Genomic DNA, 56,550 nt, shown 5'->3' on the forward strand with positions numbered 1-56,550 from the left:
CCGATGCGGGCCTCGTCTCCGAGGCTGGCTGCCCGGCAGTCGCGGACCCGGGCGCGCTGCTCGTGCGACGCGCGCACGAGCGCGGCGTAAAGGTCGTGCCGCTGGTCGGGCCGAGTTCGATTCTGCTCGCGCTGATGGCATCGGGGCTGAACGGCCAAAGCTTCGCGTTTCACGGCTATCTGCCCGTCGACATCACCGAGCGCGCCAAACGTCTGCGCGATCTCGAGCAACAGTCGCGCAAGAGCAGACAAACGCAGATCTTCATCGAAACGCCGTACCGGAATCGCGCGCTGCTCGATACCTTGCTCGCGACCTGCGCGCCGTCGACGCTGGTCTGCGTGGCGGTCGATCTGACGCTGCCGAGCGAAGTGATCGCAAGCCGGAGCGTCGCGGACTGGAAAAAGAAGGCGGAGATCGACCTGCATAAGCGGCCGGCGATTTTTCTGATTCTGGCGGCCTGAACGTAGACACCGGCCAGGCAATTGAGGGCGACCAGGGCCCGCAACTCACAACGCAAAGTCCGCGCGACCGGCCAAAACCGACCGCGCGGACGTCTTTTTCAAACTGCGGGTTCAACGCAGATTCATTTTCGCGCCGAGCGCCATCGTCCGAACCGCGCCGGCGCCGATGGCCGCGCCGAATTTGCGGGCAACGCGATCCGTAATGCTCTCTTTCACCGTGTAATCGATGATGTCCGGCGCCTTGAAGATCTCACGCGCGACGTAATCCGCATCGCCAAAACCGTCCGCGAGTCCAAGTTCGACGCTCTTCTGCCCCGTCCAGAAAAGACCCGAGAACATGTCCGATGTCTCATGCAGACGCTTGCCGCGCCCCTGACGCACCGCGTCGATGAACTGCGCGTGGATCTGATCGAGCATAGTCTGCGCATGTTCGTCCATCTTCGGCGTTTCAGGCGAAAACGGATCAAAAAAGCCTTTGTTCTCACCCGATGTGCGCAGTCGGCGCTGAATCCCCAACTTGTCCATCAAGCCGGTGAAACCAAAGCTGTCCATCAGCACGCCGATCGAACCGACGATGCTCGCCTTGTCGACGTAGATCTTCTCGGCCGCCGCGGCCGCGTAGTAGCCGCCGGACGCGCACATGTCGCCGACCACGACATAGAGTGGAACAGCCGGATATTTGCCGCGCAATCGCCGAACTTCGCTGTTGATAATGCCCGCTTGCACTGGACTGCCGCCGGGGCTGTTGCAATAAAGAATCACGCCGGCTGTATCGGAATCTTCAAACGCGGAATCGAGTGCAGTGTTGATATCTTCGGCGTTCGCACTCGCATCCGTCGCGATCTCGCCATCAAGCGAAACCATTGCCGTATGACGGCCAGTCGTGGCGACCCGTTCACCCGAGACGTTCAGCGCACCCCATACCGCCAGTGCGAGCAATGCGAGGAACAGGAAGCGGAAGAAAATCCGCCACCGTCGCGCGGCGCGTTGCTCGTTGATCGCGGCGAGCGCGATGCGCTCGAGCGCGGCCCTTTCCCAGCCGGGCTGGTCGGCGAGTGCACGGGAGCCGCCTCCCGAGGCAGGGTCCCTTTCGGGGGTCAAGTTGTCGGACATGCGGACAGTGAAAAAATGGAAGGGGAAATCAGCGCGTGACCGGCAGCAAATCGCCGTCAGGCAGCCAGAATACCGCACGGCCCTCGAGCGTATCGCGTTCCTCGACCTGCACGGGACGCAATCTGCCCCCGCGACACGGACCACCGACGCATTTGCCAGTATCCGGCGCGTAAATCGCGCCATGTGTCGCGCACATCAAGTATAAGCCGGACGATTCGAAGAACTGCCCTTCCTGCCAGTCGAGCTCCATCGGCACATGAGCACAACGGTTCAAATAGCCGTAGGCTCGGCCATCATAGCGGACGAAAAACACCACGGCATCCTGCCCGGCGAGCCGCGCGTCGCGCCGGATGCCGTCGCCACCGTCGACCAGTTCGTCGGCCGCGCAAATGCGTATTGCCTGCGCAGCCGCGGCATTAGCAGTATCCACGCGGTCGGCGCTCATGCGTTCTCCCGCAGCCAACCGGACAGATCGCTGACGCTCGAAGCAACGAACTTCGGTGACATCGCATTCAGCGAATTCGCCGGATGCGCGCCATAAGTCACGCCAATGCCCGCCACGCCGGCGTTGAGCGCCATCTGCAAATCGTGTGTCGTATCGCCGATCATGACCGTGCGCGCCGTATCCTGCCCCAATTCTCGGGTGAGCTCGTGCAGCATTGCCGGATGCGGTTTCGAGAAGGTTTCGTCAGCGCAGCGCGTGCCGTCGAACAGGCTCGTCAGGCGCGCCTGGTCAAGCGCGCGATTGAGCCCGACGCGGCTCTTGCCGGTCGCGACCGCGAGCAGATAGCCGACGTCGCGCAACTCCTGGAGCATCTCGCGCACGCCGGGGAACAGCTCGGTAGTCTGGTCTTTTACAAGAAAATGGAAGCGGTAACGCTCAGAAAGCCGCGGATAGTCGGCCGGATCGAGCGTCGGCGCGGCAATCTGCAGCGCGTCGCGCAGGCCGAGGCCGATGACGTAGCTCGCGGCTTCGTCCGCGGGAACCGGCATGCCGAGATCGCGGCACGCTGCCTGGATGCTGCGCGTGATATGCGCAGTGGAATCCATCAGCGTGCCATCCCAGTCAAACACGATCAGATCGAATTGCTCTCTAGCCATGCAAGGTCGTCTCCGGGTTGGACCCAGTGCGTAGTTCGTTGAGTTGTTCTATAAAGCCGCGGCAGTCGGCAGGCAGCGGTGCCTCCAGCTGCAGCGGCGCGCCCGTCGCAGGATGCGTGAGCTTGAGCCGGTAAGCGTGCAGAAACATCCGTTTGATGCCGGGCTTCGCGTTGGCGCGCGCAAGCGCCTTGTTCAGCGCGAAATCACCATATTTGGCGTCGCCGACGATCGGTAGTGCCAGATGCTGCAGATGCACGCGAATCTGGTGCGTACGCCCCGTCTTCAGTTCCGCCTCCAGCAGCGCATATTCCGGCCAGCGCTCGACCAGATTGAAGACAGTGTGCGAAGCGAGGCCATCGGCCTGCACGCGCACGCGGCGCTCGCCGTCGGCGGTCAGGTACTTGTGAAGTGGCTCCTTCACCGCGCGGCGGCGCCCCCAGTCGCTCGCCCATTCGCCGTGCACGCAAGCGTAGTAGCGCTTGTCCATCCGGTTATCGCGAATCTGCTCGTGCAGATTGACGAGCGCCGCGCGCTTCTTCGCGAGCATCAGGATGCCCGAGGTCTCTCGATCCAGCCGATGCACGAGTTCCAGGAATTTCGCCTGCGGCTGCGCCTCGCGCATCTGCTCGATCACGCCGAACGCGACACCGCTGCCCCCGTGGACCGCAACGCCGGCCGGCTTGTCGATCACGAGCAGATGCTCGTCTTCGAACAGGATGTGAAAGCCCGGTGCGGGCACGGGCAAGCGGGCTGCGGCCTGATTCGGCTGCGCGACGCGGATCGGCGGCACACGCACCAGATCGCCCAGTTCGAGCCGGTACTGCGCGTCGATCCGGCCCTTGTTCACGCGCACTTCACCGCTGCGCAGGATGCGATAAATATGGCTTTTCGGCACGCCCTTGCAGACGCGCAGCAGGAAATTATCGATGCGCTGACCAGCCGACCGGTCGTCGATTTCGATCAGCGAAACCTGGTCGCTTGAAACCGAGTCTTCGACCGCGCCTGCAACCGATCTCTGGGATGTTTTGCCTAACTCTTTCATTCTGAATATAATTTGCCCAGCAGTCCGCGACGGCCGGCGCAGTGTCCGGCATGCGGGTGGATTGCGCGAGCGCAAGCGATAAACCGTTATTTTACTTGCGCCGGGGTCTGGTTGCTCGCCCTGAAAATGAGATGCAACAAGTTGCACGCACGAAGTCAGCACCCGGCAGGGACGGCGCCCGCAGGCGCGTTCGGTCAAGGTCGGCTTCGACGGTAACGGAATTTTGGTAAAAAAGAATTTAGCTTTCAGCTTCGTGATCCGGGTGGTATGACGCCCAGCTGGACGAAGCTGCAAGTCGCGAAAATACGGCGTGCGCCCAAGGCGTCTTGTAGAAAGTACAAGACATGGCGACGTCAAAAGAAGGCGAGACACCCCCAGCAGGAAAAGACGCGCCGCCTGCGCGAACTTCCCGTTGCGGCATGACCGCGGACTTCGGCCCTTCGCTCGCGCGCCCATTTGGCGCGCCGGCTTCAGAGGGCGAAGACTTATGAAGGTCTGCTGGCTAAACGCGGCGTGTCAGGCCATGATTTGAAGCCGTGTTCGCATGTGCCCTGCGGCACCGTGCCCGTTTTTTATCGGGCTGGGCCCTCTCAGGCAATTCTCCCGCCATCTTTCCCGCTCCAGCGTGTTTGTGAAAACACAATAAGGCGCGGCACGCCTACTCTCCCCGCTCTCGCGACTGACAACCGAGCAGCTGGGCCGGCGAGGCCGCTCTGGAGCCGTTCAATGAAACGAATGTTGTTCAACGCGACGCAGCAGGAAGAGCTGCGCGTCGCCATCGTCGATGGGCAAAAACTCATCGACATCGATATCGAAACCGCCGGCCGCGAACAGCGCAAAGGCAATATTTACAAGGGCATCATCACGCGCATCGAGCCGTCGCTCGAGGCCTGCTTCGTCAACTACGGCGAAGACCGTCACGGCTTTCTGCCGTTCAAGGAAGTCGCCCGCCAGTACTTCCGCGATGGCGTCGACATGCGTTCCGCACGCATACAGGACGCACTGAAGGAAGGTCAGGAACTGATCGTCCAGGTCGAAAAGGAAGAACGCGGCAACAAGGGCGCAGCCCTGACAACCTTCATCTCGCTCGCCGGCCGCTATCTGGTGCTGATGCCGAACAATCCGCGCGGCGGCGGCGTGTCGCGCCGGATCGAAGGCGACGACCGTCAGGAACTGCGCGAAACCATGGCGCAGCTGCAACTGCCGGAAGGCATGAGCATCATCGCGCGCACGGCCGGCATCGGCCGCAGCGCCGAAGAGCTGCAGTGGGACCTGAACTACCTGATGCAGCTGTGGCGCGCAATCGAAGCCGCGTCGCAAAGCGGCACGGCCGGCCAGCCGATGCTGATCTATCTCGAATCGAGCCTCGTGATCCGCGCGATTCGAGACTACTTCCAGCCCGATATCGGCGAAATCCTGATCGACACGACCGAAATCCATGACCAGGCGCGCGCCTTCATGGACATCGTGATGCCGGACAACGTCGGCAAGGTAAAGCGCTATCACGACGACGTGCCGCTCTTCTCGCGCTTCCAGATCGAGCACCAGATCGAAACCGCGTACTCACGCACCGTGCCGCTGCCGTCGGGCGGCGCGATCGTCATCGATCACACCGAAGCGCTCGTCGCGATCGACGTGAACTCGGCGCGCGCCACCAAAGGCGCGGACATCGAGGAAACGGCCGCGCGCACGAACCTCGAAGCCGCCGACGAAGTCGCTCGCCAGCTGCGTCTGCGCGACCTGGGCGGCCTGATCGTGATCGACTTCATCGACATGGAATCGGCCAAGAGCCAGCGCGAAGTCGAACAGCGCCTGAAAGACGCGCTGAAGCACGACCGCGCCCGCGTCCAGATGGGCAAGATCTCGCGCTTCGGCCTGATGGAGCTGTCGCGTCAGCGTCTGCGTCCGGCGCTGTCGGAAGGCAGCCATGTGACGTGTCCGCGTTGTAACGGCACGGGCCACATCCGCGATACCGAATCGTCCGCGCTGCAAGTGCTGCGGATCATTCAGGAAGAAGCGATGAAGGAAAACACCGCGGCGATCCACTGCCAGGTGCCGGTCGAAGTGACCGCCTTCCTGTTGAACGAGAAGCGCGCCGAAATCAACAAGATCGAGTCGCGTTTCAAGGTCAACGTCGTGCTGATCCCGAACAAGCATCTCGACACGCCGCACTACAAGCTCGAGCGTCTGCGTCACGACGACACGCGCCTCGACGAGCCGCGCGCATCGTGGAAGATGGCCGAAGAAGCGGCCCGCGAACTCGAATCGGAAACCGGCTACAGCAAGCGCGCTGAGGAAGTGAAGCCGAAGCAGGAAGCGGCGGTCAAGGGCATCACGCCCGAGAAGCCGGCTCCGAGCGCGCCGGCCCGCCCGGCGGCTATCCCCGCTCCGGTCGCGGTGACGCCGGCCAGTGGCGGCTTCATCGGCTGGCTGAAGAATCTGTTCGGCATGCAGCCGGCTGCTCCGGCGCCCGCCGCGCCGGCCACCACCGACAAGCAGGCTCGTCCGCAACGCGGCGAGCGCACCGAGCGCGGTGAGCGCACGGGCGAGCGCGGCGGCGATCGCAACCGCAATCGCCGTGGCGGCGCAGGCGGTCGCGACGCGGCAGCGCGTGGCGAAGGCGTGACCGGCGGCCGTCAGGCGCAAGGTCAGCAGCCGTCGCCGCGTCGCGAGGAACGCGAAGGCCGCGAGGCACGCGAGGGCCGCGAACCGCGCGCGCCGCGTGAGCAACGCGAACCGCGTGAGGCCCGTGAAGGCCGTGAACCGCGCGAGGCTCGCGAACGCGACACCCGCGGCGCCGAGCGCGCGGAAGCCGTTGAAGGCACGGCACGCGGTGAGCGTCGCGAGCGTGGCGAGCGCGCTGAACGCGTCGAGCGTGGCGAGCGCGCTGAACGCGTCGAGCGTGGCGAGCGTCGCAAGCCGCTGGCGGAAGCCGCCTCGGCGCTGACGCAAACCGACACGCAAGCTGCCGACGAACTGGCGCGCAACCGCGCCGCAGCGGGTGAAAACGGCGTGCCGGTCGATCAGGAAACAGTCGCACGTGACGGCGAAGAGCGTCGTCGCCGCCGCCGCGGCCGTCGTGGTGGTCGTCGCGAGCGTGAAGAGGACGTGAATGGCAATCTCGCGGCGGATGTCGCCGAAGCAGAAGGCGACAACGTTGCCGCCAGCGACGAAGCGCCGGTGCGCACCCAGCAGCCGGTCGAGCACACGCCTGCAGCCAGCGAAGCGAAGGAAGTGACCCCGGTCGAAGTGGTGGTCGCCGCTGTCGCAACGGAAAGCGCCGTCGTGGCCGAACTGCATGCGGCAGCCGAAACGCCGGCTCTCGCCGCCGAAAATGCCGCGAAGACCGAAAAGGTCGTGCCAGTTGAAGAGGCCCCGGCGGCGTCGATCGAACCCGTGGCGGCGGAGCCGGCTATCGAAGCGCCAGCGCAGGCAGAGCAAGCCGCGTCGGCCGCGAGCGAACCGGTTACGCCGGCCGCTTCGGTCGAACCCGCCGCGCATGCCGAATCCCCGGCAGTCGAGCCGGCCCTGGAAGTGCAGCCGACCGTCCCGACCGAACCGCGAGCCGTCCCGGCTGCGCTCGACACCGCGGCTCCGGCCACGATCGTCGAGGCGCCGGCAGCCGTGCCGGCACCGCAGGCCGAAATCGTCGAGCCGCAACCGGTCGTCGCAACAGAACCGGCCGTGGTCGAACCGGCGCCCGTCGCCGCGGCCCCGCAGCCGGCCCCCGTCCGCAGCGCAGCCCCCGCTGCCGCATCGGCCGACGCCTTGCAGCCGATCCTCGAGCAGGCTGGCCTGATCTGGGTGAACACCGACGCCGACAAGCTGCGTGCCGCGCAGGAAGCGGCGGCGCAGACGGTCAAGCCGCCGCGCGTGATCCGTGAGCGCAAGGCGCTGCCGCCAGACGACCACACGCCGATGCAACAGGTCGAAACGATCAAGCATCCGCAGTAAGCCGCGTCGTTGTTCGTGAAAAAGCCCGCCCTTTCCGGCGGGCTTTTTCTTTAGGCGGTCATTTGTCGCCGCGAGCCGCGCCGCTCCCCGTATACCCCGACAACGTCCGTCGCGCACCTGCCGCCACCGACATTTCCGATAGAATCAATCATCCCAGTCCGTTAAAGCACCTGACGAAGCATTTCATGTCACGACGCATTATTCCTGTTGCCGATCTCAGCGCAGCGCCGGTCATCACCGGCCCAATGCAGACACCTAGCGGCGTGCTGCACGATGCGCTCGCGCGTCCGCTGCACGATCTGCGCATCTCGGTGACGGACCGCTGCAACTTCCGCTGCGTGTATTGCATGCCGCGCGCAGTGTTCGACAAGGACTATGCTTTCCTGCCGCACAGCGCGTTGTTGAGTTTCGAGGAGATCGAGCGGCTCGCGCAGTTGTTCGTCGCGCATGGCGTCGAGAAAATTCGCCTGACTGGCGGCGAGCCGCTACTGCGCAAGAACCTCGAATTCCTGGTCGACCGGCTCGCCCGGTTGACCACGCCTGCGGGCCGTCCGCTCGATCTCACGCTGACCACCAACGGCTCGCTGCTCGCGCGCAAGGCGCGCAGCCTGAAGGATGCCGGCCTCACGCGCGTGACCGTCAGCCTCGACGCGCTCGACGACGCGCTGTTCCGCCGCATGAACGACGCCGACTTCGCGGTCGCCGACGTGCTCGATGGCATCGCCGCCGCGCACGCGGTCGGGCTCGCGCCGGTCAAAATAAACATGGTCGTCAAACGCGGTACCAACGACGGCGAAATTGTCCCTATGGCGCGTCACTTCAAAGGCACGGGCGCGGTGCTGCGCTTCATCGAATACATGGACGTCGGCACCTCGAACGGCTGGAACATGACCGAAGTGCTGCCTTCCGCCGACGTCGTTACGCGCATCGCCGAGCATTTCCCGCTGATGCCGCTCGAAGCGCACAGCGCCGCCGAAACTGCGCAACGCTGGGGTTATGTCGACGGCGGCGGCGAGATCGGCGTCATTTCGAGCGTCACCCGCGCGTTCTGCGGCAATTGCACGCGCGCGCGTTTGTCGACCGAGGGCAAGTTATACCTGTGCCTGTTCGCATCGACCGGACATGACCTGCGCGCGCTGTTGCGCGGCGGTGCGAGCGATGCCGGGATCGCCACCGCCATCGCCGAAATCTGGCAGGGCCGCGGCGACCGCTACTCGCAGCTGCGCGGCAGCCAGCCGGCCGATCAGGGCGAGCCGGCCAAGCGTCGCGTCGAAATGTCCTACATCGGCGGCTGAGCGGCCGACGCATGTCCATCCCCCGCGAACAGATCACTGGCCTCGTGCTCGCGGGCGGGCGCGGCACGCGCATGGGCGGCATCGACAAGGGGTTGCAGCCGCTGCACGGCGAACCGCTCGCCGCTCACGTGCTGCGGCGCCTCGCGCCGCAGACCGGCCCGCTAATGATCAGCGCGAACCGCCATCCCGACACCTATGAGGCGCTCGGCGCCCCATATCGCGCAACGCTCGTCGCCGACACCCTCACCGACTTTCCCGGCCCGCTCGCCGGCATGCTCGCCGGACTGCGCGCCGCCGGCACGGCGTACCTGCTGAGCGCGCCCTGCGATTCGCCGTGGCTACCGGCCGACCTCGCCGCGCGCCTCGCGGATGCGCTCGACGCGAACCACGCCGACATCGCCACGGTCACCACCGTCGACACCGGTGGAGAAACCTCCCTGCACCCGGTATTCGCACTGATGCGCACCGCCGTCGCGGACGACCTGGCCGCGTTTCTGGCCTCCGGCGAGCGCAAGGTCCGCGCGTGGTACGCGCGCCACAAGACGGTCGAAGTCGTCTTTGCCGACGAGCGCGCGTTCTACAATGCCAACTCGTTACAAGAACTCGCCGACCTCGAACGCAATCGGGGCCCCGGCTGACATCCGCTCCGGCCGCACGGCAACAGCCGCGCCCGTCACCGGTCGCGAAGCCCAGCCATTCATGACCACGCTCAACGACTTTTCCCGCTGCGTCGCGCAGTACGATCCTCATGCGCTACCCGTCCCGGCCGCTCAGGCGATCGTCCGGCAGTGGGCGACGCCGGTCGCGGCGGTCGAGCGCTTGGCGTTGCGCGACGCACTCGACCGCGTGCTAGCCACCGACATCGTGTCGCCGATCGACGTGCCCGCGCACGACAACTCCGCGATGGACGGCTACGCGTTCAATCACGCAGCGCTCGCGGCCGGTATGCGAGGCGGCGCGGACAGCGTCGAGCTGACGCTCGCCGGCAAGGCGCTCGCCGGTCATCCGTTCACGGGCCGCGTCGCGGCGAACCAGTGCGTGCGCGTGATGACGGGCGCCTGCATGCCCGCCGGTTGCGACACCGTCGTGCCGCAGGAACAGGTGAAGCGCGACGGTGCGGATTCCACGTCGATCCGCTTCGCCGCCAGCGCGGTGGCGGCGGGTGCGAACCGCCGCCGTGCCGGCGAAGACCTCGCGCGAGGCCACGTGGCGCTGCATGCCGGCCGCATCGTGCGTGCGTCGGACCTCGGCCTGCTCGCGTCGCTCGGCATTGGCGAACTCAGCGTGCGGCGGCGTCTGCGCGTCGCGTTCTTTTCGACCGGCGACGAACTGCGCTCGCTCGGCGAACCGCTCGACGCGGGCTCGGTCTACGACAGCAACCGCTACACGCTGTATGCGATGCTGCGGCACCTGAACATCGACGCGCTCGATCTCGGCGTCGTGCGCGACGAACCGGCCGCGCTCGAAGCCGCGCTGCGCAGTGCCGCGGCCAACGCCGACGTGGTGCTGACTTCGGGCGGCGTGTCGGTGGGCGAAGCGGACTTCACGAAGCGACTGCTACAGACTTTTGGCGACGTCGCCTTCTGGAGTCTCGCGATGCGTCCCGGCCGGCCGCTCGCGTTCGGCCGCCTGTGGTCCGGCGAAAAGCCCGGGCTCGGCAAACCTGCGCTATTCTTCGGCCTGCCCGGCAACCCGGTCGCCGTGATGGTGACGTTCTATCAGATCGTGCGCGAAGCGCTGCTTCTGATGGCCGGCGCGACGCCGCGGCCGCTGCCGGTGATTCACGCGACGAGCCGCGTGGCAGTGGGCAAGCGCGCGGGCCGCACCGAATTCCAGCGCGGCATCGCCGAACAGGACGCGCACGGACACTGGCACGTGAGCCCGACCGGATCGCAAAGCTCAGGCGTGCTGAGCTCGATGAGCGAAGCGAACTGCTTCATCGTGCTCGGCCACGACGAGGGCGACATCGACGTCGGCGATCGCGTGTCGATCATGCTGTTCGACGGTCTCATCTGACGTTCCAGGCGGCGCATCGATCGCACGACATCGGCACCTCAGCAGCACTTCATCGACACTCCACCCACGATCACTACTACGACACACGGGTTTGACTTACATGAAAAAACAGATCTCGTTCATCGCACCGGGACAGACGGCCAAAGCGCTGATCCTCGTGTATCTGACCTTCTCGGTGCCGATCGTGCTGCTCGGCGTGGTGGTCGCGTTCGTGCGCTATGGCTCGGTCGAGCTGAGCACCGTGTTCAGCGCGCTGCTGCTGAACGCGATCCTCGGCTTCGTGCTGTTGTGGATCGCGTGCCACGCATACAACTGGGTCGCGTCGCGCTTCGGTGGTATCGAAATCCATCTGGCCGACGCGCCGGAAGAAGCGTAATGCCGGCGACGATCCGCGCCGCCAAGCCCGCGGATACCGGCGCGATCTTCGCGCTCACCTACGAACTCGCGCAGTTCGAGAACCTCTCGCACATCTTCGTCGCGACGGAAGATAGCCTGCGCGACGCGCTGTTCGGCGCGCGGCCGTCGATCGAAGCGCTGGTTGCCGAAGACGCGGGGAGCATCGTGGGCTATGCACTGTTCTTCCACAATTTTTCGAGCTTCGCGGGCCGCCGCGGGCTCTATCTCGAAGACGTCTACGTGCAGCCCGCACAGCGGAGCAGCGGGCTCGGCACGGCGCTTCTGCGACACGTCGCGGCGCTGGCGGTTGAGCGGCAATGCGCGCGCTTCGAGTGGACCGTGCTCGACTGGAATCAGCCGGCGATCAGCTTCTATCAGAAGATGGGGGCGACGGTGTTGCCGGACTGGCGCGTCGTGCGCGTGACGGGCGATGCGCTGGCGCGGCTGGCTGAGAGGGCATGAACTCCAGCGCCTCGCCCCTCATTGCTCATCAGGCTCCACATTCGACAGCGCATCGCCGAGCAACCCGCTCGCCTCGTCGCCCGGTAACGCCTCGACGTCGCGCAGCTTGCGGTTCATCATGCGCGTGCGCGTTTCCGCGGCCTCGATCGAACGCGTGACGGTTTCGAGCTGCGCCTTGGTCTTCGCGAGCACGTCGCCGAATTTGCCGAACTCCGTCTTCACCGCGCCGAGCACCTGCCACACCTCGCTCGAACGCTTTTCGATCGCGAGCGTGCGGAAACCCATCTGCAGACTATTGAGCAACGCGGTCAGCGTGGTCGGCCCCGCAATCGTCACGCGATAGTCCCGCTGCAGCAGATCCGTGAGTCCCGGTCGGCGCAGCACTTCCGCGTACAGGCCTTCGGTCGGCAGGAACAGCAGCGCGAAGTCGGTCGTATGCGGCGGCGCCACGTACTTCTCCGCGATCGTTCGCGCCTCCGCGCGAATTCGCACTTCGAGCGCGCGCGATGCTTCCTCGACCGCGACCGGATCGGCGCGCTCCTGCGCTTCGATCAGCCGCTCGTAGTCCTCGCGCGGGAATTTGGCGTCGATCGGCAGCCATACCGGCGTATTCGCGCCGCCGGGCCCCGGCAGACGAACCGCGAACTCCACGCGATCGGCGCTCTTCGGCACAGTCGCGACGTTCTTCGCGTATTGATCGACGGTCAGCAGTTGTTCGAGCAAGGCTTCGAGCTGCACTTCGCCCCACGTGCCGCGCGTCTTCACGTTGGTCAGCACGCGCTTCAGATCGCCGACGCCGGCCGCCAGCGTCTGCATTTCACCGAGGCCGCGATGCACCTGTTCGAGCCGGTCGGAGACGAGCTTGAACGATTCGCCGAGACGTTGCTCAAGCGTTGCGTGCAGTTTTTCGTCCACGGTGCGGCGCATTTCCTCGAGCCGCGTCGCGTTGTTCGCCTCGATGTCCTTCAGACGCTGCTCGATCGTCGTGCGCACTTCGGCGAAGCGCCGGTCGTTCGCGTCGGTTAGTTGCCCGAGTTGCAGGCTCAGCGTGTCGCCAAACTGCTTCAGCGAGCGGCCCTGCTCGTCGCGCGCCTGCTGCGCCTGCGCCTGCAGGCTGTGACGCACGGCGTCGAGCTGTTGCGCGAAGCCGTCGATCTTGCCGCCCTGCACCGTCGTCATGCTGCTGAACTGCGCGGCAAGCGTCTGCTGAAAATGCGCGAAGCCGCTGCTTTGCTCGGTGCGCGACACGCGTGCGGTCTCGGCGATGTCGTTGCGCAGTTGCCGCTCGAGCCGCTCGGCGGTATGCGCCTGCACGTCGACGACGGCATCGACGCGTTCGTTCAGCATCTCGAACTGTTCGCGCTGCTCCGTGCGGTCGTGACCGCGTAGCAGCAAGGCGAGTGCGATCACAAGGGCAACCGCCAGCACCGCGACGGCCGCCACCAGAATCATCGTCATGAACGCGCCTTGCCGAGCACGTCGGGGTTGATCGGATTCGGCGGCTGACCGGCGCGCGGTCCTGCGCCGAGGCCGGCGATCAGGTTGTCCGCGGCGAGATTCGCCATCGCGCGGCGGGTGGTTTCGGTCGCGCTCGCGATGTGCGGCGTCAGCACGACGTTCGGCACGTTCAGCAGCGCCGGGTGCAGCTGCGGCTCGCCTTCGAACACGTCCAGACCGGCCGCCCCGATGCACCTGTCACGCAGCGCGTCGGCCAACGCCGCATCGTCGACGATGCCGCCGCGCGCGATGTTCGTGAGCGTTGCGCTCGGCTTCATCAGCGCCAGTTCGGCCGCGCCGATCGTGTGGTGGTTGCTTTTGTTGTAAGGCAACACCAGCACGACGTGGTCGGCGCGCCGCAGCAGATCCTCTTTCGACACGTACTCCGCGTTCAGTTCGGCCTCGATTTGCGGCGCGACGCGCGAGCGATTGTGATAGATGACCCGCATGTTGAAGCCCTGCGCGCGCCGCGCGAGCGCCTGGCCGATCCGGCCCATGCCGATCACGCCGAGCGTCGAACCGTATAGGTCGCTGCCGAGGAAGCCGTCGTAGCTCCACTTCTGCCAATGTCCGGCGCGCAGCCAGTGCTCCGATTCGGCGATGCGGCGCGCGGCGGCCATCATCAGCGCCCAGCCGAAATCGGCAGTCGATTCGTTCAGCACGTCCGGCGTGTTGGTGCCGAGTACGTTCGCCGCGTTGAACGCGGCCATGTCGAAGTTGTTGTAGCCGACCGCCATGTTCGACACGACGCGCAGACGCGGCGCCGCGGCGAGCACGCCCGCGTCGATCATCTCGCCGGCCGTCAGCGCGCCGTCCTTGTCCGCGAGACGGCGCTTCAGATCGTCGGCGGGCAATACGTCGCCCTCATTCCAGTCGACGTCGAAGTACTGCTTGAGCCGGTCGATCACGTCGGGAAAGATCGAACGGGCAACGAGAATTTTCTGCATTGCAAGTCTCCGTATCGCACGTCGAGGGATTGTCTCGGCGTTGCAGAGTCAGCGTCCAAAAAAGAGCCAGCCGGTCACCGCCAACAACGGCAGCAGCACCGCGCCGGACCAGCCCAGATACCCAAAAAAGCTCGGCATGCGCACGCCGCGCGATTGCGCGATCGCCTTCACCATGAAGTTCGGCGCGTTGCCGATGTAGGTGTTCGCGCCCATGAACACGGCGCCGGCCGAAATCGCCGCGAGCGTGGTCGCGCCGGTGGTCATCAAGGTCTGCGCATCGCCGCCGGCCAGGTTGAAGAACACGAGGTAGGTCGGCGCGTTGTCGAGAAACGAAGATAGCAGGCCGGTCGTCCAGAAGTACATGATGTCGCGCGGCTCGCCTGAGGGATCATTGACCAGATGGACGATGCCCGCGAACGCGCCGGCTTCTCCCGCGCGCAGGATCATGATGACCGGCACGATCGTCACGAAGATGCCGGCGAACAGTTTGGCGACTTCCTCGATCGGCGCCCAGTTGAAGTCGTTGCCCGCGCGGGCCGCGCGCGGTGTCCACGCGAGCGATAGCAGCGTGACGACGATCAGCGCGGCGTCGCGCACGATGTTTTGCAACGCGACGTGCGTGCCGAGCACGTCGAATGTGATTTGCGGGCGCCACAGTCCGCTCATCAACACGAACGCAATCACCGCGGCGAGCAGCACGAAATTGATCTTGCCGTCGATGCCGAGCGGCGCGCCGTCGGGCGTCGGATCGAGGAAAGCCGAACGCACTTCCTCGCGCTGGTGAAAGTAGTACGAGTCGAGTGCATAGAAAACGGCAAGTAGCGTGCCGCTCACGAACAGCATCGGGGGCGCGAGATGCGTAGTGGTCCAGAAGAAGCTCACGCCTTCGAGAAAACCGAGGAACAGCGGCGGGTCGCCGAGCGGCGACAGCGCGCCACCGACGTTCGCGACGAGGAAGATGAAGAACACGACCACGTGGGTCACGTGGCGGCGATTGTCGTTTGCGCGCAGCAGCGGGCGGATCAGCAGCATCGCCGCGCCGGTCGTACCCATCACGCTCGCGAGCAAGGTGCCGAGCGCGAGAATCGCGGTGTTCAGACGCGGTGTGCCATGCAGATTGCCGCGCACGCAGATGCCGCCCGCGACGGTATAGAGCGCGGTCAGCAGGATGATGAACGGGATGTACTCGTCGAGCATGGCGTGCGCGAGCGCGCCGAGCGCCGCGCTCGCGCCAAAGCTCACGGCAAACGGCACGATGAACGCGAGCGCCCACGCCGCGGCGATCTTGCCGAAGTGGTGGTGCCAGAGGGCTGGCGCGATCAGCGGAACGATCGCGATCGACAGCAGCACGCCCGCGAAGGGCAAGCCCCACAACGCCGACAAGCGCGCGCCGTCGAGCGTCTCAGCCTGCGCGAACGGCGAGCACAGTGCAAGCACCGACGCAACGGCGAGCCACCGGCCCGCGCGGCCGGCCTGCGAATTCATGCCGATACAGGCCGCGCGACGGCTTGCAACCGCACGCACGACAGATACCGCGTGTGTCGCGTATGCGCTGGCACGCCGCCGCGCGACGCGTTCAAGCATCCTGCACGACGATCGCATGCACCCGGTAGGGGCCGTGCGCGCCCAGCACGATGGTCTGCTCGATGTCGCCGGTGCGCGATGGCCCCGACACGAAATTGACCGCGCGCGGCAGCTCGCCGCGTTCCTTGCGGATCAGGTCGAACGCCTCTTCATGACCCGCGACGATGCGCGAGCCCGGCACGATCGCAATGTGCGTCTCCGGCAGCAGCCCGGCCGACGCATACGTCTCGGGACCGGACAGCAACACGAGCGTGCCGGTCTCCGCGGTCGCGCAGAAACAGCCGGTGAGACCGACCACGTCATTGTCTTGCGGTTTGCGAAATTCGACGGCGAGGCCGGCTGCGGCCCACGGCAGATCGCGCAGCGTTTGCCACGCGATGGCCTGCAACGGCAAACCGTGTTGCGTCAGATAGCGATGCGCGGCGGCGGGTACATCGGCGAAGGTTTGAACGGTGTCGACAGTACTCGCCATTTTCTGCGCTTCCTCGATGAAGCGCGCGCGCAGATCGGTGGGCATGTCCGGACGCGGGCCGGCCGGATGACGCGCGAGATAGTCCGCCGCGGCTTCGCGCTCGGCGGCGCTCGGTTCGGGCTCGCGCCCTTGCGCGGCGCGGATGCGCGCCAGGATGTTGCGGCGGGCAATCGATGTGTCCATGGGCGAAATCCTCGTGTCGACGGCCGTGCGATATGGCGAGGATTATACCGGCCGCCCTCCGCGCGAACACCCTGGCCGAACGGCATATTGCCGCCAGTCGATCGCGCGGCGACACTGTTCGCCGTGCCCCCCCGAACGCGAGCAGATCATGATGAGGCGATGAACCGAAAAGCAGTCCGCAAAGCGCGCTACCTGGCCGCATCTTCTTCCGGCTGCGCGATGCCGAACACCTGGCGCAGATACGCGAGATACGCCTTGTCCTCGCACATGTTCTTGCCCGGCGAGTCCGACAATTTCGCGACCGGCTGACCGTTGCAACGAACCATTTTGATCACGATCTGCAGCGGGTTGTAGCCGAGGTCGTTGGTCAGATTGGTGCCCACGCCGAACGCGAGCCTGCAGCGGCCGCGGAAGCGCTCGTATAGCTGCAGCACCTTCGGGATGTCGAGCGCGTCGGAGAACACGAGGATCTTGGTGCGCGGGTCGCAACGATTCGCTTCATAGTGTTTGAGCAGGCGCTCGCCCCAGTCGAATGGGTCGCCGGAATCGTGGCGAGCGCCGTCGAACAGCTTGCAAAAGTACATGTCGAAGTCGCGCAGGAACGCCTGCATGCCGTACACGTCGGAGAGCGCGATCCCGAGGTCGCCGCGATATTCCTTCGCCCACATCTCGAAGCCGAAGATCTGCGAGTCGCGCAGCCGCGGACCGAGCGCCTGGCAAGCCTGCAGGTACTCGTGCGCCATCGTGCCGAGCGGTGTCAGGCTGTGCTTCATCGCGTAGAAGACGTTGCTCGTGCCGGCGAACTGCTCGCCGAGACCGTCCTTCAGCGTGAGGATCACCTCCTCGTGCCACGGCTTCGAGAAGCGGCGGCGCGTGCCGTAATCGGCGATCTTGCAGTCGGCGAACTCCGGACGAGCGCCGAGCAGTTGAATCTTGTCGAGCAGACGGCCACGGCCTACGTGATAGTCGGGCGTTTGCTGGGTGTTGCGGAAATAGACTTCGTTGACGATTGCGAGCACCGGAATTTCGAAGAGGATCGTATGCAGCCACGGCCCCTTGATGTCGATGTCGATTTCGCCATTGCCCTTCGGCGACGGCGTGATCGAAATGTACTTCTCGTTCAGATGGAACAACGCGAGGAACTCGATGAAGTCGCCCTTGATAAAGCGCATGCGGCGCAGGTAGTCGAGTTCGTCGTCGGTGAAATGCAGTTCGCAGAGCTTGCGCACTTCGTCGCGAATCTCGTCGATGTACGGCACCAGATCGACATTCGGCGTGCGGCAGCGGAAGCGGTACTCCACGTTGGCGGCGGGGAAGTGATGCAACACCACCTGCATCATCGTGAACTTGTACAGATCGGTATCGAGCAGCGAAGTAATAATCATGATGGTACGAACTGGACCGCTGAAAAAACGAAAAGGGCTCATTGCACCCTTGCCACGGACGCGCTGAGCCGAGCGGCGCGCCAACCCGATGCATGTTACCCGAATGCGTCCGCATCCAGCGTGCCACCGGGCCTTCGCCGCCATTCCGCCCCCGCTCGCGGCACCCCATAAACTAATCACAAAAACATATAAGACTCACGGCCCGATGCTTTATGCGTCTGTTGACGTTACGTTACAATAACTCTTTTGGCGTCCGCGCCCTCCCCGATTCCGCATGCAGGAGCTGCCTGAATGACTCACGTTGTGACCGAAAGCTGCATCAAGTGCCGCTATACCGACTGCGTCGATGTGTGCCCGGTGGACTGCTTTCGCGAAGGTCCCAACTTCCTCGCGATCGATCCCGATGAATGCATCGACTGCGCCGTGTGCGTGGCCGAGTGCCCGGTGAACGCCATCTATGCCGAAGAAGACGTGCCGGGCGACCAGCAGGACTTCATCGCGCTGAACGCCGACCTGGCGAAAGCGTGGCCGAGCATCACGAAGACCAAGGCACCGCTGCCGGAAGCCGAGGAATTCAAGGATGTGAAGGAAAAGCTCGCGCTGCTCGCGCGCTGAGCGCGGCCGCCTGTCACCTGCCTTGGCCGTTCAGATTCAGTATCAGGATGAACGCCGAGGTATTGACAGACGTTTCAGCTGCCTCTACAATTTCGCTTCTCTGCTGTAGTTGTTCTGTTCCTCGATAGCTCAGTCGGTAGAGCGCCGGACTGTTAATCCGTAGGTCCCTGGTTCGAGCCCAGGTCGAGGAGCCAAGAATTGCAAAAGCCCGTTAATCAGACGGGTTTTTTTATGTAGATCAAGTTGTACGCTGTTCCTCGATAGCTCAGTCGGTAGAGCGCCGGACTGTTAATCCGTAGGTCCCTGGTTCGAGCCCAGGTCGAGGAGCCAAAATTTGAAAGGCCCGCATCCGTGCGGGCCTTTTTGTTTTTTTGCGCCCCGATCGACAACCTCACGCGCGCAGCGCGCCGTTATACGATGGCGGCTTCACGGCGCGCAAGTTTCATCCCGCTCTGGCGCCGGCCCACTCCAGACACTCAACCGGCACGCTCATGAAATCCACCTCGCTACGCATCGCGCTCGCGGCCATCGGCGCCCTGCTGCTTTCTTCGGCGCGCGGCGAAGAAATCGCCAGCGTCAATACGAATTTTCACGTTACCGGCTCCGACCGCGTGGTCGTGGAAGCCTATGACGATCCCATCGTGCAAGGCGTCACCTGCTACGTGTCGCGGGCGCGGACGGGCGGCGTCAAAGGCACGCTCGGCATTGCCGAAGATCCGACCGAGGCTTCGATCGCGTGCCGTCAGATCGGGGAGTTGCATTTCACCGGCCCCGTCAAGCAGAAGGACGACGTGTTCTCGGTCAGCATGTCGCTGATCTTCAAGTCGCTGCACGTGGTGCGCGTGGTCGACACGAAGCGCAACGCCCTGGTCTATCTGACCTACAGCGACCGCGTCGTCAGCGGCAGCGCGAAAAACAGCGTGAGCGCCGTGCCGATGCCCACTGGCACGACGATTCCGGTCAAGTAAGGGCAAGTCAGGACAAGTACCGGCAATTGACGGCACCAGCGGCACGCGGCGCGGCGCTGCACACCCGCCGCCGTCCCCGACAACGAGGCGTTAAACTGACCGGCCCAGCTAGACTTTCGTCATGACCGCCGCCCCTCGTTTCCGCGATTCCGCCCGCTACTGGCGCACGCCGCTACTGCCCGGCGCGGATCTGCTCACCGCCGAATATCACGATCACGAGTTCGCGCCGCATTGGCACGACGCCTACACGATCCCGGTGATCGTCGCGGGTGCGGAATGCTATCGGTATAGCGGCGAGCACCATGTCGCCGAAGCGGGCAGCGTGCCGGTCATCAATCCGGGCGAGTTGCATACGGGGTCGAAGGCGGTCGAGGCGGGCTGGCGTTATCGCGTGATGTATGCGCCGGTCGAGTTCCTCTGCGCGCTGGCCGACGAAGTCGCCGGCAAGCCGCAGGCCTTACCGTGGTTCGCGCCCGGCGTGATCCGCGATTCCGATCTCGCGACGCGGCTCGCGCACGCCCACCGTCTGCTCGAAGCCGGCGACGACGCGCTCGCCGCCGAAGCCGCAATGCTCGACGCGCTGTCCGCGTTGCTGGTCCGCTATGCGCGGACGCGCCCCGCCGCCGCGCGCGTCGCCACCGACGACACCCGCGTCGCACTGATGCAGGAGCGTCTGACCGGCGACCTCGTCGAACCGGTGACGCTCGCCGAGGTCGCGAAGGCAGCGGGTCTGTCGCCGTTCCACGCGGCGCGGCTATTCACCCAATCGACCGGCCTGCCGCCCCACGCGTGGCGCAATCAGGTGCGCCTGCAGCGCGCGCTCGCGCCGTTGCGCGCCGGCGTCCCGGTGACCGACGTCGCCGCCGCGAGCGGCTTCACGGATCAGAGCCATTTCACGCGGCATTTCCGGCGCATGTTCGGCGTGCCGCCGGGCCAATGGCAAGGAACGCAGCGCGGTTCATAACGCGATGCGGCACCGCCGGCGCCTGCACCGCGCGCCGTGAGCGTGCCGCCGCAATCCGTCAGCTCGTCATCAGCCATCCCCCGCTACACCGTAGCGCCCCATCAGCAATCCGCCGCAAGAACGTACAAGTCCGAACGCCGGTCAGCCGCTATGCTTCCGAAATCAAGGAGGCTTAGATTGACCGATTCCACCCAAGGCCAGCCCACCCGGGGCGGCCATCTCAAAGAATTCGCCGCCGGCGCGCGCGACATCATCCCGATGATGGTCGGCGCCGCGCCGTTCGGCGTCATTTTCGGCACGCTCGTGACCTCCAGCCCGCTGCATCTGTGGCACGGCCAGTTGATGTCGCTCGTCGTTTTCGCGGGCTCCGCGCAGTTCATCGCGCTCGGGCTGATCGCCGGGCATGCGAGCTTCGCCGTGATCTGGGCGACCACGCTCGTCGTCAATTTGCGTCACGTGCTGTATAGCGCGACGCTCGCGCCGCACGTCGCGCATCTGCCGAAGCGCTGGCGTTGGGCGCTCGGCGCGCTGCTCACCGACGAAGTCTTCGCGGTCGCGTGGGAGCACTACCGGCATCGCGAGCCGGGCACGGTCGGCCCGTACTACTTCTTCGGCGCCGGCGTCGCGATGTATCTGAACTGGCAGCTGTGGACCGTCGCCGGCCTGCTGTTCGGCGCGGCCTTCCCCGGCCTGCAGTCGCTCGGTCTCGACTTTGCGATGGTTGCGACGTTCATTGCGATCGTCGTGCCGCAACTGGTCGCGCTGCGCTATATCGCCGCGGCCGTCACCGCCGGCACGCTGGCGTTTTTCTGGCAGGCGTGGCCGTACAAGCTCGGCCTGCTCGGCGCGGTATTCGCGGGAGTCGCGGTCGGCGTGCTGCTGTCGATGTCGCGTCTGAACCTGCGTGGCGCGCGCCATCCCGTGGAGGCCACGCGATGAACTACGTCGTTCTGATCGTCGGCATGGCCGCGATTACGTGGTTGATCCGCGCGGCCGTGTTCGTGCTCGGCGACCGGCTCGTGTTCCCGCCGCTTGTGCGCACCGCGCTTAGCTTCGTGCCCGTCACCGTGCTGACCGCGATCATCGTCCCGATGGCCGTGTCGCCGCACGGCAACAACGCCGAGCTAACCTGGCGCAATCCGCAGCTGGTCGGCGCGCTCGCCGCGATCGTCGTTAGCGCGCTGACGCGCCGGCCGCTGCTGACGATCGCAGTCGGTCTAGGCGTGTTCTTCATCTGGCAGTACGTGGTGCTGAGGTAAGCGCGCCCTGTCTCTACGCTGATCCACTCATCAGCGGTCCGTGGACACCTCGCCGCGTCGCGGGCCGCGCCGCTGCCCTGCAAACGACTCCCAGGCGGGCCAGGGCCCGAAGCTTCCCTCCAAAGCGCCCGCGCGTCGCCGGGCCGCCCTCAAGTTTCCCGCCACCCCGCCGATATGCAGTCGAGGTCCGCTCATCGGGAGTCGTCCCGCTGGTTATGCGGCAACAGGCTGGAATCAAGCGCGTCGGCAACCGGCGTCGCGTCGCCTCGGTCCGCGAGCGGCCGGGCGATCTTGCGACGGCGCGCCGCGCGCGGCCGCATTAAACGGGATAACACATGGGTCAAATCACCCTGAAGCTCAAGGACGAGACCGTCGCGTCGCTGCGCAAGGACTTCGAGGCCTTTTTACGGGTCTCGCTGAAGCTCGATCCGCAGTTCGCGACGCCGTCGTTCGAGGATTTCTTACGCGCCAAGCTGCTCGACAACATGGTGCCGCTCACCGAGCACGCGGTACAGCGGATGCTGCAAGGCGGCCAGTACGCGTGGGCCAAACGCACGCTCGACAAGGAATTCCCGGACGTCGTGTCGATCCTGATGCGGCAGGCGGGCGAGTTCGGCTTCGGTTTCGCGGCGCGCTCGGAATGGACGCCCGAGGAACTCAGCAAGCAATGCCGCGACTGGGCCGCCGCTATCGTCAAGGAAGCGGAAGGCGATGCGACGCTGGTCGACCCCCTCGCCTCGCAGATCAAGAGCACGGTGCAGGACATTCAGGCGCTCGAGGAAGTGATGCAGACGCCGGCATGGCGGCTCGTCGAGTCGCTGCGCCAGCGCGTCTACGAGGCGAAGGTCGCGTGCGAGACGAGCGTGGGCAGCACCGCGCGCGAGAAGCTCGGCGAACTGCGTGGGCTGTTGCGGCTAGGCATTTCGCACGGCACGTTCCAGAAGCAGGAAGCGCAGCAGATCATGGAGTATCTGCGGCTCTTGAAGCCGGAGATTTTCGTCGAGGAACCGTACGACGTGTTCTCGCGGCTCGCGGCATGGCTGCGCAATTTCTTCGTGCCGCCGCCTCCGGTCGCGCAGCAACAGCAGCGGCAGTCGCGCTGAGCTTCCACTGACCCGCGCGGCGCACTTCCCTTAGTCGGATCAACGCGCCCCCTGCCCGCGCGTCGATCCCAACGCGCGGTGCTAGCCGCTCAATCCCACATCTTCCTGAGCTTCGCCGCGATCTCGATCTTCGCCTGCGCGGCCGCGGCGAGCCCCGCCGCGCTCGGCGCGCTCGCCACCGGAATGCGCGGCCATGCATAGGCGTCGAACAGCGGCAGCATCGGCGTGGCGATGAAGCGCGTGCGCGACGCCCACACATGGCGGTCGCCCAGATGCGTCTGGTTGTGCACGTAAAAGCGCTGCGGCACGACGATGTGCAGGTCTTCCTTCGAGCGCGTCATCGCCACGTAAAGCAGGCGCCGCTCCTCGTCGATTTCCTCCTCGCTGCCGGTGCCGAGATCGGACGGAATGCAGCCGTCGACGCCGTTCAGCACGAACACGTTGCGCCACTCCTGACCCTTCGCCGAATGGATCGTCGACAGGATCAGGTAGTCCTCGTCGATCAGTGGCACGCCGGATTCGTCGCTGGTCGCGTCGGGCGGATCGAGCGTCAACTCGGTCAGGAAGCGTTCTCGCGACGGATACGTAGCCGCGATGCTTTCCATCTGCAGCAGGTCCGCGTGACGGATCGCGGCGTCCTCGTGATTGCGCTCCAGATGCGGCTCGTACCAGCGCCGCACCATCTCGAACTCGGCGGGCCACGGCGTTTGCCGGTCGTACACGCTCGACATCAGCTTGACGAACGGGTGCCAGTCTTCCTGCGTGCGCGCGGGCGCCGCAAACGCGGCCAGCACACTGCCCGCGGTCGAGACCGGATCGCCGCCGTCCGCGCGCGCGACGATGTCGTCGAGCACCTTCGCCGCGGTGGCCGGGCCGACGCCCGGCAGCAGCTGCACAACGCGAAAGCCGGCCACGCGATCGCGCGGATTCTCGGCCCAGCGCAGCACCGCGAGCACGTCCTTCACATGCACCGAGTCGAGAAATTTGAGCCCGCCGAACTTGACGAATGGAATGTTGCGGCGCGTGAGCTCGATCTCGAGCGCGGCGCTGTGATGCGCGGCGCGAAACAATACCGCCTGCGACTTCAGCTTCACGCCCTGCTCGCGCGCCTCGAGCACCTGCTCGACGACGTAGCGGGCTTGCGCGGCATCGTCGGCGACCGTGACGAGGCGCGGGCGCTGCGCCGACGCCTTGTCGGTCCACAGATTCTTGGTGTAGCGCTCGGTCGCGAGTTCGATCACCGCGTTCGACGCGGCGAGAATCGGCTCGGTCGAGCGATAGTTGCGCTCGAGCGTGACCTGCCTGGCGGGCGGCTCGAACTGCGCGGGAAAGTCGAGGATATTGCGCACCGTCGCGCCGCGAAACGAATAGATGGACTGCGCGTCGTCGCCGACCACGGTCAGGCCACGGCCGTCCGGCTTCATGGCGAGCAGGATCGACGCCTGCAGGCGGTTGGTGTCCTGGTATTCGTCGACCAGAACATGATCGAAACGCGCCGACAGGTCTGCCGCGATGCTGGGCTCGGCGGCCATGTGCGACCAGTAGAGCAGCAGATCGTCGTAGTCGAGCACGCTCTGCTTCTGTTTCGCGTCGACGTATGCGGCGAACAGCCGGCGCAGATCGTCCTCCCACTCGCGACACCACGGAAACGCGCGGTCCAATACCTGGCCGAGCGACGCGCCGGTGTTGACGACACGCGAGTAGATCGCGAAGCAGGTGCCCTTCGCCGGAAACCGCCGCTCCTTCGCGGACAGTCCAAGCTCGTGGCGCACGAGGTTCATCAGGTCGGCGGAGTCTTCGCGGTCGTTGATCGTGAACGCGGGCGCGAGGCCGATCAGATCCGCGTATTCGCGCAACAGCCGCGCGCCGACACTATGGAAGGTACCCGCCCACGTGAGCCCTTGCGCGAGCGCGGCGCGTGCGCCGACGGTAGGGGCCGCGGCGCCCGCGATGCGGGTCACGCGGCGGGTCATTTCGAGCGCCGCGCGGCGCGAGAAGGTCAACAGCAGGATGCGCTGCGGATCGGCGCCCTTCACCACCAGATTGGCGACGCGGTGCGCGAGCGTGTTGGTCTTGCCGGAGCCGGCACCCGCGATCACGAGCAGCGCGCCGGGCAGCGCATCTGGCGTGTCGGTCCCGTATTCGACGGCTTCGCGTTGGGCGTCGTTGAGCTTTGCTAGCCAGGCGGCGGTATCGAACGACGGAGCGGATTCGGCGACGGTGGACACTGATCGGTTTCGCGGGTTGGATGGATTTTCAGGATGCGACGCATACTGTATATCCATACAACCTCGTGCGACAAGCGCCCCTTTTTTCGGGGCCTATCCGCCGGTCTACGCCGCGCACTACTGTTTCTTCGCGTCCTTCACGTTGGCAGCAGCGCTGGCCTTGTCGGCGTCGGCCTGCGCGTCGGCTTTGGTCTTGTCCGCTTTCGCCTGGGCGACCGCGGCTTTCTTGTCGGCCTTCGCCTGTTCTTTCGCGGCCTTTTTGTCCGCATGCGTGGGGGGCGCCGCGGCCGGGTCTGTCGTCTGCGCGAACACCGCCGACGACAGACAACCCGCCATCAGCGCGGCGTAAATGCGGTTTCGGGTGGAACGGTTGATGTTCATCTCAAATCTCCCTGAAGTACCTCTTGCCAAGCGACAGACGCCCGCGGCGCGCGAGCCTCGCAGACCCGCGCGCCGCGGCATCCAGCAGGGCTTAGTGCTTGACGTCCGCGCCGTCGCCCTGCGCCGCAGCCTGCCCTTCCATGTTCATCTTCATTTCGTTATTGGCGGTCTGTTTGTCCGCCTTCTGGTTCAGCTTCGCGCCGCGCATCTGCTCCTTGTACTCGTCCTTCGCGGCCTTCTGCTCCGCCTTCAATTCCGCTTTCGAGGACTTCCTGGCCGCGCGATACTCGGCGTTGGCCTTCGCGTCGGCGTCGCGCTTCTGCACGAGCGGGTCGGTGGAGCCCGAAGCCGTCAAACGGGCCGGCGGCGGCGCCTCGACGCCTTGCGCGGCGGGTGCGCCCGGGACTTGCTGCATGCCTTGCGTCGAAGGCGGCGCCTGCATGCGCTGGGCGCCAGCCGCGGACGGCGGCGCCATGTCGGCGGCGCCCTGGCTCCGGATCTGCGCCTGAGCGCCGATGCCTGCTGCCGGCTGCGCGGTCTGCGCGACGGCGGCCGTCGCGGCAAAAGCAGTGAGGGCGGTACCGATCAGGAGCGAACGAATCTGGGTCATGGCTATCCTCTCTGGAGTTGTTGTGACACGGGCGGACTCTCTGGCGTCGTGATGACGGAACGTCGCGCGCCTCGTCCGGACTGTGCGTCGCTGGATGGATGGCCGGGGAGCGATCCCGGAAGCCAGCGGGCTTTGCTGCTGAATTGCACTCTAGGAGTGAAATCCGTCCGGTGCGACCAGCGTTACGGAACGTTTCACTTTCCGACAACTGAATAACATCTACTTTCATTTGCTTGCGCGAAGGGCTCGCTGGATGGCCGCGCCGCCGCTCCGCGTGCGCTTGCTTTATGATGCGAACCCCAACGCGACCCCGCGCCCAAAGGTGCAAACGCCATGCCAAACCTCAATTTCACGCTGACCGGCGAATATGTCGAACTCCACAATCTGCTGAAGATCACGGGTCTCGCGGATAGCGGCGGCTCCGCGAAAATGATGGTTGCGGACGGCGCCGTGATGGTCGATGGCCGGGTCGAGACGCGTAAGACCTGCAAGATCCGCGCGGGCCAGGTCGTGCTGCTCGGCGATACGCGAATCGCGGTCCACGAAGGCTGACGGCAGTCCGGAAATTCGCAGGACGGCACGCACCAGAATTGTGCGTCGTCCATCGACAGCGGCCGGAGGAGGCAATAAGCTGTCTGTTTCGACAGGTAAACGACGGACCGCCTCGCCGTCGCGTCGCGGTTTTTCCCGCCCGCTGCCCGGCCGCTGCAACGCCCGTCAGAGCGCGCGGCGAGACGCAATGCGGCGCCGCTTGCGCCCGCCTTTCGCTGTTACCACCGCTGTTGCCACTTTTCGCCGTCAGGCATTCGATGACTCAACCCCGCTTCGCCCGCGCGGCCAGCCGGCCGCCGACCCTATCCCGCCACGCGGCCGACACCGCGCGGCTCGCCGCGCCGCTCGCGATCGCGCAACTGTCGCAAATGGCGATGAGCGTCACCGACACGATCCTGCTCGGCTCGCTCGGCCCCGATGCGCTCGCCGCCGGCGGCCTCGGCGCGAACCTCTTTTTCGTCGTCGTCACGCTGCTGCAGGGCGTGCTGACCTCGGTCAGCGTCAGCGTCGCGCACGCGCGCGGCGCGCAGGACGACGGCCGGGTGCCGCATATTTACTGGACCGGTTTCGTGCTGTCGGTGCTGCTGTCGGTGCCGGCGTTCATCCTGCTGTCGTTCGCGTCGAGGATCCTGCTCGCGGTCGGCGAGCCGGGCCTGCTCGCGCACAACGTCGGCCGATACGCGGCGGTGTTGCGCTGGGGGGCACCCGCGAGCCTGATCGGCGTCGGCCTGATGCGCTCGTTTCTGCCGGCGATCGGCGCGGCACGGCGCCTGTTGTGGGTGTCGATCGCGAGCGTCGGCGTGAACGGCTTCCTGAACTACGGGCTCATCCACGGCGCGTACGGGCTGCCGCGGCTGGGTTTTCTCGGCTCGGCGGCCGCGACCACGATCACCGTGTGGCTGACCGCGCTCGTGCTGATGGCGCTGCTGCATCTGCGGCCGCGCTTCCGCCATTTCGTCGTGGCGACGCGGCCGAAGCTGCCGTTGATGGGCGAATTGTTCGGCATCGGCTGGCCGGTCGCGATCACCTACGGCGTCGAGTCGACGCTGTTCCTCGCCACTGGCCTGATGGTTGGCCTGCTCGGCGAATCGCAACTGGCCGCGCATCAGATCGCGCTGAACGTCGCATCGGTCGCATTTATGGTGCCGCTGTCGATCGGCCAGGCGGCCAACGTGCGGGTCGGCTATTGGGCCGGCGCCGGTCAGCCGCTCGCCGCGCGCCACGCGGGCTTCGTCGCGCTCGCGCTCGGCGTCGGCTTCATGTCGATGTCGGGCCTCGTGCTGATCACCGCGCCGCATTGGATCGTCGGCCTGTATCTGCATCTCGACGACCCGACGAATGCGCCGACCATCGCGCTCGCCAGTTCGCTGCTCGGCGTGGCGGCGATTTTCCAGATCGTCGACGGGATGCAGGCGGTGGGCTCCGGCTGTCTGCGCGGGCTGAAGGACACGCGCGTGCCGATGATCGCCGCCGCGTTCGGCTACTGGGTGATCGGTTTTCCGACCGGCTATCTGCTCGCGTTTCACGCCGGCCTCGGCGCGCGCGGCTTGTGGTGGGGGCTCGCTGCAGGCCTCGCGAGCGTCGCGCTGCTGATGACGCTGCGTTTTCACAGGCTGAGCCGGCGGCAGACGCCGACGGCCGCATCAGCCACGCCGCCCGCGCGCTCGGTTTGAGCGAAGTAGCGGCAAGCCCCACTCCTGAAGCACTCCCTGCAAAAGGTAAAATGGCCGCCACGGCTCGCGAGCGCTATCCCGCGCTCACGCGCCACGAACCGCACGACGGCGCGCCTCACGAAGGCAGGCGCCGGACTGGCGTCGCGCGCGCACTCACCATTGCCCGCGTCGCGTGCGGCTTCGTGCGGCTTCAATTGGCCACCCGTTTTTGCCGCGCTTTCGCCACGGCGCTTGCCGTAGCCGCTTCGCCCGCTTTGGCGCGGCAAACGCCGCAACGCCAGCCCACAACCGGCCGGGCCGCAGCCCCGCTTTCCCGCGATACAACATAACCAAGGACCACCCGCCATGCTTGCCCGCGTCACCCGCCTGTTCCCGCTCTGGGCCGTGCTCGTCTCGGTCGCCGCGTACTTCTCGCCGGCCTCGTTTTCCGGCGTCGCGCCGCACGTCACCACGCTCCTCACAATCATCATGCTGGCGATGGGCGTCACGCTGTCGGCCGGCGATTTCCTGCGCGTGTTCACGCGTCCCGCGCCGGTGATCGCCGGCATCGTGCTGCACTACCTCGTGATGCCGCTCGCCGCATGGGTCATCGCCAGGGCGCTGCGCATGCCGCCCGACCTGACCGCCGGCATGGTGCTGGTCGGCAGCGTCGCGAGCGGCACCGCGTCGAACGTGATGATTTATCTCGCGCGCGGCGACGTCGCGCTGTCGGTGACGATCAGCGCGCTGTCGACGCTCGTCGGCGTGTTCGCGACCCCGCTGCTCACGCGCCTTTACGTCGACGCGTCGATCGTCGTCGACGTGCACGGCATGCTGATGAGCATCCTGCAGATAGTCGCGCTGCCGATCGTCGTCGGTCTCGTCGTCAATCATCTGTTCGGCAAGCTCGTGCGCAAGATCGAACCGATCCTGCCGCTCGTGTCGATGGTCGCGATTGTGCTGATCATCGGCGCGGTGGTGGGCGGCACGCAGAAGAGCATCGCGTCGGTGGGGCTCGTCGTGATGGTCGGTGTCATCCTGCACAACGGCATCGGCCTGCTCGGCGGCTACTGGGGCGGCCGTCTGCTCGGTTTCGACGAAGCCGTCTGCCGTACGCTCGCGATCGAAGTGGGCATGCAGAACTCCGGTCTCGCCGCGACGCTCGGCAAGCTCTACTTCACGCCGCTCGCCGCGCTGCCGGGTGCGCTGTTCTCGGTCTGGCACAACCTGTCGGGCTCGCTGCTCGCGGGAGTGTGGGCGGGTCGCCCGGCGAAAGGCTCGACCCATCCCGATGGCGAGCGCGCGCTGCACGCCGAGCGCGTCTGATAGAGCGTCCGCGCGCCGCGGTTGGCATCAGTTGATGGATCACCCAACTGCGGCGCCCTCCCGACCGACGCGCGGCACTCGGCCGGGTTTGCAGACGAACGACGAGCACGCGCCCCAATTCCCTTAGAATGGTTTTCTCGACAGCGTGCGCAGGCCTTCGCTGTCGCCACGCGAAAAGCTTGCAAAACAAGGGGAAAAACAGCGTGCAGGGCCAATTCGAACAAAATCGGCGGGCCGCGCGCCGCCACTCGATAGTCAGCACGACGAGGCAATTTTTCCTGCTCTGTTGCGCGGCGGCATTTTTGACCGCCTGCGCGACGAAGCCGCCCGCCACCGCGTTCGACCGCCAGCTCACACACGCACTCCCCGCCACCGCGGATACGCCGCTGCGCGAAGCGCTCGCGCCGTTCGAGGCGAAGCATCCGGAGCAGTCGGGCTTTCGCGTGCTGGCGAACGGCACCGACGCGCTGCAGATGCGCATCGCGCTCGCGCGCGCGGCGACCAAAACCCTCGACATGCAGTACTACATTGCCAACGAGGACACCACCGGCAAGCTGCTGCTCGGCGCCGCGCTGTATGCGGCCGATCACGGCGTGCGCGTGCGCATGCTGGTCGACGATCTGAACTTCAAGGACATCGACCGCATCGTGGCGGGGCTGAACTCGCACGACAACATCGAGATTCGCGTCTTCAATCCGCTCGGCAGCGCCCAGCAAGGCATGTTCGAGCGCACCACGAACGTGTTCACGCAGATCGGCCACTTCACGCGCCGCATGCACAACAAGGCGATGATCGCGGACAACCAGCTCGCGATCGTTGGCGGGCGCAATCTTGGCGACGAGTACTTCAGCGCCAGCGAAACGCTGCAGTTCCGCGACATGGACGTGCTCGCGGCGGGCCCGATCGTCGCCGACGTCTCGGCGAGTTTCGACGACTACTGGAACAGCGACCTCGCCTATCCACTGCGTGCGCTGAACAGGCAGAAATTCAACCAGAAAGAACTCGACCAGACGCGCGACGACCTGCGCCACCACTGGCGCACCAATGCCGATCCGTACAACGCGAAACCGCTGAACGCGACGCCGCTCGCCGCGCAGATTAGGAGCGAGCAGCTCGGCCTCACGTGGGCGGGTGCGGAATTCAGGGCGGACCTGCCGGAGAAAATCGCGCATCCGTCGCCGGACTACGTGAGCCCGCCGCTCGCGCGGCTGCGCGAACTGATGCGCGACGCGCAGCACGACTTCCTGATCGTGTCGCCCTACTTCGTGCCGCACGCGCCGGGCGTGCAGGCGGCCGGCGAGCTCACGCGCCGCGGCATCCGCATCGCAGTGCTGACCAACTCGCTCGCGGCTACCGACGCGGTCGCCGTGCAGGCCGGCTACAGCCCGTTCCGGGTGCCGCTGCTAAAGGCAGGCGTCGAACTGTACGAATTGAGGCCGTACCAGGACACGCCGGACGTGGGGCTGGTCGGCTCGCGTTCGCGCGCGAGTTTGCATGCGAAGACTTATGTGATCGACCACCAGATTCTCGTCATCGGCTCGATGAACCTCGACCCCCGCTCGGCCAATCTGAACACCGAGCTCGCACTCGTGATCCACAGCCCCAAACTCGCGAATCAGGTCGCCAGCATCTTCGAGCGTGCCATCCAGCCCGATCACAGCTACCGCGTGACGCTCGCCGACGCGGCCCAGCTCGCCTATCTGCGCTCGATCGGCGCGCCACTGTCGCCGCTCGTCTGGACCGACGTCGAGAACGGCCAGACACGCACCTACATTTTCGATCCGCAGGCCGGTTTTTACCGGAATGCGCTAACGGGTCTATTCTCGTTATTGCCTGTCAACTCGGAACTTTGAGAAGCGGAGTCAACCATGACTGAAGACGTACGGATGGAGCGCGACACGTTCGGCGAAATCGCGGTACCGAACGCCCGCCTGTGGGGCGCGCAGACGCAGCGCTCGCTGCAGAACTTCAAGATTTCGACGGAAAAGCAGTCGCCCGAGCTGATCACCGCGCTCGCGGTGATCAAGCGCGCGGCCGCCGAGGTCAACCTCGGCCTCGGTGTGCTCGACGAGCAGAAGGCCCGCGCGATCATGCAGGCGGCCGACGAGATCATCGACGGCAAACATCCGGACGAATTTCCGCTGGCGGTCTGGCAGACCGGCTCGGGCACGCAGACCAACATGAACCTGAACGAGGTGATCGCCAACCGTGCGAGCGAGCTGCTCGGCGGCGAGCGCGGCGAAGCGCGCAAGGTGCATCCGAACGATGACGTGAATCGCGGGCAGTCGTCGAACGACGTGTTTCCGACGGCGATGCACGTGGCTGCCGCGGATGCCATCGTCAAGCATCTGCTGCCCGCGCTGAAGACGTTGCGCGACACGCTAGACGGCAAGGCGAAAGCGTTCACCGACGTCGTCAAGATCGGCCGCACGCACCTGCAGGACGCGACGCCGCTCACGCTCGGCCAGGAATTCTCGGGCTATGTCGCGCAGCTCGAGCACGGCATCCGGCACGCCGAGTCGGCGTTGCCGCATCTGTACGAGCTTGCGCAGGGCGGCACCGCGGTCGGCACGGGACTGAACGCGCACCCGAAGTTCGCCGACGGCGTCGCCGCCGCGATCGGCAAGCTGACCGGTCTGCCGTTCGTGTCGGCGCCGAACAAGTTCGAGGTGATGGCAGCCGCCGACGCGCTGGTATTCGCGCACGGCGCGCTCAAAACGGTGGCCGCGAGCCTGAACAAGATCGCCAACGACATCCGCTGGCTCGCGAGCGGCCCACGCTGCGGTCTCGGCGAGCTGTCGATCCCCGAAAACGAGCCGGGCAGCTCGATCATGCCGGGCAAGGTCAATCCGACCCAGTCCGAAGCATTGACGATGCTGTGCGCGCAGGTGTTCGGCAACGACGTCGCCGTGAACATCGGCGGCGCGAGCGGCAACTTCGAGCTCAACGTGTTCCGTCCGATGATCGCGCACAACGTGCTGCAGTCGGTGCGCCTGCTCGCCGACGGCGCGCATAGCTTCAACGACAACTGCGCGGCCGGCATCGAGCCGAATCACGAGCGCATCGATACCTTGCTCAACGAATCGCTGATGCTGGTGACGGCGCTCAATCCGCACATCGGCTACGACAAGGCCGCGCAGATCGCGAAGAAGGCGCACAAGGAAGGCACGACGCTGAAGGCGTCGGCGCTGGCGCTCGGTTATGTCACCGAGCAGCAGTTCGACGAGTGGGTGCGACCCGAGGATATGGTCGGACGCGCCGCATGATGATGCGCTGCGCCTAGATCTTTCCCTGCGAGACTTCTTCCGGCTTCAGCTCGATGATCGCGTCGAGCGCTTCCTTCACGTCCATCGCGTACCTGGCGAGGCGTTTCTGCTCCTCGGTCTCTGGCAGGAAGGCGGGCACCGGCACCGGATGGCCGTTCTCGTTGACGGCGACCATTACGACGAGACAGTCGGTGGTCTGCAGCAGTTCGCCGCCCTTCGGGTCGCCCGCGTGCACCGACACGTGGATGTGCATGCTGGTGCGGCCCGTCGCGACGACGCGCGCGCGCAGCTCGACCAGATTGCCGACGAGGATCGGCCGACGGAAACGGATATTGCCGACGCTGACCGTCACGCAATAGCGCCCAGACCATACCGCCGCGCATGCGTAGGCGGTTTCGTCGATCCACTTCATCAGCGCGCCGCCATGCACCTTGCCACCGAAGTTGACCGAGGTCGGCTCGGCGAGAAAGCGGAAGGTGGTTTCCGAACGGTCCAGCGGTGCGGTGGGAACAGTGCTCATCTTGACTCCGGTCAATCGGATGCATTGAAAGGAGGCGATTATACGAGCGCAATATTGCGCGCGACGGAGCGTCGATTGGGGGACGCGGCGCGAAGCGCGCCGATGGGCCGACGGTGGGCCTAGTTGTGGACGCTGATCCCTGTGTCGACGGTGCCGTACATGTTGATGCTGCCGCTGCCGGCCGATCCCGAGCCGGCTCCGCCCCCCGCGCAGGCGCTGAACAGCAGAACCGCCGCGGCGACGGCGAGAAGAGTTTTCATCACATCGATTTCCTGCAAGGACAGGCTTCGATTCTAGCCTGTGGCACGCGACACCGCGCAAACGCGGGCGAGCCGGACACGTCCGTCGCATTGATTGTTCACGCCAAGCTGAAACATCGAATACCCGATACGCGTAGAGTAGGAATCGTGGCGGCGGGCTTTGCGATTGGACCGCGCTGCCCTTTGCCGCCCATTCAGGAGACGCGCCATGACCGCCCCCTTCCTAGACGACCAGAACCACTTCCCCGGCCTGAGCCGCATCGGCGCGCTACTCGCCGATCCCGGCCGCGCCGCGATGCTGTGGGCGCTAATGGACGGCAGCGCCCGCCCGGCCGGCGAACTGACGATGATCGCGGGGCTGTCGCCATCGGCGGCGAGCGCCCATCTCGGACGGCTCACCGACGGCGGGCTGCTCGCGCTCGAAGTGCGCGGCCGGCATCGCTATTTCCGTATCGCGTCGGCGGACATCGCCGCATCGATCGAAGCACTCGCCAATGTCGCGCAGGTCAGCGCGCCCCAGCGCTCCGTGCCGGGTCCGGCACGCACCGTGCCGCTGGAAATGCGCTATGCGCGCACCTGTTACGACCACATGGCAGGCGAGCTGTCGGTGCGCATGTTCGAGCGCATGCTCGAGCGCGGACTGCTGACGCAAGACGGCGCATCGCTCGAAGCGACCGCGCAGGGCGTCGCCCGCTTCGCCGACTGGGGCATCGATATGGCCGCGCAGAAGACCCGACGGCGGCGTTTCGCTTGCACCTGCCTCGACTGGAGCATGCGCCGACCGCATCTGGGCGGCGCGCTCGGCGCGGCGTTGCTCGATGCGTGGTCGGCGCATGGCTGGGTCGAGCGGACCGAGCGGCCGCGCGTGCTGCGCGTCACGCCGGCCGGCCATCAACAATTCGATGCGTTTCTGGCCGGATAGACCGTTCACCTGCCGGCGGCCCGACGTGGCGAGATCTTTTGTTACACGCCAGCGAATCCACCTTACAAATGAGCGGGTCTTGAAACATTCGCGGCGGGTACAGTGACTGAACGGGCCCGGCCCATTGCCACGTCCGTCGGAGATCAGTCATGACACACGCCAAGCAGCCCGTGCAGCAAGCCGGGATCCGACGCCGGATGAGCGGATATACGATGATCGCGACCGCCGTCGTTGCACTCGCGGCGCAGAGCGCCCTGGCGCAGCAAGCGACACCCACGCCACAAGCCGCGGCGGCCGTCGGGCCGGGCGGCGATCCGCCGGGCGGCGACCCGCCGGGGCGCATCGCGCGTCTGAACTACACGGCCGGCGCCGTGACCACCGAGCCCGCCGGCGCGACCGACTGGTCGTACGCGCAGATCAACCGGCCGCTGACGACCGGCGACCAGCTATGGAACGACCAGAACGCACGCTCCGAGCTGCACATCGGCTCGACCGCGGTGCGCCTCGGCCAGAACACGAGCCTCGACGTGCTCAATCTCGACGACACGACCGCGCAACTGAAAGTCGCGCAAGGCACGCTATCGACGCGCGTGCGCGAGCTCGCGCCGGGCTCGTCGTATGAAATCGACACGCCGAATCTTGCGCTCGGCGTGAATGGTCCCGGCGACTACCGCGTCGACGTCGCGCCGGACGGCAGCAGCACGACCGTCACCGTGCGCAGCGGCAGCGCGATCGCGTACGGCGACGGCGGCCAGGTGCCGGTCGCGGCGGGTCAGCAGATCCGCTTTGCCGGCAGCAGCCTGCAGCAAGTCGCCGACAACCGCGCGCCCGCTGTCGACGAGCTCGACCAGTGGGCCGCCAGCCGCGACGCCACCGAAGACCGCTCTCTGTCGGCGCGCTACGTGTCGCGCGACATCCCCGGCTACGACGACCTCGATGCCAACGGCACATGGCGCGAGACGCCGCAGTACGGCGAAGTGTGGGTGCCGAACGCGACGCCGGCCGGCTGGGCGCCGTATCACGACGGCCACTGGGTCTGGCAGGCGCCGTGGGGCTGGACCTGGGTCGACGACCAACCTTGGGGCTTCGCGCCGTACCACTACGGCCGCTGGGCCGAGGTCGACGGCACGTGGGCCTGGGTGCCAGGTCCGCTCGAAGCGGACGCGGCGCCGGTCTATGCGCCGGCGCTGGTCGCATTCGTCGGCGACGACGACGGCGGTGTCGACTGGGGTGTGAACCTGGCGGTCGGCGGGGTCATCGCGGCGGGCGTCGCGTGGTTTCCGCTCGGGCCGGGCGAGCGGTGGCATCCGCATTGGGGCGGTCACGACCGCTGGAGCGCTGGGTACTACAACCGCGTGAACCGCACGACGATCGTCAACGACTACCGCCGCAACGTGAACATCCACAACGCGTACGTGAACTATCGCGTGCCGGGCGGTGTGACGGCCGTGCCGGCGACAGCGTTCGTGCACGGTCAGCCAGTCCGACGCTTTTCGCAGAAGGTCGATCCGGCGCAGTGGCGCAACGCGCGGATCAACCCGGGCGGACCGGGGATAGCGCCGGTGCGCGAAAGCTTCGGGTCGGATCTGCGGCGCGCGAACTACCGGCCACCGGCGAGCGTCGTCGGCCGGCCGGTCGTCGCGACTCGCAATCCCGTCATGCCGGCCGCTTATCACGACGAGCTCGCGCAGCGCTTCGCGCAAAGCGGCGGTCGGGTGCCCGGCGGCGGCCAGCCGGTCGTGCGCACCGCAGTGCCGGCGCATATGACCGGCGCACCGAGCGCGCTGCCGATGGCGAACGTGCGGGTCGTGCAATCGCATGTGCCGGGACGTCCGCCGGGGATGGCGGCGGGTGCGCCTGGCGGCCCCAGCGCAATGGACGGTAACGGGCCGCATGGCGTTGAGCAGACTGGCCAGCGGCCCGGCGAAGCCGGCGTCGTGGGGCCGCATGGAGAAGCGCCGCAAGCGCGTCCGGGCATGCCGCCGCAGATGGTCGGCAATCCGCGTCCGCCGCAGCCTGGCGAGAGCGGGCTCGCCGGCAATATGGGCCATCCGTCGAACGGTGTGCCGCGGCCGCCGCAAGCAGCCGGTGGGAATTCAGCCAACGCGGCGGCGTACGCACGGCAGCGCGGCGCGCCGCAGGAATGGGGCGCGGTCGGCAGGTCTCAGCCGGCATGGACGCAGCCTCATACCCCGATGGCGCAGCAGGCACCGCGCATGGCGCAGCCGGGCGGCCCGCAACAGCCGAGCTTCGCGCAACACTCTGGTGTGCCCCATCCGCCGGACAACCCGGCCGCGCAGCAACAGGCGCGTGTGCCAAACTGGCATCCGCCTGTGACGCAACAGGCCCCGCGTGCCCTCCCGCCGCAGCAACCGCGTCCCGAACCACAAATGCAGCAGGCGCAACAGCCGCGTGTCGAACCGCGTCCGCAGCCGATGCCGCAAGCCCCTCGACCCGAACCACAGTTCCAGCAGGCGCAGCAGCCGCGTGTCGAACCGCGTCCGCAGCCGATGCCGCAAGCCCGTCGGCCCGAACCGCAGTTCCAGCAGGCGCAGCAGCCGCATTTCGAACCGCGTCCGCAGCCGATGCCGCAAGCCCGGCCCGAGCCGCGTCCGCAGATGCAGCAGCCACGCCCCGAACCGCGGCCCCAGCAGGTGCAGCAGCCACGTCCGCAACCCCAGCCGCAACCGCAACATGCCGAGCAGCACCAGGGCGGCGGCAATCGCGACGAGCGTCACAAGAGCTGAGCAGGACGCCTGCCGTCCCGGCAATAAAAAAGCCCCGCGATGCAAGCCATCGCGGGGCTTTTGTTATTCGACGACGAAGAGGGCGAGCGCTACCGCCCCGCTCCCACCGGCATCAGATCGCCATCGGCGCCGTTAGCGGCTCGTGATGCCGATAGCCGACCAGAGAGAAATCCGCAGGCTCGATCGTCTCGAGCCATTCCGGCTCGTACACGCCGGTCTTCGCGTAGTCGGGCACACGATCGGAAATCGCGAGCCACGGACTCTCGTACGGCTCGCGCTCGAGCTGCTGGCGCAGCATATCGAGCTGATTCTCGTAGATATGCGCATCGCCGATGAAATAGCTGAACCAGCGCGGCGTATAGCCCGTCAGCCGTCCGACCAGATGCAGCAGCGCCGCGCCCTCGGTCAGATTGAAGGGCGTGCCAAGCCCGACGTCGTTGCTGCGGATATACAGGCACAACGAAATTTCGCGGCGCGTAACGTTCGGCAGAAACTGGTACAGCAGATGGCAAGCCGGTAGAGCGATCTGGTCGAGCACGGCCGGGTTCCAGGCATGGAACAGAATGCGTCGATCGGCGGGATTCTGCATGATCGTGTCGAGACACTGGCGCAGCTGGTCGATCGCCTTGTAAAGCAGCACCTTCGAGCGGCCTTCTTCGTCGAACTGCGTGATCACGCGAAAACCGCGCGCCTGCGCGTCAGCGAGTTGCGCACTCGCGCTGGCGTCGAGCACCTTGTAGGCCGGCCACTTGCGCCATTGCACGCCGTAGACATCACCGAGATCATCCGGGCCCTCGCGATACGGATTGGCGAGCCACTGCGCGTTCTGATTCGCGTTCCCGTCCCACACCTTGCAGCCGAGCTCGCGGAAATCCGCGGCGCTACGCGAAGCACGCAGAAACCCGACCAGCTCGCCGATCGCCGACTTGAACGCGAGCTTCTTCGTCGTGACCGCTGGAAAGCCTTGTTGCAGATCGAAGCGCAGCATCGCGCCGGGCATGCTGATGGTGCGGATGCCGGTGCGGTTTTCCTGCCACGTGCCGGTGTCGAGAATCGTACGGACGAGGTCCAGGTATTGTTTCATGCAGTTTCCTTCGGCGCGGCGCGAACCCGATCAGGCGCGCTCACGGAATTGAGCAAAACCCGATTCTAACAAGCGCGACCGCGCGCCGCCGGAGCATGGCGCGCCGCATGCGGAATATCGAGGGAATATCAGACGGAAAGGAGAACACCGCGGTACGCGATATACGGGCGGCAAACACGTGCATGCAAAAGTGCTTCGACGCGACGCTTGCCGGCTGGCGTCGCTGCGCCCGGAAGGCACAGTCAATCCGTCCGAACCGGCACAGCCCGAGACCCACGGCGACGCGCCAGACCTTCACATGCCACGTCGCCAGTCTTGCCGCTCGACCGCCGCCTACAGATGCTGCACCGACGCCGGCAAATCGCCGTGCGGCGCCGACATCGGCTCACCTTCCATGTGGCGCATGCCGTGCGAGCACAGCAGCCGGTACAGCGTCACTCGCGAGATGCCAAGTTCCTGCGCCGCGTCTCCGAGCCGCCCGCGATGCCGCAGCAACGCAAGCTCGATCGCCTGACGCTCGGCCGCTTCGCGCGCCTGCGCGAGCGACACCGGCACGATCTCGACGTATTCGGCAAGTTCGAGGTCGCGCGCGGTGATCGCGCGTCCCTCCGACATCACGATCGCGCGCCGCACCCGATTGATCAGCTCGCGCACGTTGCCGGGCCAGCCGTAGTTATGCAGCGCGGCGATCGCGTCGGGCGCGAAGCCACGCAGGCGGCGGCTCGCATCCTTCTTGAAACGTTCGAGCATGTGCCGTGCGAGCAGTTCGATGTCCTTGCCGCGCGCGCGCAGCGGCGGCTCGTCGATCTGCAGCACGCAGAGGCGGTGATAGAGGTCGGAACGGAAGCGCCCTTCGATCATCGCCGCGGTCATGTCCACGTGCGTGGCCGAAATGATGCGCACATCGACGTCGATCGCGCTATGGCCGCCGAGCCGCTCGACCTTGCGCTCCTGCAGGAAGCGCAACAGGCTCGCCTGGCTTTCGAGCGGCAGATCACCGATTTCGTCGAGAAACAGCGTGCCGCCGTTGGCCGCCTCGACCCGGCCGATCTTGCGCTGGTTCGCGCCGGTGAACGCACCGCGCTCGTAGCCGAACAGCTCCGATTGCAGAAGATGCGGCGGGATCGCACCGCAATTGATTGGCACGAACGGCGCGTTGCGCCGCGCCGAGCGTTCATGAATGGCGACTGCCGTCAGCTCCTTGCCGGTACCCGATTCGCCGGAGATGAACACCGGCGCGTCGGTCATCGCGACCTTGCGGATCGAGCGGAACAGCGCGAGCATCGCGTCGCACGAGCCGACCATCTCGCCCTCGGCGCTTTGCGAGCCGTCGTGCGACGCCGTTTCGCTCAGCGAGATCATGCCGTACGCATGACCGACCGAGTCGACAATACGGTCGCCCGAAGACGGCACCGTCACGTAATCGAAACAGTAGTCGCGCACGAGCCGGCGCAACGCGGCGTCCTGGAGTTGGCCAGGCGTAGTGGCAGCGACCCAGCCGACGTTCGGCATGGTCAAACAGGATTCAAAAGCGGCGATTTCGTGCGGCTGGAAATCACTGGACAGATCGAGCAGGCCGCCAGCAGCCGAGCCGGTGCGCACTGCCCGGCGCGCATCGCGCGCCGATCCCACGACTTCGACATGCCAGCCACGCTGCATAAAACGCGTATTCAGTTCCGCGCTCGGGTCACGCGAAACGTAAATCAGTTGCCGCGTTGCGGGTTCCATTATTCAGATCCTCTCGTCAACGAACGTTAAGGACGACGCATGCACCTGAAATTGCGGTTCAGACACGCTGACTCGTCCAGGATTCGCGAATCGCAAAACCCGAACGGCCATTCCATTCCGTGCGGACAGCTGATCCCCAAGAAAGCGGCGTGTGTGTTCGAGACGGCCCGATATGGGCCTTTTTTAAATGTGAAGCTGTTTTCGAGAGCTTACTATACGCGCGCCGCTTCGAAAACAATTATGCGAATTTAATCGATGGACCCGTTGCCCATCAAGGCTTAGCGGCCGATCGTGATTTATTCAGCCGACAAATAAAACATTAGTGGAAGCGCTTTTCGTGGCGTTCTCGCGACAGTATTTCCTTACCTCGTGGATTAACGAATTATAGGTATTTTCTGCTGATCCGTTTCAGGCCTGCAACGTTTTTTGCCGATTTGGAACGCATTAGTCGCGTTTGTGCTGGTTGGCGCCAGGCGTATCAATGGATTGCGAGCGATGGCACATGTTTCGCTAATTGACGTGCACCAGGGAGACACATCATGCGACTCGCATTGCGCATCGATCTGATAAGCCGCCGCGCGCCATTCTTCGCGATCTGCGCAGCTCTCGCGTTCAGCGCCCTGCCGGCGAGTGCCGGCACCCCGACAGCGCAAGCCGCCCCGGCGCAATTCGCCACGCTGACGGACTCCAGCGATGCCGCCGACCCCGCCTGCGCCAGCCTGCAAGCCACCACGCCGGTTGCCGCCGAGGACGACAGCCAGATCGCCGCCAACCCGTCGACCCCGACTGCCGATGCTGCATCCATGAACGATTTTTCGCTCGATGACCAGATGCTGTCGCGGCAACGCGGCGGCGCGGTCGGCATGTTGATGGTCGCCGCGACGCCCCAGTTGACGCAAAGCGGCGGCAACCAGGTGACGTTGTGGGACGAGATCGCGCCACCCTCGCCGCTGCCGGTGCCCGTCGATGCCGCGCGCGCCGCCCAGGGCAACGTCGCGACATACCAGCGCAAGTAAGCAGGACGAAGCAACGAACAGACGGCAAAGAACCAGGCAATGCAGGACCGGTGGCCGCGCGAGAGGTGACGCGCCCCACGACGGCGGGACACAAGTAACAAGAGAGAAGGGACCGGGACATGAGTACGAACCAGCAGACGCCGCACGCCCTCGGGCTGCCGGCGGCGTCGTTCAGCAACGCTCCCGTCTCGCCGCGCGCCGCTTCGGCCGGCACCGCCCTTCTCGCCAGCGTCCTCGTCACCGCCTGCTTCGCGAGCCATGCCTATGCCGAGCAGGTCGCCAATCCGGGCGACATCGTCGTCGAGCGCAGCGTCACGCCGCGTGACGCGTTCGTCCCCGTGCCGCGCCACCAAGACCCGGTCGCCGTGCGCGCCACCACGTTCCCCGCCAAGTCGTTCGATCCGACGATCGCGACGCTCGTCGGCGACACCGATCTGACGAACGCGCACGGCTCGAACGGCGTCGCCGCCGGCGGCGTACCCGGCGGCACCGGCATGCAGGCCGTCACGCAGATCCTCTCCGGCAAGGCGACCGGCAACTCGATCCCGCTGAACTCGGGCGGCATCGGCGGACCGGCGACGGGCGTCGGCGGCGCGATCAGCTCGTCGGTGACGGGCGCGCTCGCGCCGCTATCGAACGTGCTCGGCGGCGCGCTCGGAGGCCTGAAATGAGCGCACGCCTGCTCCTCTCGCTGAACTCGCTGAACTCGCTTCGCTCGCTGCAAATCGCTGCGGCACGCCCGGCCCTGCGCGTCTGCGCGTGCCTGTGCATGGGCGTCGCTGCGTTCGTCGCCGGCGCGGCTCACGCGCAGGCGCAAGCGGTGCCCATCGTCGGCGCCATCGCGACGATCGGCAGCGGCGCGGGCATGGGCGCGACGGGCGCGCTCACGGTCAACGAAACGGCTGGCCTCGACAACGCGCAGGCCAACCAGATCACGGTGACGAAAGGCGCCGCGGTCGGCAACGCGAACGCGAGCGTGCAAAGCGCGTCGGTGGCCGCGAACGTGCCGCGCGCGCAGGCGTCGATCGAAGCCAGTGCGTTTTCGAACACAACCGGCGCGGTGCTGGTGAACCAGTCGGCCGGAGCAGGGAATCTGCAGCGCAACAGCACCCAGATCGGGACTGCGGCGCTCGGAGTCGAGACCGTCTCGGATGGGGAGCTCTCCGCGACGGCCCCGAAAAACGGCAGTCCGGGGCAGTCGAACGCGATTCACGGCGTGCGCGAGGCAAGCATTTCCAGCGATGCGTTTCGCAACGCGAACGGAATCGTGCAGATCAACCAGGCAGCCGGCGCCGGTAATGCCACGGCAAACAGTTTTGTGCTCCGTCCCCCGGCGGGCACTTTTTTTAACTGACCACACTTAAGTATCGGAGCGAATCATGAAGCGCACTCTTATTGCCACGGCCGTTCTCGTTGCCGCATCCGGCAGCGTGCTTGCCGCGCCGCAGAAGGCCTACCTGTTCAATACGACGGTCGTCGGCGAGATGGTCGGCGTCGAAGGTCTGGTCGGACTGTTTGGCTGCGTGCATGTCTCCAGCACGGCTAACGCGGTGATCAACAACAATCAGACCGTCAACGTGAATGCGACGCTCGATCCGCAGGCGCAGACCTACACCAGCGGCAACGTGACCACGACCCTGAACAACAGCAGAACGTCGGTCAGAGGCGGCGGCTCGGCATTCGCGTTCACGACGCAAAACCATACGTCGTCGAGCTCGGGCTCGCAGGGCTTCGAAGCCTCCGGCGGCTATGCGTACGGCAGCCAGAGCGCGAGCGTGACGAGCGGCGGCTATGAAACCAGCCAGCAGGCAGCCGGCATCGCGGGCAGCTTCTCGCACACAAGTCAGAACTCTGGCGGCCATCTGTCTGCCGGCGGCTCGATCGGCGGCAGCTACAGCTATCAGGACCACAACACGTTCTCGCATGGCAGCGGCTCGTTCAGCGCCCGCGGCGGCCTGCAGGCCGGTTATCGCGAATCGAGCTACGCGAACTCGTCGGGCGTCGCCGGCGGCTTCGAAGCGAGCGAAGCGTCCGGGCACAGCCGTTCGTGGGGCTTCAGGGCGAGCGAAGGCTCCGGCTATGCGATGGTCGGCGAGCAATCGTCGGGCTACTCCCGTAGCCGCTCGTCGTCGAGCGACTCGTATGGCGCCGCATGGGGCATCGACGCAGGCATGTCGACGACCGACGTGACGACGCGCGGCTCGATCACGCAGCACATCAACAACGAAGCTGCCGCCACGCTGAATGCAACCACCGGCACCAACGCAGCCAGCAACGTGTCGGGCAACCTCGGCATCAACATCGCGGAAGGCATCGACAACGCGCAGAGCAACGACGTGTCGCTCGCCTCGGTCGACGTCGGCAACGTGTTCGGCAACGCGCAGGCCTTCAACGTGCAGTCCTCGGGCGGCAGCGCAACGATTCACAACTTCAATCTGAACGCGTCGATCGGCAACGGGTCGCTGTCGGGTGTGACCGGCAACGTCGGTGTGAACATCGCTTCCGGTATCGGCAACGCGCAGGACAACGCGCTTGCCGGCGCCGTGACGACGACCTCGCCGGGCAAGGCGCTGACCACCGCGATGGATGCGACGGACGACAACTCGCAATCCGCGACCATGACCGTCCACGGGCAATTCCAGGGCACCGCGAGTCTGGGTGCCGATACGCTGAAAGGCGCTTCCGGAAACATCGGCGTGAACATCGCCGGCGGCGCGGGCAACTTGCAGCACAACGGCCTCGCCATCGCAGCGCTGAACAGCGGCAAGTAGGCCGGCGACGCGGCGAGCGCGCGCAAGCAGAAGAAGCACAAAGCAGTCGGAGGGGCGCGCCGGCAGCCATAGAAGCTGCCGGCGCGGATCGGGCAGGAGACCAGCATGACCGGGTTCAAGGGGTTCCCGGCGCTACCGTTCGCCGTAGCGCTGGCAGGGTGCGTGCTGTGCGCGGATTACGCCGCCGCACAGTCGAGCATCGACACGTCCACGTTCGTCGGCGTGCCGTTGACGAAGACGGTCCGTTCGATGAAGGACCTGCGCTACAACCACATCGTCAATCAGCAACTCGATTACAGCTGCGGCGCGGCGGCGCTCGCCACCCTCCTCAAGTACGGCTATGGCATCGATATTCCGGAAACCGAACTGATTCGCCGGATGATGGTCTTTTCAACCCCCGAAGTCGTCGTCAAGAACGGCTTCTCGATGCTCGACATGAAGCACTTCGTCGAGACCATCGGACTGCGCGGACGCGGCTTTCGCGTCAACGTCGAAGCGCTCCACCATCTTCAGATCCCCGTGATGGTCCTGATGAACATCGACGGCTACGAGCATTTCGTGATCGTCAAACATGCGCAGGACGGCCGCGTGTTCATTGCGGACCCGGCGCTCGGCAATCGCATCTTGCTCGAAGAGGACTTCGCGAAGACCTGGAACGGTCTCGTGTTCGCGGTCCTCGGCAAACCCTTCAGGGAGGATTCACCACTGTTGCAGGACAACGAGTCGCTCGCGCTGAAGCTGCGCGCCGCTGCGCTGGCAGCCGGCACCGCCGCGACGCCCTTTTTCGAGTACGGCTTGAACAAGGCAGACATGTTCTGATCCCGTCATGAAGTCACACTTCACACAGCTTGGGTTCGTGCTCTGCGCCGTCGCCTGCGGCGCAGGCGGCCTTGCCCACGCTTCGGAGGGCGCCGCCTCGCCACCGGCTCCCGAACTTTCGATATCACCCGAGCCAGGCGCCGCGCCCCTGCGGGTGCAACTCGTCGGCGACGACGTGCTCGCGACCCAGACCGGCAAATACGCCGGCGCGACGATGATCTCCGGCTTCGTGCTGAACGTCATTTCGCAATGGCAGTTGCCCAACGGCGCGAGCGCGCTCGCCCAGGGATCGCTGAGCGCGGTGCAGAACGGCGGCGGCCAGCTGACAAGCTCCGTCAGCACGTTCGCGAGCGTGAGCGGCGGCTCGCACGGCCATCCAGGCGATTCGGGCGCCAACCCGAATGCCCAGGCGCGCGGCGGCCAGAGCGTCGGCGTCAATGGCGTGTCGCAGATCACCCAGGTCGCGGGCGATCGTAACAGCGGCACCAACTCCGCGCTAATCGACTTCAACAACAGCGCCTTGACGCTGACGGGCCCCGCCAACGCGCCGTCGGCATCGGCCAGCAATTCGACCGGCTCCGTGAAAGCCGGCATTTCGTTCGGCAGCAACGGCGTGAACGTGGCGCTGCAGACACCCGCTGGGCTCGCCACCCAGACCATCGCGCCGAGCAACGGGCAGATCGCCCAGTTGCTGCAGATTGCAGGCAATAACCAGCAAGTCGCCAACGCCCTGCAACTGCATCTGCAAACCCAGCAGATGTCGGCTTCGATGCTTCGTCAGTTAGGCGTACTGCAGGCACTGCAAAACAGGAGATGACGGAGCGGGCCGCCACCGCCAGTTGCAGCAAAAGCAGTAAAGAAACGGCCGCGCAGTCAGCACCGTGCGGCCGGACCACCGGGGGAGCAAAAATGAAAAAAGTGTCATTGACGAAGGCACCGCGCATGGCTCTCGCCGCCATTCCGGCCGCCGTCATGCTGTGGGCTCTTTCTCAGTCGGCGAGCGCGCAGGCGCTCGCCGGTCAATCCGTGGAGGACCGTCTGAACACGCTGATGCGCGTCGTCGACGAGCAGCAGCGGCAGATCCATTCGCTCGAACGGCAGGTCACCGAACTCGAGATGGCGCAGCGCGGACGCGGCATGCCGGGCACCGGCGCCCCCGCGGGCAGCGACACCGTGGCCGAGCAGCCCGGCACCGACGGCCTGCCGGTGCCGCTGCCGCCGCTCGCGCAGATCGCACCCGGCGCGCCCGCGCCGGGGGACAGAACCGGTACCGCGACCGGCGTGCCGGTCAATCCGCCGACGCCGGACGGCAGCAATGCAGGCAACGCCAGCGCCGGCGGCCTGCCCGCCGCCACCGACGGCAGCGGCGCGGTCGGCCGGACCCAGCGCGCGAACGAACCGGTGCGCACGCAGGCCGAGCAGGCGGTCGTGCAACGCGAGCATGCGCCGCTCTTCGACCACAAGCTGACGATGGACTTCGGCATCAGCGACACCTACTACGACCGTCGCCAGTTGCAGTTGTCGGGCTTCCTCGCGCTCGACGCGATTTTCCTCGGCAACATCAACCTCGGCCAGACCAAGTCGCACCAGGTGATGGCGGACCTCGACACGCGCTACGGCGTGTCCGACCGCATCAATGTCGACGTCGACGTGCCGTACGTGTATCGGCGCAGCACCTTCATCGTCGGCGGCGCGGGCGGCGCGGCGAGCACGCTGTCGGACGCGACGGTGTCGAGTCACGACATCGGCGACGTGAACTTCGGCATCTACTACCAGTTCGTCAGGGAAACCAATGCCTTGCCGGACGTGGTCGGCAGTCTGCGCGTGAAGGCGCCGACTGGCAGCTCGCCGTTCGGCGAAAAAGTCGTGCAGGTCGACGCGGACAACACCAACCTCGTCGCGCCGACCAGACTGCCGACCGGCACCGGTTTCTGGAACATCACGGCGGGTCTGTCGGTGCTGAAGACCTACGACCCGGTCGTGCTGTTCGGCAGCGTTTCCTATACCTACAACCTCGCGCGTTCGTTCGCGGACATCTCGTCGGTGCAGGGACAAACCGAACCGGCGACGGTCAAGCTCGGCGACATCGTGCAGTTCGGCGGAGGCGTCGCGCTTGCGTTCTCCGACAAGGATTCGGCCAGCGTGTCGTTCACGATGGCGCTCGAACCCGCGTCGCAGACCAGGTCGCCGGGCGGCAGCTATCAGAAGGTGCCGGGCAGCGAAACCACGGCCGCGGCAATGAATTCTGGCCTGAACCACGTCGTGAACAAGCATCTGACCATCAACGGCTCGGTATCGATCGGACTCACTCCCGACGCGCCGAACTTCGTGGTCGGCATGCGCTTTCCGTACACCTTCTGACGTGCCAACGATACGAGGTCGAACGTGCGTGAATCACCTCATCTGACCAGTGTGGCTTCCGTCGCGGCAGCGGAATCGCATCTGTTGCTCGCGGTGCCGAAGCAGCGCGCCGCCGTGTCGTCCGCTGGGTCCGCGGCGGCGCCGGGCGTCGCCGCCCCGGCAAGCAACCAGGCCGGCGCCCCGGCGAGTACCCCGGCGAGCGCCGCGGTGCGCGGCGTCGAGCGACAGCTGCTGTACGTCGCGCGCACGCTCGACGAAACGCTGATCGCGCATCTGAAAAGCCGCGGCTGGCAGGTCGCGGCCGCGCGCTCGGCGCACGAACTCGGGCGGCTCGTGAAGCACGACATCGCATGCGCGGGGATCGTCGATCTGGCGAGCTTCGCGCCGCGCGACATCGGCGGGCTCGAGGCGAGCCTGCGTCAGCAGCAGATCGGCTGGATCGCGCTTGCGACCAACGAGCGGCTCGACGATCCGCTCGTGCGACGCCTCGTGCGCCACTACTGCTTCGACTTCGTGAAGCTGCCCGTCGCGCATGCGACGATCGACTATCTGGCCGGCCACGCGTTCGGCATGGTCGCGCTGTGCGACCCGGAACTTCCGCCGCCCGTCAGCGAGGCAGGCGACGAGGAAATGGTCGGCACCTGCGAGGCGATGCAGCAGCTTTTTCGCACGATCCGCAAGGTCGCGAACACCGACGCGAGCGTGTTCATCGCGGGCGAATCGGGCACTGGCAAGGAGCTGACCGCGCTCGCGATCCACGAGCGCTCGCCGCGCCGCAAGGCGCCCTTCACGCCGATCAACTGCGGCGCGATCCCGCATCATCTTCTTCAATCCGAACTGTTCGGCTACGAGCGCGGCGCCTTTACCGGCGCGAATCAGCGCAAGATCGGCCGCGTCGAGGCGGCAGACGGCGGCACGCTGTTTCTCGACGAGATCGGCGATCTGCCGCTCGTAAGCCAGGCGAGCTTGCTGCGCTTTCTGCAGGAAGGCAAGATCGAGCGGCTCGGCGGACGCGAATCGATTCCGGTCGACGTGCGCATCATCTCGGCGACCCACGTCGATCTCGACGGCGCGATGCGCGAGGGCCAGTTCCGTGCGGATCTGTTTCATCGCCTGTGCGTGCTGCGCGTCGATGAGCCGCCGCTGCGCGCGCGGGGGCGGGACATCGAGATTCTCGCGTACCACATCCTGCACAAGTTCAAGACCGACAACGCGCGCAAGATTCGCGGCTTCACGCCGTCGGCGATCGAGGCGCTCTACAACTACAACTGGCCCGGCAACGTGCGCGAGCTGATCAACCGCGTGCGCCGCGCGATCGTGATGGCCGAGAACAAGCTGATCTCGGCCGACGACCTCGACCTCGCGGGCTACACCGAGCAGGAAAGCATGACGCTCACGCAGGCGCGCGAGGCTGCCGAGAAGCGCGCGATCGAGGCCGCGCTGCTGCGCCATCGGCACCGGTTGAACGAGGCGGCGGTGGATCTGAACATTTCCCGCGTGACGCTGTATCGGCTGATGGGCGTGCACGGCTTGCGCGAACCGGGCAGCGCCGACGACAGGGGAGCGCTCCCCCCGGACGGGCCGGCGCGAAAGTGAGCGGCGGGTACGCGTCGGTGTGCATCGACGGCTCGGGTAGAATCGCCCGGTTACCCTCCTCTTTCCATTCGATGACGACGCTCACCCTGATCGTCGCTCGCGCCAGCAACGGCGTGATCGGCCGCGACAACCAGTTGCCCTGGCGACTGCCCGAAGACCTCAAATTCTTCAAGCGCACGACGATGGGCGCGCCCATCATCATGGGCCGCAAAACGCATGAATCGATCGGCCGGCCACTGCCGGGACGCCGCAACATCGTCGTCACGCGCGATGCCTCGCGACGCTTTCAGGGCTGCGACACCGCGACCAATCTCGACCAAGCGCTCGTGCTCGCCGCGCAGGACCAGGCGCCGCAGGCGTTTCTGATCGGCGGCGCAGAACTCTACGACGAAGGGCTGCGCCATGCGGACAAGCTGATCGTCACCGAAATCGCTGCCGACTTCGACGGCGACGCGACCTTCCCCGCGATCGACCCGCAGGTGTGGGAAGAAATCGCGCGCGAAGCGCATCACTCGAATGCGCCCAACGACTTCGATTACGCATTCGTCACGTATCAGCGCAAAGACGTCTGACGGCGGGCGCCACGCAAGCGATAAAAAACGCCACGCAACGTTCAGTTGCGTGGCGTTTTCGTTTGATACGGGGCTGCGCTGGAACGAGCCGTGCGGCTTACTGCCCCGCGATCGTCATCCGCTCGATCAGCACCGAGCCGGTCTGCTTGGTGCCGCGCGTGATCGTATCCGCGCCGATCGCGACGATATGGCGGAACATCTCCTGCAGCGTGCTCGCGACCGTGATCTCCTCGACCGGATACTGGATCTTGCCGTTCTCGACCCAGAAGCCCGACGCGCCGCGCGAGTAGTCGCCGGTCACGTAATTGACGCCCTGCCCCATCAGTTCGGTCAGCAGCAGACCCGTGCCGAGCTTCTTCAGCATGGCCTCGAAGTCGTCTTCGGGACGCGTGTTCGAACTGAGCAGCGACAGGTTGTGCGAGCCGCCCGCGTTGCCGGTGGTCTTCATGCCGAGCTTGCGCGCCGAGTAGGTGGACAGGAAGTAGCCCTCGACGACGCCGTCCTTCACGACCGAGCGCTGGCGCGTGCGCACGCCTTCCTCGTCGAACGGCGCACTGCCCATCGCGCGCGCGACGTGCGGGTCTTCGACCACCTGCACGTGCGGCGCGAACACCGGCTTGCCGAGGCTGTCGACCAGAAACGAAGTCTTGCGATACAGCGCGCCGCCGCTCGTCGCCTGCACGAACGCGCCGAGGAGGCCCGCCGCGAGCGGTGCCTCGAACAGCACCGGCACCTTGCGCGTGTCGAGGCCGCGCGCGCCGATGCGCGCGAGCGCGCGCTGCGCCGCGTAACGACCGACCGCTTCGGGATCGGCGAGCTCGTCGGCGCTGCGCGTCGATGTGTACCAGTCGTCGCGCTGCATGTTGCGGCCGCTGCCGGCGATCGGCGCGCACGCGATGTAGTGGCGCGAATACGGATAGCCGGCGAGGAAGCCGCGCGAGGTCGCCAGCACGAACTGCGAGTGCTGTGCCGACACGCTCGCGCCTTCCGAGTTCTTGATCTGCGGATCGGTCGCGAACGCGGCGTCTTCGGCGCGGCGCGCGATTTCGACCGCTTCGTCGGCGGACAGATTCCACGGGTGGTACAGATCGAGGTCGCGCGGCGCGGTTTCGAGCAGCTCGGCTTCGGCGAGGCCCGCGCAATTGTCTTCGGCGGTGAAGCGCGCGATGTTGTAGGCGGCCGCGACCGTGTCCTTCAATGCCTGCGGGGAGAAGTCCGAGGTGCTGGCGTTACCGCGTTTGTTGCCGATGAACACCGTCACGCCGACCATCTTGTCGCGGTTGTGCTCGATGGTCTCGACTTCGCCGCGCCGTACCGAGACGGACAGGCCGTCGCCTTCGGAGATTTCGGTCGCGGCGTCGGTGCCGCCGAGCGCCTTCGCGTGACGGAGGATGTCCGAGGCAATTTCCTTCAGCTCATCCTGGGTATGCGGAAAAAAGCGCTGCTTGACGTCCATGTCTGCTGCCATTGTGGTTGCCGTCCTGTTGGGGCCGCGCGGCCGTGGGTATGCGCACCGTATTCGGCGCAGGCGCGCGGGTTCGGGATAAATGCATCCCGCGATCATAGCAAGGTACGCGCCGCCGCGGGTCGGGCCGGCGCGGCAAGTTACAATACCGGCATGACACGCAAAACCCGCATTCAACCGATCGAATCCGTCGTCACGGAAGTCGACGAAAACGGCTACGATCGTCCGAGCAAGTCTCAGGTCAAGCGCGAAATGCAAGCGCTGCAGGATCTGGGCTTGGAACTCGTCGCGCTGCCGAAAGACGCGCTCAAGCGCATGCCGATGCCCGAAAAGCTCGACGAAGCCGTGCGCGAAGCGCGCCGCATCACCGACCACGAAGGCAAGCGCCGCCAGATCCAGTACGTCGGCCGCGTGATGCGCTCGCTGCTCGACACCGAAACCGCCGCGCTGCGCACCGCGCTCGACACCTACAAGGGCATCAACAAGTCGGAAACGGCGAAGCTCCACTGGATCGAGCGCACCCGCGAGAAGCTGCTGGCCGACGACGCCGCGCTGACCGAATTCATCCGCCAGCACCCGAGCGCCGACCCGCAGCAGGGCCGTACGCTGATCCGCAACGCGCGCAAGGAAGCGGAGCAGAGCAAGCCGCCGCGCTACTTCCGCGAGTTGTTCCAGTGGGTCAAGAGCGCGGCAGGCACCGACGACGAAGCGGAAGACGCGCACGACCCCAACCTCGCCGCGGAAGACGACGATGACGACCGCGACGCCTGATCGACGTAAGCAACGTCAGCACCCCGACGAAATCGTGATCGGCCTCGTATCGATCAGCGACCGCGCGTCGACGGGCGTGTACGAGGACAAGGGCATTCCGGCGCTGCAGGAGTGGCTCGGCGCGGCCTTGAGCTCGCCATGGCAGGTGGTCACGCGGCTGATCGCCGACGATGCGCCGACCATCTCGGCGACGCTAATCGAGCTTGTCGACGAAGTGGGCTGCGATCTGGTGCTGACGACCGGGGGCACCGGACCGTCGCGCCGCGACGTGACGCCCGAGGCGACACTCGCTGTCGGAACCAGGGAGATGCCCGGCTTCGGCGAGCAGATGCGGCAGATCAGCCTGAATTTCGTGCCGACCGCGATCCTGTCGCGCCAGGTCGCGGTGATCCGCGAAACCGAACGACACGCCGCGCTGATCATCAACCTGCCCGGCCAGCCGAAATCGATCCGGGAAACGCTGGAAGGCCTGCGCGACGACGGCATGGTCAAGGTGCCAGGGATTTTCGCGGCGGTGCCGTACTGCATCGACCTGATCGGCGGCCCTTACGTAGAAACGAACCTCGACGTGGTCAAGGCGTTCCGGCCGAAAAGCGCGCAACGCGCGCCGCGGCAAGACTGAGGTTCGAGGTTCGTGGCCTGCCCGTGCAGGCCCGCGCTTTACTGAGCGCTGGCGGCGGCGTCCGGCGCCGACGGCACGAGGAAATGCTCGCGGTAGTACTTCAGTTCGTCGATCGACTCGTGGATATCGGCCAGCGCCGTATGCATCGCGCGCTTCTGGAAGCCCTTGTAGATGACCGGCTGCCAGCGCCGGCACAGCTCCTTCAGCGTGCTCACGTCGAGGTTGCGGTAGTGGAAGAAGCTCTCCAGATCCGGCATCCAGCGCGCCATGAAGCGGCGGTCCTGGCAGATCGAGTTGCCGCACATCGGCGACTTGCCCGGCGGCACGTACTGGCCGAGGAACTCGCGGATTTGCGCGGTCGCGTCGGCCTCGCTGACAGTCGACGCCTTCACGCGATCGATCAGCCCCGAGCGGCCATGCGTGTTCCGGTTCCACTCGTCCATCTTCGCGAGCGTTTCATCGCTCTGATGAATCGCGAGCACCGGACCTTCGACCATCCTGTCGAGCGTCGAATTCGTCACCACCACCGCGATCTCGATGATGCGGTCGGTGTCGGGCGCGAGCCCGGTCATTTCCATGTCCAGCCAGACGAGATTCATGTCGCTGCGCACGAGCGGCGGCTGTTCGGTGGATGCGAGGATGTCAGTCATGAAGGCAACCCTGAGGGCCGCGCGGCGGGTTTAGCTGGCAACCCGCGCGGCGCGGCATGTGTTCGTTTGAAATCGATTCGCGCGGTCCGAGCCGGGCCGGCCGCGCCAAAGCGCCGCCCTGAACTGATACCCGGTGCTGTTGCGTTGAACCGTCGCGTTAAACCGTATCTCCGCCGCAAGGCGGGAAGAAACATATAATTCTCGCATAGATACCACGGAATCCCCGGATGCCTACCCTGTACTTCACCGCCCTGTTCGTCGTCGCCGTCGTCGCGATGGTCGGCACCAAACTCTGGCTCGCCTCGCGGCAGATCCGCTTCGTCGTCGCGCATCGCGAACAGGTGCCGAGCCAGTTCGCGAACACCATCGCGCTCACCGCGCATCAGCGCGCGGCCGACTACACGGTCGAGCGCACGCGGCTCGCGATGGTCGAGATCGTCGTCGGCGCGGCCGTGCTGATCTGGCTCACGCTGCTCGGCGGCGTGCAGATGCTCGATCTCGCGATCTCCGACTGGCTCGGCCGCGGCTACGTCGGTCAGATCGCGCTGGTCGCCGCTGTGATCGCGATCACGAGCGCGATCGACCTGCCGTTCGATTACTACCGGCAGTTCGTCGTCGAGCAACGCTTCGGCTTCAATCGCATGAGCAAAAGCCTGTTCTTTTTCGACCGCCTGAAGGGCGTGCTGCTCGGCATCGCGTTCGGCCTGCCGTTGTTGTTCGTCGTGCTGTGGCTGATGAACCGCGCGGGCAACCTGTGGTGGTTGTGGGCATGGGTCGTGTGGATCGCGTTCCAGATGTTCGGCCTGCTGATTTTCCCGACCTTCATCGCGCCGCTCTTCAACAAGTTCGAGCCGCTGAAGGATGAAGCGCTCGTGACCCGCATCGAGGCGCTGATGAAGCGCTGCGGCTTCGCCGCGAAGGGCCTGTTCGTGATGGACGGCAGCCGCCGCTCGGCGCACGGCAACGCGTACTTCACCGGCTTCGGCGCGAGCAAGCGCATCGTGTTTTTTGACACGCTGCTCGCGCGCCTGTCGGGCCGCGAGATCGAAGCGGTGCTCGCGCACGAGCTCGGCCACTTCAAGCGTCGTCACGTGATGAAGCGCATGCTGGTCACGTTCGCGATCAGCCTCGCGATGCTCGCGCTGCTCGGCTGGCTGACGCAATGCGTGTGGTTCTACGAAGGGCTCGGCGTGCGGCCGTCGCTCGTCGGCGGCAATAGCGGACTCGCGCTCGTGCTGTTCTTCCTCGCGCTGCCGGTGTTCATGTTCTTCGTCACGCCGCTTGGCAGTCTCAGTTCGCGCAAGCACGAGTTCGAAGCCGACGCGTTCGCGGCGACGCAAACCGACGCGCACGATCTCGTCAACGCGCTCGTCAAGCTGTACGAGGACAACGCGTCGACGCTGACGCCCGATCCGATCTACACCGCGTTCTACTACTCGCATCCGCCGGCCTCGCAGCGGATCGACCGACTGCTGCAGCACGCATGAGCGGCCGTGCTCCGAAGAAGGTGTCGCGCGGCGCGTCGGCCATCGCATCCGGCATGTACGGCGTGCGCACGGGCGGCCTCGTGGTGGCCGCGCACGGCCGCCACTATCTGGTCGCTCCTGAAGACGGCGGCGCGTTGCTGCAATGTTTCCCACGCGGCAAGCGCAGCGAGGTCGCGGTCGGCGATCGCGTGATCTATGAGCCGACCTCGGCGGATCAAGGCGTGATCGTCGAGATCGGCGAGCGGCGCAATCTGCTGTATCGCTCGGATCAGTACAAGTCGAAGCTGTTCGCCGCGAACCTCGACCAGTTGCTGATCGTGCTCGCCACCGAGCCGCATTTCAGCGAGGATCTGCTCGGCCGCGCGCTCGTCGCCGCCGAGGCGAACGAATTGAAGCCGCTGATCGTGCTGAACAAGATCGACGTCACCGATGCTCTGGACGGCGCGCGCAAGCGGCTCGAGCCGTATCGCGCGCTCGGCTATCCAGTGCTCGAAGCGTCGATCCGGATGCAGCCCGAGGCGGCACGCGCCACGCTGACCGAACATCTGCATGGTCACGCGACGCTGCTGCTCGGCCAGTCCGGCATGGGCAAATCGACGCTCGTGAACCTGCTGATTCCCGATGCCGAAGTTGCGACGCGCGAGATCTCGACCGCATTGAACAGCGGGCGCCATACCACGACGTTCACGCGTCTTTATCCGCTGCCGCAGTCGGAAGGCACGACCGGCGTGAATGGCGTCAACGGCGCGGCCGGCGCACTGATCGACTCGCCGGGCTTTCAGGAATTCGGCCTGCATCACCTGTCCGAAGGCCGGCTCGAACGCGCGTTCCCCGAGTTCCGGCCGCTGCTGCCAAACTGCCGTTTCTACAACTGCCATCACTTGCACGAGCCTGGCTGCGCGATCCTCGAAGCGGTCGCCGACGGGCGCATCCGCCGCGAACGGCATGCGCTTTATGCGCAGCTCGTGCACGAGGCGAGCCAGATTGTCCGCTGACATGAAACTGATGCGCGCGCCGAACCTGATCATCGGACAGCATTGGGTCAACGTGCTGGAGACCGCGGGCATCGCTTGCGAGCTGCACAACCGCTATCTGAACGGTGCGCTCGGCGAGATTCCGGCCGACCAGTGCGCGCCGGAGCTGTGGCTCGTCGATGAGCGCGATGAGGCGATCGCGCGGCGGCTGATCGAGGCGGCCTCGCGAGGACCGGCGCCGGGCGCGCCGCCATGGCAATGTCAGCAGTGCGGCGAGGTGCTCGAGGCGCAGTTCACCGTGTGCTGGCAATGCGGGACTGTGCGCGATCCGTTGAAGGGGTGAAGCGGAATCGGGAATTGAAGAAGCCGGGCATTGCCCGGCTTTTTCTTATGCTGCGCGCGTGGCTTGGCCGCTTCAGGCGAGCCACACCGCGATGGTCAGCATCAACAGCAGGATCATCCACAGTACGACTGCACGCCACACCAGCCCCACTGCCGATTGCAGCGTGCGCGGCGTGCAGTCGTCGCCGACCTGCATCGGACCGCCGTCGCCGGTGGCGAGCGCGTCGAGGCTCGACGGCTCCGCGAGCGGCCCGGCCAGGCGCGCGCCGAGCGCCCCGCTGCCCGCGGCGAGCAACACGCCGTCGTTCGTATCGGGCCACTGCCGCGCATGATTGCGCCACGCGTAAATCGCATCCTCGAAATTGCCGACGATCGCAAAGCCCAGCGATGTCAGCCGCGCCGGCATCCAGTCGATCACGAAGAACGCGCGCTGCGCGAAGCTCGAAAACGCGACGGTGCGGTCGTCGGCCGGCCGCGCCCATGCGCGCGCGAGATATTCCGCGCAACGGTACAGCACCGCGCCAGCTGGACCGACCGGAATCAGGAACCAGAAGAACACGCCGAACACATGGCGATGCGACGCGACCACCGCGTGGATCAGCGTGTGACGCACGATCTCGCTGACCGGCATGTCGACGGTCTCGAGCCCGGTCCATTCGTTGAGAATTTCGCGCGCGTGCGGCACGTCGTCGTTGTTCAACGCGAGATGGATGTCGGTGAAGTAATGGCTGAACTGCCGGAAGCCGAGCGTGAAGTACAGCACCACGACGTTCCACAGGAACGCGAGCATGAAGTGAATGTGATACAGCACGTAGTAGACGAGCGCGACCGCGAGCGTCCAGGGCACCACCACGACGAGCCACGCGAGCAGACCGTGACGTTGCTTGCCAGCATCGAATCCGTGCGCCGCCGACTCCGCATGGTATTGAAGCAACGCGGACACCGGATTGTTCGGCGACAGCGCGCGTACCTGTTCAATGATCAGAGCCAGCAATACGGAGAAAAAAGTCA

Annotated in this window: 53 protein-coding genes and 2 tRNA genes (2 of these 55 running past the window's edge); 36 read left to right on the forward strand and 19 right to left on the reverse strand. The window is 65.9% G+C overall.

All coding sequences use genetic code 11. The features are described 5' to 3' along the window. A protein-coding gene (locus tag HDG39_RS12800) for an SAM-dependent methyltransferase (RefSeq protein ID WP_018421291.1) crosses the window boundary here: on the forward strand, window positions 1–461 show its 3' portion. It extends 259 nt beyond the left edge of the window; the window shows 461 of its 720 coding nt (coding positions 260–720); the start codon falls outside the window, past its left edge; the stop codon is at window positions 459–461. 111 nt (window positions 462–572) lie between these two features. Here HDG39_RS12800 and HDG39_RS12805 read toward each other — a convergent pair whose 3' ends face one another. The 4 genes from HDG39_RS12805 to HDG39_RS12820 are packed head-to-tail and all read right to left on the reverse strand — an operon-like array spanning window position 573 to window position 3,717. Beyond that, entirely contained in the window at window positions 573–1,574 is a 1,002-nt protein-coding gene (locus HDG39_RS12805) for a S49 family peptidase (RefSeq protein WP_184006277.1), read from the reverse strand. Between the two features lie 28 nt (window positions 1,575–1,602). Further along, window positions 1,603–2,019 carry a Rieske (2Fe-2S) protein gene (locus HDG39_RS12810; RefSeq protein WP_184006278.1) on the reverse strand — a complete coding sequence of 139 codons (417 nt, stop codon included), beginning with the start codon at window positions 2,017–2,019 and terminating at the stop codon, window positions 1,603–1,605. After that, entirely contained in the window at window positions 2,016–2,675 is a 660-nt protein-coding gene (locus HDG39_RS12815; protein ID WP_184006279.1) for an HAD-IA family hydrolase, read from the reverse strand. Before HDG39_RS12815 ends, HDG39_RS12810 begins: the two co-directional genes overlap by 4 nt. After that, the gene (locus HDG39_RS12820) at window positions 2,668–3,717 is read right to left on the reverse strand and encodes an RluA family pseudouridine synthase (RefSeq protein WP_184006280.1); all 1,050 of its coding nucleotides are present in this window, start codon (window positions 3,715–3,717) and stop codon (window positions 2,668–2,670) included. Before HDG39_RS12820 ends, HDG39_RS12815 begins: the two co-directional genes overlap by 8 nt. Before the next feature lie 726 nt (window positions 3,718–4,443). On the opposite strand from HDG39_RS12820, the gene HDG39_RS12825 reads away from it, so the two are divergent. The 6 genes from HDG39_RS12825 (at window position 4,444) to HDG39_RS12850 (ending at window position 11,840) form a co-directional block, all read left to right on the forward strand. After that, the gene (locus HDG39_RS12825; RefSeq protein WP_184006281.1) at window positions 4,444–7,671 is read left to right on the forward strand and encodes an Rne/Rng family ribonuclease; all 3,228 of its coding nucleotides are present in this window, start codon (window positions 4,444–4,446) and stop codon (window positions 7,669–7,671) included. Window positions 7,672–7,856: 185 nt separating this feature from the next. Beyond that, window positions 7,857–8,966 (forward strand): GTP 3',8-cyclase MoaA, encoded by a 1,110-nt coding sequence (moaA, locus tag HDG39_RS12830; RefSeq protein WP_184006282.1) that lies wholly within the window; start codon window positions 7,857–7,859, stop codon window positions 8,964–8,966. 11 nt (window positions 8,967–8,977) lie between these two features. Further along, window positions 8,978–9,604 (forward strand): molybdenum cofactor guanylyltransferase MobA, encoded by a 627-nt coding sequence (gene mobA / locus HDG39_RS12835; RefSeq protein ID WP_184006283.1) that lies wholly within the window; start codon window positions 8,978–8,980, stop codon window positions 9,602–9,604. A gap of 61 nt (window positions 9,605–9,665) precedes the next feature. Further along, complete coding sequence (gene moeA / locus HDG39_RS12840; protein ID WP_184006284.1) at window positions 9,666–10,982, forward strand: molybdopterin molybdotransferase MoeA; 1,317 nt, start codon at window positions 9,666–9,668, stop codon at window positions 10,980–10,982. 100 nt (window positions 10,983–11,082) lie between these two features. Then, the gene (locus tag HDG39_RS12845) at window positions 11,083–11,358 is read left to right on the forward strand and encodes a hypothetical protein (protein WP_008923126.1); all 276 of its coding nucleotides are present in this window, start codon (window positions 11,083–11,085) and stop codon (window positions 11,356–11,358) included. Then, on the forward strand, window positions 11,358–11,840 hold the full coding sequence (locus HDG39_RS12850; RefSeq protein WP_184006285.1) for a GNAT family N-acetyltransferase: 483 nt from the start codon (window positions 11,358–11,360) through the stop codon (window positions 11,838–11,840). The genes HDG39_RS12845 and HDG39_RS12850 overlap by 1 nt, the downstream gene beginning before the upstream one ends. A gap of 18 nt (window positions 11,841–11,858) precedes the next feature. Here the strand turns inward: HDG39_RS12850 and HDG39_RS12855 are convergent, their stop codons facing one another. The 5 genes from HDG39_RS12855 to pncB all read right to left on the reverse strand — a co-directional run bounded on the left by HDG39_RS12855 (window position 11,859) and on the right by pncB (window position 17,908). After that, the gene (locus tag HDG39_RS12855) at window positions 11,859–13,298 is read right to left on the reverse strand and encodes a DNA recombination protein RmuC (protein ID WP_184006286.1); all 1,440 of its coding nucleotides are present in this window, start codon (window positions 13,296–13,298) and stop codon (window positions 11,859–11,861) included. Beyond that, complete coding sequence (locus HDG39_RS12860; RefSeq protein WP_184006287.1) at window positions 13,295–14,284, reverse strand: 2-hydroxyacid dehydrogenase; 990 nt, start codon at window positions 14,282–14,284, stop codon at window positions 13,295–13,297. Before HDG39_RS12860 ends, HDG39_RS12855 begins: the two co-directional genes overlap by 4 nt. Window positions 14,285–14,332: 48 nt before the next feature. After that, window positions 14,333–15,769, reverse strand: coding sequence for a sodium:proton antiporter (locus HDG39_RS12865; protein ID WP_409259162.1), 1,437 nt, complete (start codon window positions 15,767–15,769; stop codon window positions 14,333–14,335). Between the two features lie 91 nt (window positions 15,770–15,860). Beyond that, window positions 15,861–16,523, reverse strand: coding sequence for a LutC/YkgG family protein (locus HDG39_RS12870; RefSeq protein ID WP_018421304.1), 663 nt, complete (start codon window positions 16,521–16,523; stop codon window positions 15,861–15,863). Window positions 16,524–16,711: 188 nt separating this feature from the next. Then, a complete protein-coding gene (pncB, locus tag HDG39_RS12875) occupies window positions 16,712–17,908 on the reverse strand; it encodes a nicotinate phosphoribosyltransferase (protein ID WP_184006289.1) in 1,197 nt (398 codons plus the stop codon). Window positions 17,909–18,199: 291 nt separating this feature from the next. On the opposite strand from pncB, the gene fdxA reads away from it, so the two are divergent. The 8 genes from fdxA to HDG39_RS12915 all read left to right on the forward strand — a co-directional run bounded on the left by fdxA (window position 18,200) and on the right by HDG39_RS12915 (window position 22,817). Further along, window positions 18,200–18,523 (forward strand): ferredoxin FdxA, encoded by a 324-nt coding sequence (fdxA, locus tag HDG39_RS12880; RefSeq protein ID WP_090801209.1) that lies wholly within the window; start codon window positions 18,200–18,202, stop codon window positions 18,521–18,523. Between the two features lie 118 nt (window positions 18,524–18,641). Beyond that, a tRNA-Asn gene (locus HDG39_RS12885) sits at window positions 18,642–18,717 on the forward strand. Window positions 18,718–18,777: 60 nt separating this feature from the next. Next, window positions 18,778–18,853: transfer RNA gene (locus HDG39_RS12890), tRNA-Asn, on the forward strand. 161 nt (window positions 18,854–19,014) lie between these two features. After that, window positions 19,015–19,491, forward strand: a complete 477-nt coding sequence (locus HDG39_RS12895) for a CreA family protein (RefSeq protein WP_184006290.1) — start codon at window positions 19,015–19,017, stop codon at window positions 19,489–19,491. Window positions 19,492–19,612: 121 nt separating this feature from the next. Next, entirely contained in the window at window positions 19,613–20,455 is an 843-nt protein-coding gene (locus tag HDG39_RS12900; protein ID WP_184006291.1) for a helix-turn-helix transcriptional regulator, read from the forward strand. Between the two features lie 177 nt (window positions 20,456–20,632). Further along, complete coding sequence (locus HDG39_RS12905; RefSeq protein ID WP_184006292.1) at window positions 20,633–21,394, forward strand: AzlC family ABC transporter permease; 762 nt, start codon at window positions 20,633–20,635, stop codon at window positions 21,392–21,394. Then, on the forward strand, window positions 21,391–21,714 hold the full coding sequence (locus HDG39_RS12910; RefSeq protein ID WP_184006293.1) for an AzlD domain-containing protein: 324 nt from the start codon (window positions 21,391–21,393) through the stop codon (window positions 21,712–21,714). The genes HDG39_RS12905 and HDG39_RS12910 overlap by 4 nt, the downstream gene beginning before the upstream one ends. Window positions 21,715–22,049: 335 nt before the next feature. Next, a complete protein-coding gene (locus HDG39_RS12915; RefSeq protein ID WP_184006294.1) occupies window positions 22,050–22,817 on the forward strand; it encodes a DUF4088 family protein in 768 nt (255 codons plus the stop codon). Window positions 22,818–22,906: 89 nt separating this feature from the next. Here the strand turns inward: HDG39_RS12915 and HDG39_RS12920 are convergent, their stop codons facing one another. The 3 genes from HDG39_RS12920 to HDG39_RS12930 all read right to left on the reverse strand — a co-directional run bounded on the left by HDG39_RS12920 (window position 22,907) and on the right by HDG39_RS12930 (window position 26,036). Then, window positions 22,907–25,102 (reverse strand): ATP-dependent helicase, encoded by a 2,196-nt coding sequence (locus tag HDG39_RS12920; protein WP_184006295.1) that lies wholly within the window; start codon window positions 25,100–25,102, stop codon window positions 22,907–22,909. Between the two features lie 60 nt (window positions 25,103–25,162). Beyond that, window positions 25,163–25,426 (reverse strand): hypothetical protein, encoded by a 264-nt coding sequence (locus tag HDG39_RS12925; RefSeq protein ID WP_184006296.1) that lies wholly within the window; start codon window positions 25,424–25,426, stop codon window positions 25,163–25,165. 91 nt (window positions 25,427–25,517) lie between these two features. Continuing rightward, window positions 25,518–26,036, reverse strand: coding sequence for a hypothetical protein (locus HDG39_RS12930; RefSeq protein WP_184006297.1), 519 nt, complete (start codon window positions 26,034–26,036; stop codon window positions 25,518–25,520). Between the two features lie 333 nt (window positions 26,037–26,369). Between HDG39_RS12930 and HDG39_RS12935 the strand changes: the two genes are divergently transcribed. The 5 genes from HDG39_RS12935 to fumC all read left to right on the forward strand — a co-directional run bounded on the left by HDG39_RS12935 (window position 26,370) and on the right by fumC (window position 32,832). Beyond that, a complete protein-coding gene (locus HDG39_RS12935; protein ID WP_013090085.1) occupies window positions 26,370–26,588 on the forward strand; it encodes an RNA-binding S4 domain-containing protein in 219 nt (72 codons plus the stop codon). Between the two features lie 257 nt (window positions 26,589–26,845). Next, complete coding sequence (locus HDG39_RS12940; RefSeq protein WP_184006298.1) at window positions 26,846–28,261, forward strand: MATE family efflux transporter; 1,416 nt, start codon at window positions 26,846–26,848, stop codon at window positions 28,259–28,261. Window positions 28,262–28,606: 345 nt separating this feature from the next. Further along, a complete protein-coding gene (panS, locus tag HDG39_RS12945; RefSeq protein ID WP_184006299.1) occupies window positions 28,607–29,566 on the forward strand; it encodes a ketopantoate/pantoate/pantothenate transporter PanS in 960 nt (319 codons plus the stop codon). Window positions 29,567–29,694: 128 nt separating this feature from the next. Next, window positions 29,695–31,419, forward strand: coding sequence for a phospholipase D family protein (locus tag HDG39_RS12950; protein WP_260327799.1), 1,725 nt, complete (start codon window positions 29,695–29,697; stop codon window positions 31,417–31,419). Between the two features lie 15 nt (window positions 31,420–31,434). Continuing rightward, on the forward strand, window positions 31,435–32,832 hold the full coding sequence (fumC, locus tag HDG39_RS12955; RefSeq protein ID WP_184006300.1) for a class II fumarate hydratase: 1,398 nt from the start codon (window positions 31,435–31,437) through the stop codon (window positions 32,830–32,832). A gap of 13 nt (window positions 32,833–32,845) precedes the next feature. Here the strand turns inward: fumC and HDG39_RS12960 are convergent, their stop codons facing one another. Further along, complete coding sequence (locus HDG39_RS12960) at window positions 32,846–33,352, reverse strand: acyl-CoA thioesterase (RefSeq protein ID WP_184006301.1); 507 nt, start codon at window positions 33,350–33,352, stop codon at window positions 32,846–32,848. 119 nt (window positions 33,353–33,471) lie between these two features. Continuing rightward, window positions 33,472–33,612, reverse strand: coding sequence for a hypothetical protein (locus tag HDG39_RS12965; RefSeq protein WP_184006302.1), 141 nt, complete (start codon window positions 33,610–33,612; stop codon window positions 33,472–33,474). 208 nt (window positions 33,613–33,820) lie between these two features. On the opposite strand from HDG39_RS12965, the gene HDG39_RS12970 reads away from it, so the two are divergent. Beyond that, window positions 33,821–34,534, forward strand: coding sequence for an ArsR/SmtB family transcription factor (locus HDG39_RS12970; protein WP_184006303.1), 714 nt, complete (start codon window positions 33,821–33,823; stop codon window positions 34,532–34,534). Window positions 34,535–34,683: 149 nt separating this feature from the next. After that, window positions 34,684–37,281: a DUF6600 domain-containing protein gene (locus tag HDG39_RS12975; protein WP_184006304.1), complete on the forward strand. Its 2,598-nt coding sequence runs from the start codon at window positions 34,684–34,686 to the stop codon at window positions 37,279–37,281. Window positions 37,282–37,393: 112 nt separating this feature from the next. On the opposite strand, the gene HDG39_RS12980 is transcribed toward HDG39_RS12975, so the two are convergent. Further along, window positions 37,394–38,365 (reverse strand): thymidylate synthase, encoded by a 972-nt coding sequence (locus HDG39_RS12980; RefSeq protein ID WP_184006305.1) that lies wholly within the window; start codon window positions 38,363–38,365, stop codon window positions 37,394–37,396. Window positions 38,366–38,698: 333 nt separating this feature from the next. Further along, the gene (locus tag HDG39_RS12985) at window positions 38,699–40,093 is read right to left on the reverse strand and encodes a sigma-54 dependent transcriptional regulator (RefSeq protein ID WP_184006306.1); all 1,395 of its coding nucleotides are present in this window, start codon (window positions 40,091–40,093) and stop codon (window positions 38,699–38,701) included. Between the two features lie 539 nt (window positions 40,094–40,632). Between HDG39_RS12985 and HDG39_RS12990 the strand changes: the two genes are divergently transcribed. From HDG39_RS12990 to HDG39_RS13030, 9 genes are all read left to right on the forward strand, one after another. Beyond that, complete coding sequence (locus HDG39_RS12990; protein WP_184006307.1) at window positions 40,633–41,109, forward strand: hypothetical protein; 477 nt, start codon at window positions 40,633–40,635, stop codon at window positions 41,107–41,109. A gap of 119 nt (window positions 41,110–41,228) precedes the next feature. After that, on the forward strand, window positions 41,229–41,780 hold the full coding sequence (locus HDG39_RS12995) for a FapA family amyloid fibril periplasmic chaperone (RefSeq protein ID WP_184006308.1): 552 nt from the start codon (window positions 41,229–41,231) through the stop codon (window positions 41,778–41,780). After that, window positions 41,777–42,463, forward strand: a complete 687-nt coding sequence (locus HDG39_RS13000) for a FapB/FapC family functional amyloid domain-containing protein (RefSeq protein ID WP_184006309.1) — start codon at window positions 41,777–41,779, stop codon at window positions 42,461–42,463. The genes HDG39_RS12995 and HDG39_RS13000 overlap by 4 nt, the downstream gene beginning before the upstream one ends. A 25-nt stretch (window positions 42,464–42,488) precedes the next feature. After that, window positions 42,489–43,880 carry a FapB/FapC family functional amyloid domain-containing protein gene (locus HDG39_RS13005; RefSeq protein WP_184006310.1) on the forward strand — a complete coding sequence of 464 codons (1,392 nt, stop codon included), beginning with the start codon at window positions 42,489–42,491 and terminating at the stop codon, window positions 43,878–43,880. Window positions 43,881–43,985: 105 nt separating this feature from the next. Next, window positions 43,986–44,699, forward strand: a complete 714-nt coding sequence (locus HDG39_RS13010) for a C39 family peptidase (protein WP_184006311.1) — start codon at window positions 43,986–43,988, stop codon at window positions 44,697–44,699. Window positions 44,700–44,706: 7 nt separating this feature from the next. Beyond that, window positions 44,707–45,516 carry a peptidase C39 gene (locus HDG39_RS13015; RefSeq protein ID WP_184006312.1) on the forward strand — a complete coding sequence of 270 codons (810 nt, stop codon included), beginning with the start codon at window positions 44,707–44,709 and terminating at the stop codon, window positions 45,514–45,516. Between the two features lie 125 nt (window positions 45,517–45,641). Next, complete coding sequence (locus HDG39_RS13020; RefSeq protein WP_184006313.1) at window positions 45,642–47,060, forward strand: hypothetical protein; 1,419 nt, start codon at window positions 45,642–45,644, stop codon at window positions 47,058–47,060. Window positions 47,061–47,084: 24 nt separating this feature from the next. Beyond that, entirely contained in the window at window positions 47,085–48,656 is a 1,572-nt protein-coding gene (locus HDG39_RS13025) for a sigma-54 dependent transcriptional regulator (RefSeq protein WP_184006314.1), read from the forward strand. Between the two features lie 71 nt (window positions 48,657–48,727). Next, window positions 48,728–49,228, forward strand: a complete 501-nt coding sequence (locus HDG39_RS13030) for a dihydrofolate reductase (protein WP_184006315.1) — start codon at window positions 48,728–48,730, stop codon at window positions 49,226–49,228. Window positions 49,229–49,325: 97 nt separating this feature from the next. Here the strand turns inward: HDG39_RS13030 and pmbA are convergent, their stop codons facing one another. Further along, on the reverse strand, window positions 49,326–50,696 hold the full coding sequence (gene pmbA, locus HDG39_RS13035; protein WP_184006316.1) for a metalloprotease PmbA: 1,371 nt from the start codon (window positions 50,694–50,696) through the stop codon (window positions 49,326–49,328). A 150-nt stretch (window positions 50,697–50,846) separates the two neighbouring features. On the opposite strand from pmbA, the gene yjgA reads away from it, so the two are divergent. Both yjgA and mog read left to right on the forward strand, forming a co-directional pair. Continuing rightward, on the forward strand, window positions 50,847–51,464 hold the full coding sequence (yjgA, locus tag HDG39_RS13040; protein WP_018421335.1) for a ribosome biogenesis factor YjgA: 618 nt from the start codon (window positions 50,847–50,849) through the stop codon (window positions 51,462–51,464). Then, entirely contained in the window at window positions 51,445–52,086 is a 642-nt protein-coding gene (gene mog / locus HDG39_RS13045) for a molybdopterin adenylyltransferase (protein ID WP_184006317.1), read from the forward strand. Before yjgA ends, mog begins: the two co-directional genes overlap by 20 nt. A 38-nt stretch (window positions 52,087–52,124) precedes the next feature. Here mog and orn read toward each other — a convergent pair whose 3' ends face one another. Further along, on the reverse strand, window positions 52,125–52,736 hold the full coding sequence (orn, locus tag HDG39_RS13050; protein WP_184006318.1) for an oligoribonuclease: 612 nt from the start codon (window positions 52,734–52,736) through the stop codon (window positions 52,125–52,127). 227 nt (window positions 52,737–52,963) lie between these two features. Between orn and HDG39_RS13055 the strand changes: the two genes are divergently transcribed. Genes HDG39_RS13055 through HDG39_RS13065 form a run of 3 tightly spaced genes read left to right on the forward strand, consistent with a single transcriptional unit; the run spans window position 52,964 to window position 55,540 of the window. Then, complete coding sequence (locus HDG39_RS13055) at window positions 52,964–54,223, forward strand: M48 family metallopeptidase (protein WP_184006319.1); 1,260 nt, start codon at window positions 52,964–52,966, stop codon at window positions 54,221–54,223. Next, window positions 54,220–55,218: a ribosome small subunit-dependent GTPase A gene (rsgA, locus tag HDG39_RS13060; protein WP_184006320.1), complete on the forward strand. Its 999-nt coding sequence runs from the start codon at window positions 54,220–54,222 to the stop codon at window positions 55,216–55,218. The genes HDG39_RS13055 and rsgA overlap by 4 nt, the downstream gene beginning before the upstream one ends. A 1-nt stretch (window position 55,219) precedes the next feature. Beyond that, entirely contained in the window at window positions 55,220–55,540 is a 321-nt protein-coding gene (locus HDG39_RS13065) for a putative signal transducing protein (RefSeq protein ID WP_184006321.1), read from the forward strand. A gap of 72 nt (window positions 55,541–55,612) precedes the next feature. On the opposite strand, the gene HDG39_RS13070 is transcribed toward HDG39_RS13065, so the two are convergent. Beyond that, window positions 55,613–56,550, reverse strand: partial view of a CobD/CbiB family protein gene (locus HDG39_RS13070; protein ID WP_184006322.1) — the 3' portion only. It continues 1 nt past the right edge of the window; the window shows 938 of its 939 coding nt (coding positions 2–939); its start codon straddles the right edge of the window (only 2 of its three bases are visible, at window positions 56,549–56,550); its stop codon occupies window positions 55,613–55,615.

The organism is Paraburkholderia lebeckiae (assembly GCF_014201005.1).
Lineage (GTDB): Bacteria > Pseudomonadota > Gammaproteobacteria > Burkholderiales > Burkholderiaceae > Paraburkholderia > Paraburkholderia tuberum.

Bases quoted from the DNA above. Each gene is read 5' to 3' on its own strand.
- HDG39_RS12805 (WP_184006277.1), bottom strand. From the start codon at position 1,574: ATGTCCGACAACTTGACCCCCGAAAGGGACCCTGCCTCGGGAGGCGGC.
- HDG39_RS12810 (WP_184006278.1), bottom strand. From the start codon at position 2,019: ATGAGCGCCGACCGCGTGGATACTGCTAATGCCGCGGCTGCGCAGGCA.
- HDG39_RS12815 (WP_184006279.1), bottom strand. From the start codon at position 2,675: ATGGCTAGAGAGCAATTCGATCTGATCGTGTTTGACTGGGATGGCACG.
- HDG39_RS12820 (WP_184006280.1), bottom strand. From the start codon at position 3,717: ATGAAAGAGTTAGGCAAAACATCCCAGAGATCGGTTGCAGGCGCGGTC.
- HDG39_RS12825 (WP_184006281.1), top strand. From the start codon at position 4,444: ATGAAACGAATGTTGTTCAACGCGACGCAGCAGGAAGAGCTGCGCGTC.
- moaA (WP_184006282.1), top strand. From the start codon at position 7,857: ATGTCACGACGCATTATTCCTGTTGCCGATCTCAGCGCAGCGCCGGTC.
- mobA (WP_184006283.1), top strand. From the start codon at position 8,978: ATGTCCATCCCCCGCGAACAGATCACTGGCCTCGTGCTCGCGGGCGGG.
- moeA (WP_184006284.1), top strand. From the start codon at position 9,666: ATGACCACGCTCAACGACTTTTCCCGCTGCGTCGCGCAGTACGATCCT.
- HDG39_RS12845 (WP_008923126.1), top strand. From the start codon at position 11,083: ATGAAAAAACAGATCTCGTTCATCGCACCGGGACAGACGGCCAAAGCG.
- HDG39_RS12850 (WP_184006285.1), top strand. From the start codon at position 11,358: ATGCCGGCGACGATCCGCGCCGCCAAGCCCGCGGATACCGGCGCGATC.
- HDG39_RS12855 (WP_184006286.1), bottom strand. From the start codon at position 13,298: ATGACGATGATTCTGGTGGCGGCCGTCGCGGTGCTGGCGGTTGCCCTT.
- HDG39_RS12860 (WP_184006287.1), bottom strand. From the start codon at position 14,284: ATGCAGAAAATTCTCGTTGCCCGTTCGATCTTTCCCGACGTGATCGAC.
- HDG39_RS12865 (WP_409259162.1), bottom strand. From the start codon at position 15,769: ATGAATTCGCAGGCCGGCCGCGCGGGCCGGTGGCTCGCCGTTGCGTCG.
- HDG39_RS12870 (WP_018421304.1), bottom strand. From the start codon at position 16,523: ATGGACACATCGATTGCCCGCCGCAACATCCTGGCGCGCATCCGCGCC.
- pncB (WP_184006289.1), bottom strand. From the start codon at position 17,908: ATGATTATTACTTCGCTGCTCGATACCGATCTGTACAAGTTCACGATG.
- fdxA (WP_090801209.1), top strand. From the start codon at position 18,200: ATGACTCACGTTGTGACCGAAAGCTGCATCAAGTGCCGCTATACCGAC.
- HDG39_RS12895 (WP_184006290.1), top strand. From the start codon at position 19,015: ATGAAATCCACCTCGCTACGCATCGCGCTCGCGGCCATCGGCGCCCTG.
- HDG39_RS12900 (WP_184006291.1), top strand. From the start codon at position 19,613: ATGACCGCCGCCCCTCGTTTCCGCGATTCCGCCCGCTACTGGCGCACG.
- HDG39_RS12910 (WP_184006293.1), top strand. From the start codon at position 21,391: ATGAACTACGTCGTTCTGATCGTCGGCATGGCCGCGATTACGTGGTTG.
- HDG39_RS12915 (WP_184006294.1), top strand. From the start codon at position 22,050: ATGGGTCAAATCACCCTGAAGCTCAAGGACGAGACCGTCGCGTCGCTG.
- HDG39_RS12920 (WP_184006295.1), bottom strand. From the start codon at position 25,102: ATGGATATACAGTATGCGTCGCATCCTGAAAATCCATCCAACCCGCGA.
- HDG39_RS12925 (WP_184006296.1), bottom strand. From the start codon at position 25,426: ATGAACATCAACCGTTCCACCCGAAACCGCATTTACGCCGCGCTGATG.
- HDG39_RS12930 (WP_184006297.1), bottom strand. From the start codon at position 26,036: ATGACCCAGATTCGTTCGCTCCTGATCGGTACCGCCCTCACTGCTTTT.
- HDG39_RS12935 (WP_013090085.1), top strand. From the start codon at position 26,370: ATGCCAAACCTCAATTTCACGCTGACCGGCGAATATGTCGAACTCCAC.
- HDG39_RS12940 (WP_184006298.1), top strand. From the start codon at position 26,846: ATGACTCAACCCCGCTTCGCCCGCGCGGCCAGCCGGCCGCCGACCCTA.
- panS (WP_184006299.1), top strand. From the start codon at position 28,607: ATGCTTGCCCGCGTCACCCGCCTGTTCCCGCTCTGGGCCGTGCTCGTC.
- HDG39_RS12950 (WP_260327799.1), top strand. From the start codon at position 29,695: ATGGTTTTCTCGACAGCGTGCGCAGGCCTTCGCTGTCGCCACGCGAAA.
- fumC (WP_184006300.1), top strand. From the start codon at position 31,435: ATGACTGAAGACGTACGGATGGAGCGCGACACGTTCGGCGAAATCGCG.
- HDG39_RS12960 (WP_184006301.1), bottom strand. From the start codon at position 33,352: ATGAGCACTGTTCCCACCGCACCGCTGGACCGTTCGGAAACCACCTTC.
- HDG39_RS12965 (WP_184006302.1), bottom strand. From the start codon at position 33,612: ATGAAAACTCTTCTCGCCGTCGCCGCGGCGGTTCTGCTGTTCAGCGCC.
- HDG39_RS12970 (WP_184006303.1), top strand. From the start codon at position 33,821: ATGACCGCCCCCTTCCTAGACGACCAGAACCACTTCCCCGGCCTGAGC.
- HDG39_RS12975 (WP_184006304.1), top strand. From the start codon at position 34,684: ATGACACACGCCAAGCAGCCCGTGCAGCAAGCCGGGATCCGACGCCGG.
- HDG39_RS12980 (WP_184006305.1), bottom strand. From the start codon at position 38,365: ATGAAACAATACCTGGACCTCGTCCGTACGATTCTCGACACCGGCACG.
- HDG39_RS12985 (WP_184006306.1), bottom strand. From the start codon at position 40,093: ATGGAACCCGCAACGCGGCAACTGATTTACGTTTCGCGTGACCCGAGC.
- HDG39_RS12990 (WP_184006307.1), top strand. From the start codon at position 40,633: ATGCGACTCGCATTGCGCATCGATCTGATAAGCCGCCGCGCGCCATTC.
- HDG39_RS12995 (WP_184006308.1), top strand. From the start codon at position 41,229: ATGAGTACGAACCAGCAGACGCCGCACGCCCTCGGGCTGCCGGCGGCG.
- HDG39_RS13000 (WP_184006309.1), top strand. From the start codon at position 41,777: ATGAGCGCACGCCTGCTCCTCTCGCTGAACTCGCTGAACTCGCTTCGC.
- HDG39_RS13005 (WP_184006310.1), top strand. From the start codon at position 42,489: ATGAAGCGCACTCTTATTGCCACGGCCGTTCTCGTTGCCGCATCCGGC.
- HDG39_RS13010 (WP_184006311.1), top strand. From the start codon at position 43,986: ATGACCGGGTTCAAGGGGTTCCCGGCGCTACCGTTCGCCGTAGCGCTG.
- HDG39_RS13015 (WP_184006312.1), top strand. From the start codon at position 44,707: ATGAAGTCACACTTCACACAGCTTGGGTTCGTGCTCTGCGCCGTCGCC.
- HDG39_RS13020 (WP_184006313.1), top strand. From the start codon at position 45,642: ATGGCTCTCGCCGCCATTCCGGCCGCCGTCATGCTGTGGGCTCTTTCT.
- HDG39_RS13030 (WP_184006315.1), top strand. From the start codon at position 48,728: ATGACGACGCTCACCCTGATCGTCGCTCGCGCCAGCAACGGCGTGATC.
- pmbA (WP_184006316.1), bottom strand. From the start codon at position 50,696: ATGGCAGCAGACATGGACGTCAAGCAGCGCTTTTTTCCGCATACCCAG.
- yjgA (WP_018421335.1), top strand. From the start codon at position 50,847: ATGACACGCAAAACCCGCATTCAACCGATCGAATCCGTCGTCACGGAA.
- mog (WP_184006317.1), top strand. From the start codon at position 51,445: ATGACGACCGCGACGCCTGATCGACGTAAGCAACGTCAGCACCCCGAC.
- orn (WP_184006318.1), bottom strand. From the start codon at position 52,736: ATGACTGACATCCTCGCATCCACCGAACAGCCGCCGCTCGTGCGCAGC.
- HDG39_RS13055 (WP_184006319.1), top strand. From the start codon at position 52,964: ATGCCTACCCTGTACTTCACCGCCCTGTTCGTCGTCGCCGTCGTCGCG.
- rsgA (WP_184006320.1), top strand. From the start codon at position 54,220: ATGAGCGGCCGTGCTCCGAAGAAGGTGTCGCGCGGCGCGTCGGCCATC.
- HDG39_RS13065 (WP_184006321.1), top strand. From the start codon at position 55,220: ATGAAACTGATGCGCGCGCCGAACCTGATCATCGGACAGCATTGGGTC.